Origin of the sequence: Rhodococcus sp. T2V (genome assembly GCF_029269925.1) — a bacterium.
GTDB classification, from domain to species: domain Bacteria; phylum Actinomycetota; class Actinomycetes; order Mycobacteriales; family Mycobacteriaceae; genus Rhodococcus_F; species Rhodococcus_F koreensis.
The window spans coordinates 1-57,671 of sequence record NZ_JARJBD010000033.1; the positions used below are offsets into that span (position 1 = coordinate 1).

The 57,671-nt window shown below is 69.0% G+C and carries 50 protein-coding genes and 1 pseudogene (1 of these 51 running past the window's edge); 30 read left to right on the plus strand and 21 right to left on the minus strand.

What is annotated here, in order from left to right:
- The first annotated feature begins 299 nt into the window (after window positions 1-299).
- Window positions 300-1,283: a heme o synthase gene (locus tag P3H15_RS25690; protein WP_276139824.1), complete on the plus strand. Its 984-nt coding sequence runs from the start codon at window positions 300-302 to the stop codon at window positions 1,281-1,283.
- 34 nt (window positions 1,284-1,317) lie between these two features.
- Here P3H15_RS25690 and P3H15_RS25695 read toward each other — a convergent pair whose 3' ends face one another.
- A complete protein-coding gene (locus P3H15_RS25695) occupies window positions 1,318-2,283 on the minus strand; it encodes a quinone oxidoreductase (protein WP_276139825.1) in 966 nt (321 codons plus the stop codon).
- 79 nt (window positions 2,284-2,362) lie between these two features.
- Here P3H15_RS25695 and P3H15_RS25700 point away from each other — a divergent pair, with 79 nt between their 5' ends.
- Window positions 2,363-2,728 (plus strand): hypothetical protein, encoded by a 366-nt coding sequence (locus P3H15_RS25700; protein WP_206005037.1) that lies wholly within the window; start codon window positions 2,363-2,365, stop codon window positions 2,726-2,728.
- Here the strand turns inward: P3H15_RS25700 and P3H15_RS25705 are convergent.
- From P3H15_RS25705 to mptB, 5 genes are all read right to left on the minus strand, one after another.
- Window positions 2,725-3,687, minus strand: coding sequence for a heme A synthase (locus P3H15_RS25705; RefSeq protein WP_276139826.1), 963 nt, complete (start codon window positions 3,685-3,687; stop codon window positions 2,725-2,727). The two genes, P3H15_RS25700 and P3H15_RS25705, sit on opposite strands and share 4 nt — an antisense overlap.
- Before the next feature lie 69 nt (window positions 3,688-3,756).
- Window positions 3,757-5,193 (minus strand): hypothetical protein, encoded by a 1,437-nt coding sequence (locus P3H15_RS25710; RefSeq protein ID WP_276139827.1) that lies wholly within the window; start codon window positions 5,191-5,193, stop codon window positions 3,757-3,759.
- Complete coding sequence (locus P3H15_RS25715) at window positions 5,190-5,990, minus strand: ABC transporter permease (protein WP_276139828.1); 801 nt, start codon at window positions 5,988-5,990, stop codon at window positions 5,190-5,192. Before P3H15_RS25715 ends, P3H15_RS25710 begins: the two co-directional genes overlap by 4 nt.
- On the minus strand, window positions 5,987-6,931 hold the full coding sequence (locus tag P3H15_RS25720) for an ABC transporter ATP-binding protein (protein ID WP_276139829.1): 945 nt from the start codon (window positions 6,929-6,931) through the stop codon (window positions 5,987-5,989). The genes P3H15_RS25715 and P3H15_RS25720 overlap by 4 nt, the downstream gene beginning before the upstream one ends.
- Window positions 6,932-6,937: 6 nt before the next feature.
- Complete coding sequence (mptB, locus tag P3H15_RS25725) at window positions 6,938-8,722, minus strand: polyprenol phosphomannose-dependent alpha 1,6 mannosyltransferase MptB (RefSeq protein ID WP_276139830.1); 1,785 nt, start codon at window positions 8,720-8,722, stop codon at window positions 6,938-6,940.
- A gap of 225 nt (window positions 8,723-8,947) precedes the next feature.
- Here mptB and P3H15_RS25730 point away from each other — a divergent pair, with 225 nt between their 5' ends.
- The 11 genes and pseudogenes from P3H15_RS25730 (at window position 8,948) to P3H15_RS25780 (ending at window position 20,350) form a co-directional block, all read left to right on the plus strand.
- Window positions 8,948-9,604, plus strand: a complete 657-nt coding sequence (locus tag P3H15_RS25730) for a metalloregulator ArsR/SmtB family transcription factor (protein WP_276139831.1) — start codon at window positions 8,948-8,950, stop codon at window positions 9,602-9,604.
- A 95-nt stretch (window positions 9,605-9,699) separates the two neighbouring features.
- Window positions 9,700-11,160 carry a Fe-S cluster assembly protein SufB gene (gene sufB, locus P3H15_RS25735; protein ID WP_072942082.1) on the plus strand — a complete coding sequence of 487 codons (1,461 nt, stop codon included), beginning with the start codon at window positions 9,700-9,702 and terminating at the stop codon, window positions 11,158-11,160.
- Entirely contained in the window at window positions 11,160-12,389 is a 1,230-nt protein-coding gene (gene sufD, locus P3H15_RS25740; protein WP_276139832.1) for a Fe-S cluster assembly protein SufD, read from the plus strand. The genes sufB and sufD overlap by 1 nt, the downstream gene beginning before the upstream one ends.
- A gap of 45 nt (window positions 12,390-12,434) precedes the next feature.
- Complete coding sequence (sufC, locus tag P3H15_RS25745; protein WP_276139833.1) at window positions 12,435-13,244, plus strand: Fe-S cluster assembly ATPase SufC; 810 nt, start codon at window positions 12,435-12,437, stop codon at window positions 13,242-13,244.
- Between the two features lie 6 nt (window positions 13,245-13,250).
- A complete protein-coding gene (locus P3H15_RS25750; RefSeq protein WP_276139834.1) occupies window positions 13,251-14,510 on the plus strand; it encodes a cysteine desulfurase in 1,260 nt (419 codons plus the stop codon).
- Complete coding sequence (gene sufU, locus P3H15_RS25755; protein WP_072942076.1) at window positions 14,507-15,022, plus strand: Fe-S cluster assembly sulfur transfer protein SufU; 516 nt, start codon at window positions 14,507-14,509, stop codon at window positions 15,020-15,022. Before P3H15_RS25750 ends, sufU begins: the two co-directional genes overlap by 4 nt.
- Window positions 15,019-15,438, plus strand: a complete 420-nt coding sequence (locus P3H15_RS25760; RefSeq protein ID WP_276139835.1) for a metal-sulfur cluster assembly factor — start codon at window positions 15,019-15,021, stop codon at window positions 15,436-15,438. The genes sufU and P3H15_RS25760 overlap by 4 nt, the downstream gene beginning before the upstream one ends.
- A gap of 575 nt (window positions 15,439-16,013) precedes the next feature.
- Window positions 16,014-16,901 (plus strand): diiron oxygenase, encoded by an 888-nt coding sequence (locus P3H15_RS25765; protein WP_276139836.1) that lies wholly within the window; start codon window positions 16,014-16,016, stop codon window positions 16,899-16,901.
- Window positions 16,902-16,917: 16 nt separating this feature from the next.
- Window positions 16,918-18,318, plus strand: coding sequence for an FAD-dependent oxidoreductase (locus P3H15_RS25770; RefSeq protein WP_276139837.1), 1,401 nt, complete (start codon window positions 16,918-16,920; stop codon window positions 18,316-18,318).
- 18 nt (window positions 18,319-18,336) lie between these two features.
- Window positions 18,337-18,632, plus strand: a pseudogene (locus tag P3H15_RS25775) (DUF4193 domain-containing protein); the annotation flags it as partial.
- Between the two features lie 311 nt (window positions 18,633-18,943).
- Window positions 18,944-20,350 (plus strand): selenium-binding protein SBP56-related protein, encoded by a 1,407-nt coding sequence (locus tag P3H15_RS25780; RefSeq protein WP_276139838.1) that lies wholly within the window; start codon window positions 18,944-18,946, stop codon window positions 20,348-20,350.
- A gap of 289 nt (window positions 20,351-20,639) precedes the next feature.
- Here P3H15_RS25780 and P3H15_RS25785 read toward each other — a convergent pair whose 3' ends face one another.
- Window positions 20,640-21,536: a Ku protein gene (locus P3H15_RS25785; protein ID WP_276139839.1), complete on the minus strand. Its 897-nt coding sequence runs from the start codon at window positions 21,534-21,536 to the stop codon at window positions 20,640-20,642.
- Window positions 21,537-21,567: 31 nt separating this feature from the next.
- Window positions 21,568-22,716 (minus strand): lycopene cyclase family protein, encoded by a 1,149-nt coding sequence (locus tag P3H15_RS25790; protein WP_276139840.1) that lies wholly within the window; start codon window positions 22,714-22,716, stop codon window positions 21,568-21,570.
- A 346-nt stretch (window positions 22,717-23,062) separates the two neighbouring features.
- On the opposite strand from P3H15_RS25790, the gene P3H15_RS25795 reads away from it, so the two are divergent.
- Both P3H15_RS25795 and P3H15_RS25800 read left to right on the plus strand, forming a co-directional pair.
- Window positions 23,063-24,694 (plus strand): ABC-F family ATP-binding cassette domain-containing protein, encoded by a 1,632-nt coding sequence (locus tag P3H15_RS25795; protein ID WP_276139841.1) that lies wholly within the window; start codon window positions 23,063-23,065, stop codon window positions 24,692-24,694.
- Between the two features lie 72 nt (window positions 24,695-24,766).
- Entirely contained in the window at window positions 24,767-24,982 is a 216-nt protein-coding gene (locus P3H15_RS25800; protein WP_043825986.1) for a helix-turn-helix domain-containing protein, read from the plus strand.
- A gap of 25 nt (window positions 24,983-25,007) precedes the next feature.
- Here P3H15_RS25800 and P3H15_RS25805 read toward each other — a convergent pair whose 3' ends face one another.
- The gene (locus tag P3H15_RS25805) at window positions 25,008-25,574 is read right to left on the minus strand and encodes a TetR/AcrR family transcriptional regulator (RefSeq protein WP_072942061.1); all 567 of its coding nucleotides are present in this window, start codon (window positions 25,572-25,574) and stop codon (window positions 25,008-25,010) included.
- Window positions 25,575-25,750: 176 nt separating this feature from the next.
- On the minus strand, window positions 25,751-28,552 hold the full coding sequence (gene acnA / locus P3H15_RS25810; protein WP_276139842.1) for an aconitate hydratase AcnA: 2,802 nt from the start codon (window positions 28,550-28,552) through the stop codon (window positions 25,751-25,753).
- Between the two features lie 307 nt (window positions 28,553-28,859).
- Here acnA and P3H15_RS25815 point away from each other — a divergent pair, with 307 nt between their 5' ends.
- From P3H15_RS25815 to P3H15_RS25850, 8 genes are all read left to right on the plus strand, one after another.
- Complete coding sequence (locus P3H15_RS25815; protein WP_276139843.1) at window positions 28,860-29,468, plus strand: DUF6676 family protein; 609 nt, start codon at window positions 28,860-28,862, stop codon at window positions 29,466-29,468.
- Between the two features lie 379 nt (window positions 29,469-29,847).
- On the plus strand, window positions 29,848-31,341 hold the full coding sequence (locus P3H15_RS25820) for an NlpC/P60 family protein (protein WP_276139893.1): 1,494 nt from the start codon (window positions 29,848-29,850) through the stop codon (window positions 31,339-31,341).
- 204 nt (window positions 31,342-31,545) lie between these two features.
- Window positions 31,546-32,721 carry a MoxR family ATPase gene (locus P3H15_RS25825; RefSeq protein ID WP_276139894.1) on the plus strand — a complete coding sequence of 392 codons (1,176 nt, stop codon included), beginning with the start codon at window positions 31,546-31,548 and terminating at the stop codon, window positions 32,719-32,721.
- The gene (locus P3H15_RS25830; protein ID WP_095860601.1) at window positions 32,718-33,692 is read left to right on the plus strand and encodes a DUF58 domain-containing protein; all 975 of its coding nucleotides are present in this window, start codon (window positions 32,718-32,720) and stop codon (window positions 33,690-33,692) included. The genes P3H15_RS25825 and P3H15_RS25830 overlap by 4 nt, the downstream gene beginning before the upstream one ends.
- The gene (locus P3H15_RS25835) at window positions 33,689-34,669 is read left to right on the plus strand and encodes a VWA domain-containing protein (RefSeq protein WP_095860600.1); all 981 of its coding nucleotides are present in this window, start codon (window positions 33,689-33,691) and stop codon (window positions 34,667-34,669) included. Before P3H15_RS25830 ends, P3H15_RS25835 begins: the two co-directional genes overlap by 4 nt.
- A 93-nt stretch (window positions 34,670-34,762) precedes the next feature.
- On the plus strand, window positions 34,763-35,512 hold the full coding sequence (fabG1, locus tag P3H15_RS25840) for a 3-oxoacyl-ACP reductase FabG1 (protein WP_072942052.1): 750 nt from the start codon (window positions 34,763-34,765) through the stop codon (window positions 35,510-35,512).
- A gap of 46 nt (window positions 35,513-35,558) precedes the next feature.
- The gene (gene inhA, locus P3H15_RS25845) at window positions 35,559-36,356 is read left to right on the plus strand and encodes an NADH-dependent enoyl-ACP reductase InhA (RefSeq protein WP_005241845.1); all 798 of its coding nucleotides are present in this window, start codon (window positions 35,559-35,561) and stop codon (window positions 36,354-36,356) included.
- 41 nt (window positions 36,357-36,397) lie between these two features.
- A complete protein-coding gene (locus P3H15_RS25850) occupies window positions 36,398-37,507 on the plus strand; it encodes a ferrochelatase (protein WP_276139844.1) in 1,110 nt (369 codons plus the stop codon).
- Here P3H15_RS25850 and P3H15_RS25855 read toward each other — a convergent pair.
- Window positions 37,473-38,282 carry a hypothetical protein gene (locus P3H15_RS25855; RefSeq protein ID WP_276139845.1) on the minus strand — a complete coding sequence of 270 codons (810 nt, stop codon included), beginning with the start codon at window positions 38,280-38,282 and terminating at the stop codon, window positions 37,473-37,475. The two genes, P3H15_RS25850 and P3H15_RS25855, sit on opposite strands and share 35 nt — an antisense overlap.
- Before the next feature lie 67 nt (window positions 38,283-38,349).
- Here P3H15_RS25855 and P3H15_RS25860 point away from each other — a divergent pair, with 67 nt between their 5' ends.
- The 3 genes from P3H15_RS25860 to P3H15_RS25870 are packed head-to-tail and all read left to right on the plus strand — an operon-like array spanning window position 38,350 to window position 40,823.
- Window positions 38,350-39,189 (plus strand): DUF3097 domain-containing protein, encoded by an 840-nt coding sequence (locus tag P3H15_RS25860; RefSeq protein ID WP_276139846.1) that lies wholly within the window; start codon window positions 38,350-38,352, stop codon window positions 39,187-39,189.
- 8 nt (window positions 39,190-39,197) lie between these two features.
- Entirely contained in the window at window positions 39,198-39,629 is a 432-nt protein-coding gene (locus P3H15_RS25865; RefSeq protein ID WP_005241863.1) for an NfeD family protein, read from the plus strand.
- The gene (locus P3H15_RS25870) at window positions 39,630-40,823 is read left to right on the plus strand and encodes an SPFH domain-containing protein (RefSeq protein ID WP_276139847.1); all 1,194 of its coding nucleotides are present in this window, start codon (window positions 39,630-39,632) and stop codon (window positions 40,821-40,823) included.
- A gap of 7 nt (window positions 40,824-40,830) precedes the next feature.
- Here P3H15_RS25870 and P3H15_RS25875 read toward each other — a convergent pair whose 3' ends face one another.
- The 8 genes from P3H15_RS25875 to P3H15_RS25910 form a co-directional block, all read right to left on the minus strand.
- The gene (locus tag P3H15_RS25875; RefSeq protein WP_276139848.1) at window positions 40,831-41,532 is read right to left on the minus strand and encodes a thioesterase II family protein; all 702 of its coding nucleotides are present in this window, start codon (window positions 41,530-41,532) and stop codon (window positions 40,831-40,833) included.
- A 4-nt stretch (window positions 41,533-41,536) separates the two neighbouring features.
- Window positions 41,537-45,823, minus strand: coding sequence for a type I polyketide synthase (locus tag P3H15_RS25880; RefSeq protein ID WP_276139849.1), 4,287 nt, complete (start codon window positions 45,821-45,823; stop codon window positions 41,537-41,539).
- Entirely contained in the window at window positions 45,820-46,107 is a 288-nt protein-coding gene (locus P3H15_RS25885; protein WP_072942039.1) for an acyl carrier protein, read from the minus strand. Before P3H15_RS25885 ends, P3H15_RS25880 begins: the two co-directional genes overlap by 4 nt.
- A gap of 26 nt (window positions 46,108-46,133) precedes the next feature.
- Window positions 46,134-47,879, minus strand: coding sequence for a fatty acyl-AMP ligase (locus P3H15_RS25890; RefSeq protein ID WP_276139850.1), 1,746 nt, complete (start codon window positions 47,877-47,879; stop codon window positions 46,134-46,136).
- Between the two features lie 121 nt (window positions 47,880-48,000).
- Window positions 48,001-48,528, minus strand: a complete 528-nt coding sequence (locus P3H15_RS25895) for a hypothetical protein (protein ID WP_276139851.1) — start codon at window positions 48,526-48,528, stop codon at window positions 48,001-48,003.
- The gene (locus P3H15_RS25900) at window positions 48,525-49,106 is read right to left on the minus strand and encodes a hypothetical protein (protein WP_276139852.1); all 582 of its coding nucleotides are present in this window, start codon (window positions 49,104-49,106) and stop codon (window positions 48,525-48,527) included. The genes P3H15_RS25895 and P3H15_RS25900 overlap by 4 nt, the downstream gene beginning before the upstream one ends.
- A gap of 59 nt (window positions 49,107-49,165) precedes the next feature.
- On the minus strand, window positions 49,166-49,876 hold the full coding sequence (locus tag P3H15_RS25905) for a TVP38/TMEM64 family protein (RefSeq protein WP_276139853.1): 711 nt from the start codon (window positions 49,874-49,876) through the stop codon (window positions 49,166-49,168).
- Between the two features lie 49 nt (window positions 49,877-49,925).
- Window positions 49,926-50,744 carry a PaaI family thioesterase gene (locus P3H15_RS25910; RefSeq protein ID WP_276139854.1) on the minus strand — a complete coding sequence of 273 codons (819 nt, stop codon included), beginning with the start codon at window positions 50,742-50,744 and terminating at the stop codon, window positions 49,926-49,928.
- 117 nt (window positions 50,745-50,861) lie between these two features.
- On the opposite strand from P3H15_RS25910, the gene P3H15_RS25915 reads away from it, so the two are divergent.
- Genes P3H15_RS25915 through meaB form a run of 3 tightly spaced genes read left to right on the plus strand, consistent with a single transcriptional unit; the run spans window position 50,862 to window position 56,045 of the window.
- A complete protein-coding gene (locus P3H15_RS25915) occupies window positions 50,862-52,778 on the plus strand; it encodes a methylmalonyl-CoA mutase family protein (RefSeq protein ID WP_276139855.1) in 1,917 nt (638 codons plus the stop codon).
- The gene (scpA, locus tag P3H15_RS25920; protein ID WP_095860589.1) at window positions 52,775-55,039 is read left to right on the plus strand and encodes a methylmalonyl-CoA mutase; all 2,265 of its coding nucleotides are present in this window, start codon (window positions 52,775-52,777) and stop codon (window positions 55,037-55,039) included. Before P3H15_RS25915 ends, scpA begins: the two co-directional genes overlap by 4 nt.
- Window position 55,040: 1 nt before the next feature.
- Window positions 55,041-56,045, plus strand: coding sequence for a methylmalonyl Co-A mutase-associated GTPase MeaB (gene meaB / locus P3H15_RS25925; RefSeq protein ID WP_095860588.1), 1,005 nt, complete (start codon window positions 55,041-55,043; stop codon window positions 56,043-56,045).
- Here meaB and P3H15_RS25930 read toward each other — a convergent pair.
- Window positions 56,034-57,065: a nucleoside hydrolase gene (locus P3H15_RS25930; RefSeq protein ID WP_276139856.1), complete on the minus strand. Its 1,032-nt coding sequence runs from the start codon at window positions 57,063-57,065 to the stop codon at window positions 56,034-56,036. The two genes, meaB and P3H15_RS25930, sit on opposite strands and share 12 nt — an antisense overlap.
- Complete coding sequence (locus P3H15_RS25935; protein ID WP_276139857.1) at window positions 57,062-57,529, minus strand: OsmC family protein; 468 nt, start codon at window positions 57,527-57,529, stop codon at window positions 57,062-57,064. Before P3H15_RS25935 ends, P3H15_RS25930 begins: the two co-directional genes overlap by 4 nt.
- Window positions 57,530-57,619: 90 nt before the next feature.
- On the opposite strand from P3H15_RS25935, the gene P3H15_RS25940 reads away from it, so the two are divergent.
- Window positions 57,620-57,671: the 5' portion of a maleylpyruvate isomerase family mycothiol-dependent enzyme gene (locus tag P3H15_RS25940; protein WP_276139858.1), read on the plus strand. 578 nt of this gene lie beyond the right edge of the window; the window shows 52 of its 630 coding nt (coding positions 1-52); it begins with the start codon at window positions 57,620-57,622; the stop codon falls past the right edge of the window.

Genomic DNA, 57,671 nt, shown 5'->3' on the forward strand with positions numbered 1-57,671 from the left:
CGACGGCCTTGGTGTCCAGTTCGGTCCAGTCGGCGGGATGAACCGGTTGCGTGAGGACGTGGATGTCGTCTGTGATCGACACGGGCAGAAGTCTCCTGACATGGGTGAACGTGGAGCCTGAGGATGCGTGGGCCTCTTGTGCGACTCCAGCCTAGTGCGCGGTCGTATCCGGGTCGATTCGGTTCGCGCATTACGGCGGTCTACCATCGTTTGTAGTAGAACGGCCGGCCGTCGCGAAGGACTTCGGGAGCAGTCGCCGGCATTCGGATGTGGAATTACGCGTGGTGCGAGGAGAGAACGTGCGGACAGGGCATCAGCCGAGCGGACACGGCTTCGGCAGCCCCAGCCCCGCCCCCCGCGCGACCGGCACCGACACGGTGCTGGGTCGCGTCACGGGCAAGGTCCTGGCCTATATCGCGTTGACCAAGCCGCGGGTGATCGAACTGCTGCTGGTCGCGACCATCCCGGCGATGCTGCTGGCCGACCGCGGCAACGTCGACATCCTGCTGATCCTCAGCACGCTGTTCGGCGGATGGATGGGTGCGGCGAGCGCGAACTCCCTCAACTGCGTCGTCGACGCCGACATCGACAAGGTCATGAAGCGCACCGCGCGGCGGCCGCTGGCCCGCGACGCGGTGCCGACGTCGCACGCGTTCGTGTTCGGCATGACCCTCGGGGTCGCGTCGTTCCTGTGGTTGTGGTGGCGGGCGAACCTGCTCGCCGGGTGCCTGGTCGTCCTGACCATCGCGTTCTACGTGCTCGTGTACACGATGGTGCTCAAGCGCCGGACCTGGCAGAACGTCGTGTGGGGCGGCGCCGCGGGCTGCATGCCCGTCATGGTCGGCTGGTCGGCGGTCACCGGATCGCTGAGCTGGCAGCCCATCGTGCTGTTCCTGGTCATCTTCTTCTGGACGCCGCCGCACACCTGGGCGCTCGCGATGCGCTACAAGGAGGACTACAAGGCGGCCGGTGTCCCGATGCTGCCGGTGATCGCCACCGAAGAGCACGTCACCAAGCAGATCCTGCTGTACAGCTGGGCGATGGTGGTCACGTCGCTCGTGCTCGTCCCCGCCGCGGGGGTCGTCTACGCCGCCGTCACCCTCGTCGCCGGCGCCTGGTTCCTGCTCATGGCTCACCAGCTGTACCGCAGCGTGCGAGGCGGAGCAGCCGTCAAACCGCTCCGCCTCTTCCTGCAGTCCAACAACTACCTGGCCATCGTCTTCGTCGGGCTCGCCGTCGACTCCGTGCTGGGACTGCAGACCGTCGGCAGCCTGCTGAGCTGACACTGCGCCCCAGGACCTGAGTCGACGCTCCGCGTCAGGGAAGCAGGACGATCGATCCCGTCGTCGCCCGCGCCTCGAGGTCGCGGTGCGCCTCCTCCGCCCGCTCGAGCGGGTACTCCGCTCCCACCCGGACCGTGAGTGCACCGTCGGCGAGGGCGGCGAACACGTCTCCCGCCCGCCACGTCAGTTCCTCCCGGTTGCGGACGTGGTGCGCGAGCGTCGGCCGGGTGAGGAACAGCGAACCTGCCGGGTTCAGTCGCTGCGGATCGAACGGCGGCACCGGCCCGCTCGCCGCACCGAACAGCGCGACCGTTCCCCGGATCCGCACCGACGCCAGACTGGCTTCGAACGTGGACGCGCCGACACCGTCGTACGCGGCTGCGACGCCCTCGCCGTCGGTCAGTTCCCGCACCCGGGCCGCGATGTCGTCGTCGTAGCGCAGCACCTCGTGGGCTCCGGCGTCACGGGACAGCTGCTCCTTCGCATCGGAGGACACCGTGGTGATCACCCGGGCGCCCAGCGTCGTCGCCATCTGGGTGAGGATCAGGCCGACTCCGCCCGCCCCGGCGTGGACGAGGACGGTGTCGCCGGATCGGATCGGGTACGTGGAGTGGGCCAGGTAATGGGCGGTCATGCCCTGCAGCAGCGCAGAGGCGGCCTGCGGGGCGGGCACGGAGTCGGGGACGGCGATCGCGGCCGCCGCGGGCACGGCCACCTTCTCCGCGTAGCTGCCGGGAGCGGCGCACCAGGCCACCCGGTCGCCGGGTGCGAAATCCGCCACATCGCCGCCGACGGCCTCCACGACGCCGGAGCCCTCGTCACCCGGAACGTAGGGCAGCGGCCGCGGGTACAGCCCCGTCCGGAAGTATGTGTCGATGAAGTTGATGCCGATCGCGTCGGTGCGAACGAGCAGATCCGTCGCTCCGATCTCGGGTTCGGGAACCTCTACCGGTTCGAGGACGTCGGGACCACCGAGACGGGAAACCTGTATAGCGCGCATGGTTTCAGTTCTACACGGCGCGGCCCGCCGCACGGAGCCTGGCGGACGCGGCGCGTCTACCGCCCAGTATTCTCGGACCATGAGTACCGACACCCATGCGGAACAGGCCCCCTCGAGCCCGGCGCCCTCGCTGCCGTCCCACACGGTCGACGCGATCAAGAAGTTCGTCGCCGAGCACGGCGGTTCGGCCAGCGCCGTCATCCAGCCCATCGGGCTCGCCGGCGTCCGGATCACCCTCGTCGGAGCCGACGGCATCCTCGGTGACCAGGTCGTCGAGGATCTCGCCACCGCGAACGCCGTCGTCGCCTCGCTCGACGACGTCACCGTCTCGGAGTGGGACCGCGCGATCACCAGCATCGTCACGCCCCGCAAGGGTCACATCCAGAAGATGGCCGGCTGGGTCGCGCGGCAGACCCGGTTCCCGAAGGCCCGCAACGAGCGCTAGACGCTCGCGGTATCGGGCTGCGTGACGTACTCGCGGGTGCGTCCCGCGGCCCACACCGCCGCGGTGGCCGCGGTGCACAGCCCGGCCCCCGCGACGTGGAACGCCACCAGGGCGGCGGGAACGTCCGTGAAGAACTGGACCAGGCCGATCAGCGCCTGCGCCACCACCAGCGCGAGCAGAACCTGCACCCGGACCTTCACCGCCCGGCCGGCGCCGACGGCGTACAGACCGAAGCACAGGCCGACCAGCAACGCCAGATAACCCACGAGCAGTTGTGCATGCAGGTGCACGAGCGTGACGATTTCCACCTCGAGGCGGGGAACAACGCGGTCGAGACTCTTGTCTCCCGCGTGCGGTCCCGCACCCGTGACCAGCGTTCCGGCGGCGAGGACCCCGGCCAGAGCGACAGCCGACAGCGCGGTGAGCCAGCGCAGCGGTGCCGGGATCACGTTTATCGCCGGGGCGTCGTCCGGTTCGCAGATCTTCGCGTACATCACGGTCGCGAGCCACACCATCGCCATCGATGCGAGCAGGTGCACCGCGACCGTCCACCACAGCAGTCCGGTGAGCACCGTGACACCGCCGATGACTGCCTGCACGACGGTGCCGAGAGGCATCATCCACGCGTAGACGAGGACCTCTTTGCGGCGGCGCGCGCGGGTGACCGCGAGGACGATCAGGGCCGCAGCCACGACGACGACGAACGTCAGCAGCCGGTTGCCGAATTCGACCGCCTGGTGGACGACGGCGACCTCGCCGTGCCCGACCGGCACGAAGCTGCCGGGGAAGCACTGCGGCCACGTGGGGCAGCCGAGGCCGGAGGCCGTCACCCGGACGACGGCCCCGGTCACGGCGATGCCGCCCTGCGTGAGGATCACCGCGAACGCGATGACACGCTGCACGGTCAGCGACGGAAGGGGGAGACGGTCTACCAGGCTCAGAAACCCGCGATACAGCACGGCATCGATGGTAGAGGGCGGTCAACTACAGCGTGTCGTTGGGCCGGTGGCGGCGCGGCCGACTTCGTGCTACTCGCCGCGAATGCGCAGGATGCCGGTCACCGTGCCCTGCCAGAAGTCGCCGGTATCGGTGACGAGTCCGGACATCTGCAGGGTGTCGTTGACGGCGGTGCCGGGGAGTGGGCTGGTGTGCTCGACGGAGCCGTCGGACGGGTCGATCACCGCGAACGCGAAACCGTCCAGGGGCGTCGTGACGTCGAATCCCTGGCGGATCACGGTATACAGCAGGCCGTCGCCGGTCGACAGGTGCGGGACCGCGGCGCTGCGCACGTCGTTGCTCCACACCTGGTGGCAGCCGATCGGGTCGATGTCCACCCGCGTCATGCCGCCGGTGAAGGGCGCGTTTGTCGGAACGGCCGGTCCCGCCCCGTCCGGGACGGTGGGATACGGGTAGCCGTACGTCCCGGCGACGTACACCGAGTTGCCGATGCCGATCGGTGAGTTCTCGCTGCCGCCCGGGTTGCCGAGCACCGGGAGGGTGCAGATCTCGTCGCCGGAATCGGCGCGGAAGACCCGGAGATTCACCTGTGGGTCGGCGTTGTCGACGATCGCGACGAAATCGCTGCCGGTGGACGGTCCGAAGTAGGTGGGGGTGGATCCGGTGCCGTGGCTCAGCTGCCCCGGCTTCCGGTCCGGTCCGCGGTCGTACTCGCGGCGCCAATCCAGACGGACCTCACCGTCGCGGAGCGCGAACTGGTACAGGGCGTGCGTGGTCGCGACCGCGGCGCCTGCAGGCGAGGTGGAGATGCTGTTCTGCACCTGTTCGCCCGCGGCCAGCGGCAGGGTGTGCGCGACACCGCCACGGTCCACGGCTCCAATGACACCGCCGCCCGTCGCGAACCAGACGTTGCCTTGCCAGTCCGGCGTCAGCCCGGTCACGTTGTCGCCCTGGGGAACACTGCCGGACAGGTCGACGTGCGAGTCGACGGCGATACGCCACTGGCCTGCGGGATCCTTCGAATGTCCGAGGCGCAGTAGCTGACGGTTGCCGTCGACGACGACCAGGCGGTTGTCGTTGTCGAGGAACGCGTACACGCCACCGAGCAGGCTGCCCTTCGCCAGCGCGAACGTGGCGAGCGAGCCGCCGAACGGCGCCGCCGGGGCCGCGGGGTCGATCAGGTGCACGGTGGGAACCTGGCCGGCCACGGACGTGCACAGGGCGACGACGAGCCGGTCGGAACCCTGCAGGAGGGTCGGGCACGCGGACACGAGCGGGTACGCGGACAGCGTGACGGGGTCGCTGCCGGGACCGGGCAGCGGCGTCACGTCGGTGGACCCCGCGTCGCCGTGCATCGTGGACGTGCCCGCGGGTCCGAGGAACGGATTCGGCGACGCAGGCGGACCCCACTGCGGCGCGGCGCCCGCGGGCAGCGCGCCACCCCAGAGGACGGCGAGCAGAACAGCGAGAACGGTGCCTGCGCGGCGGGCCGTGAGTCGACGGATCACGTGAATCGGAACGTCCTGGCGGCCAGGGCTCCCGCGGCCGCGCCCCAGACGGCGAGGACCACGACGCTGAGCACGTCCACCGAACCCGACAGTGCAGCGTCCAGCGCGTGCGCGAGCGCTCCGGACGGAATCAGCCGGGCCCCGGTGTGGAGGAGCCAGGGGAGGTCGCCGGCGGCGAACACCACACTGCCGACGCCGACCATCACGAACCACAGGATGTTGGCGAGGGCGAGGACGATGTCGGCGCGGAGGGTGCCGCCGAGCAGCAGGCCCATCGCCGCGAACGTCACGGTGCCCAGGGCGATGACGACGGCGCCGAGGACGAGTCCCCACGCACTCGGTCGCCAGCCGAGGGCCAGCCCGATCGCACCGAGCAGGACGGATTGCAGGGCGACGACGATGACCACCGCGGCGCTCTTCCCGGCGATGATTCCCCAGGTAGGCAGGGGAGTCGCGCCGAGCCGTTTGAGGGCGCCGTACCGGCGGTCGAAACCGACCGCGATCGCCTGCCCGGTGAACGCGGTGGACATCACGGCCACCATCATCACGGCGGGCACCACCTTGTCGACGCGCGACGTTCCGAGGTCGCCGATGGGCAGCAGACACAGCCCGATCAGCAGCGTGATCGGGATGAACATCGTCAGGAGCAACTGTTCGCCGTTGCGCAGGAGCAGTTTCAGCTCGAGCGCGGTCTGCGCCCGCAGCATGACCGCCGCGCCGCTCGGGCGGGGATCGGGTGTGAACGTGCCGGGGGCGAAACGATTCTCCGTCAGACGGTCACTGGTGCTCATCGTCATCCCCTCAGTTCCCGGCCGGTGAGTTCGAGGAAGACGTCCTCGAGGCTGCGCTGGTCGACGCGGATGTCGCTGATCAGGGCGTCCAGGTCGGCGCACCACGACGCGACGGAGGCCACCACCTTCGGGTCGATCGGCCCCTCGACGAGGTAGGTGCCCGGTCCGGACTCGGCCACCCGGAAGCCGTCGGGGAGGGTCCGTGCGAGCGGCCCGGTGTCCAGACCGGCAGGTGCGGTGAGCCGCAACTGGCCCTCGGCGCCGCGGCTGGTGACCTCGGCGGGCGTTCCGGCGGCGACGATCGACCCGTGGTCGATGATGACGAGCCGGTCCGCGAGTTCCTCCGCCTCGTCCATCAGATGTGTCGTCAGCAGCACGCTGACGCCGTCGCGGCGCAGCGCGTCGATCAATTCCCACACCAGCAGGCGGGCCTGGGCGTCGAGCCCGGCGGTGGGTTCGTCGAGGAAGACCAGTTCGGGGCGGCCGACCAGTGCGCAGGCCAGGGACAGGCGTTGCTGCTGCCCGCCGGACAGCCGGCGGTACGGGGTGCGACGCGCCTCCTCGAGGCCGAGGCTGCGCAGCAACCATTCGGGGTCGAGGGGATCGGCGGAGTAGGCGGCGACCAGGTCGAGCATCTCGCCGGCCCGGGAACCGGGGTACGCGCCGCCACCCTGCAGCATCACACCGATCCGGGCCCGGACGGCACCGGCATCGGCAATGGGGTCCAGTCCGAGGACGCGGACGGTTCCGCTGTCGGGGCGGACGAAACCCTCACACATTTCGACGGTGGTGGTCTTACCCGCGCCGTTGGGACCGAGCAACGCCACGACCTGTGCCGGTTCGACGGTGAGATCGAGCCCGTCGACGGCCCTCACACCGTCGAAGGTCTTCACCACGCCTTCCAGGCGTACAGCAGGTTGCGCCGATCCGGGCGTTCGCGAGGTCACGGGGAATCAGCGTAAGCCCTGGCCGGGTGTGACCCGGCCGGTGCCCCGGCTTTCCGCGCTGGCGTCGTCCCGGGGCGGATCCTGCGGTTCCGGCACGGCCGGCTGCTGCCCCGGACCGACCCGCCACGGCAGGCGGTTGCGGGTGATCACGATGAGCGTTCCCGCCGTGAAGATGGTCGCGATGGCGGCCTGGACGATGACGAAGGGCTGGTACTCGCCGCCGTTCGGCATCAGGATGACGCTGACGATGGACGAGAAGACGATCGCGGGGACCCGGAACGCGGGTGCGGTGGCCCAGGCGGCGAGCGGCAGGACCGCCCACAGCAGATACCAGGGCTGCACCACGGGGAACAGCAGGACGACCGCGCCGAGGGACAGTCCGAGCGCGCCGACCGCGTGGATGCGGCCGACGAGGGTGGCGACGAGCATCCGGAGTGTGATGAACGCCGCAGCGACGGCGGCGATCGGCCGGGTCAGGCTCAGCACCGCCGTCGTGTGATCGCCGAGGCCCAGCAGAACCCCGGCCAGTCCGGTGCCCAGTCCGAGGAGCGTGGGAATCGACATCCAGCTGCGGACCGCGTTCGCCGTGCCGAGCGTGTGCACCCAGCCGATTCCGAGCCCGCTGGACGTGCTGATGACGAGGGTGACCACCAGAGCCACCCCACCGAGCAGTGCGGCCGCGGTGAGCACCGCTTTCGGGGTTCCGCCCCATCGCCTGGCCAGCGCCATCCCGACGAATCCCAGCGCGAGCAGGGAGGGGATCTTGATCGTCGACGACAGGGCGATGAGCGCCGCCCCCGACAGCAGTAGGAGAAGGGACTGCCCGCGGATCGGATCCGCCTGTTCGACGGCCCGCAGCGCCAGTTCGATCCCTGCCAGCATGAGGCCGAGCATCAGTGCCTCGTTGTGGATCCCGGCGACCAGGTGGAACAGCAACAGGGGGTTGGCGGCGCCCAGCCAGAGGGCGCTGACCTCGGCGACGCCGCAACGGCGCGCCAGGCGGGGGAGCGCCCACACGATCATGGCCACACCGGCGAGCGCAAGCAGCCGGTGCAGGAAGATTCCCGCGACGATGTTCTCGCCGGTCAGCCAGCTGATCCCGCGCCCCATCCAGAGGAACAGCGGGCCGTACGGCGCCGGTGTGTCCCGCCAGATCGTCGGCACGGTGCGGGTCAGGACGTGATCGACGCCGAGAGCGCCCGCGGGACCGATGGCGTAGGGATCGAGCCCGCGGGCCGCGATCTCGCTCTGCGCGAGGTACGAGTACACGTCCTTGCTGAACATCGGCGGCGCGACGGACAGCGGGATGATCCATAGCAACAGGGTGCGGTCGAGCTGGGACCGGTTGAGGCGGCGCACCGCTCCGGACTGCAGACTGCCGATCGCGAACCGTCCGAGCAGCAGCCACGCGAGCACGATCATCACGGTGCCGGTCATGGCGAGGGTCAGCGCGACGCTGGGGATCCGGGCGGGAAGTCCGATGATGCGCAGCCCCTGGACGGGGTTCTGCAGTACCGGCTGGGCGCCGGCGCCCAGTGCGCCGACGGCCATCAGGACGGCGCCGGTCGCGCCGAACCGGCGGATGCCGCGGAGCTGCGCGGTCTCCTGGCCGTTCAGGCCTGCGGTCTCCGGCTCGTCGCCGTGCAGAGAGGCCGCCACCGACGAGCGGGGGGAGGGTCCGTCGATGCCCAGCGCCCGCCGGACGAGCTCGGCCGGATGTCGAAGAGCGGCGCGAGCCGTCAAGGTCGGCTCCGCGCGGGTCGGCTCCGGGTTCTCGGGGGTCTGCGGCACACAGGCAGCGTAGCGGTGCGCCGAACACGGCCGGTTCGGCCAGTATTCCCGCGCCCGGGCGGCACATAATCACAGGTGTAAGGCAGGGCACCCTTAGTAGACCTGCGATCGGAATTCCGTCACACTGGTGTTGTGAAAACGGATACGACACCACGTGCAACGAAGGAAAGCGCAGTTCACGCGCCTTCTTCGGCGGCGCCTGTCGCAACCGCGTCACCCGTCGCCGTGGGCCACGAAGGGCACACCCGCGCGGCCGTCGTGAAGCTCCTCCTCGAAGAGGGGCCGATCACCGCGTCGGAAATCGGAACCCGCCTGGGCCTGAGCGCCGCCGGTGTCCGTCGTCATCTCGACGCACTCCTCGAATCCGGCGAGGCGCGCGAGGCGTCCTCCGTCGCCGTGCGTCACCGCGGACGGGGACGGCCCGCCAAATACTTCCAGATCACCGCCAAGGGCCGCGGCAGGCTCGGTCACGCGTACGACGACCTCGCGGGCGCGGCCATGCGCCAACTGCGGGAGGTCGGGGGAGACGCCGCGATCACCGAATTCGCTCGCCGCCGAGTGCAGGCGATCGTCGGCGACGTCACCCCGGCCGCGGATCACAGCGCCGAGGGCCTCGAAACCACGGCCGACGCCATCGCCGACGCGTTCACCACCGCCGGCTTCGCGGCCTCGACCCGCCCGGTCGGCAACGGCGTGCAGATCTGCCAGCACCACTGCCCGGTCTCGCACGTCGCCGAGGAATTCCCGGAACTGTGCGAAGCCGAGCAGGCCGCGTTCGCCCAGCTGCTCGGCACCCACGTCCAGCGGCTCGCGACCATCGCGAACGGCGACTGCGCCTGCACCACCCACGTTCCACTCGTCCCACCGTCCGGTCCCAAATAGCAACGCTATCCCGATAGATCCCCTAGTCAGCAACCTGTTTTCCACCGGCGACCAGCCCTCGCCGGTCTCGTAACAAGACTCCGGAAGGAGCTCGCATGACCGTCACATCAGACCAGGTGACATCCACTGCGTCGGCCAACGCCGAGCCGCTCACGCAGGAAGAGACCATCGCGTCACTCGGGCATTACGGGTACGGCTGGTCCGATTCCGACGAGGCCGGTGCCAGTGCGCAGCGCGGTCTGTCCGAAGACGTCGTGCGCGACATCTCGGCGAAGAAGAGCGAACCGGACTGGATGCTCGACATCCGGCTGCGTGCGCTGAAGACCTTCGACAAGAAGCCGATGCCGAACTGGGGATCGGACCTCGAAGGAATTCACTTCGACAACATCAAGTATTTTGTGCGCTCGAGCGAGAAGCAGGCCGAGAGCTGGGAAGACCTGCCCGAGGACATCAAGAACACGTACGACAAGCTGGGCATCCCCGAGGCCGAGAAGCAGCGCCTCGTCGCCGGTGTCGCGGCTCAGTACGAGTCGGAGGTCGTCTACCACTCGATCCGTGAGGACCTCGAGTCGCAGGGCGTCATCTTTCTCGACACCGACACGGGTCTGAAGCAGCATCCCGAACTGTTCCGGGAGTACTTCGGAACGGTCATCCCGGCCGGCGACAACAAGTTCTCCGCGCTGAACACCGCGGTGTGGTCGGGTGGCTCGTTCATCTACGTCCCGCCGGGCGTGCACGTCGACATCCCGCTGCAGGCCTACTTCCGCATCAACACGGAGAACATGGGCCAGTTCGAGCGGACCCTGATCATCGTCGACGAGGGCGCCTCGGTGCACTACGTCGAGGGCTGTACCGCACCGATCTACAAGTCCGACTCCCTGCACTCCGCGGTGGTCGAGATCATCGTGAAGAAGGGCGGCCACTGCCGCTACACGACCATCCAGAACTGGTCGAACAACGTCTACAACCTGGTCACCAAGCGCACCAAGGTGGAGGCCGGCGGATCCATGGAGTGGATCGACGGCAACATCGGGTCCAAGGTCACCATGAAGTACCCGGCCGTCTGGATGATGGGCGAGCACGCCCGCGGCGAGGTTCTCTCCGTGGCATTCGCCGGTGAGGGCCAGCACCAGGACACCGGTGCGAAGATGCTGCACCTCGCGCCGCACACGTCGTCGACCATCATCAGCAAGTCGGTGGCCCGTGGCGGCGGACGCGCGTCCTACCGCGGACTCGTCCAGGTCAACAAGGGTGCCCACGGCTCCAAGTCGACGGTCAAGTGTGACGCGCTGCTGGTCGATCAGATCAGCCGTTCGGACACCTACCCGTACGTCGACATCCGGGAGGACGACGTGACCATGGGTCACGAGGCCACCGTGTCGAAGGTGAGCGACGACCAGCTGTTCTACCTGATGAGCCGCGGGCTCACCGAGGACGAGGCCATGGCCACGGTCGTGCGCGGCTTCGTCGAGCCGATTGCCAAGGAACTCCCGATGGAGTACGCCCTGGAACTGAACCGCCTGATCGAACTGCAGATGGAAGGGGCGGTGGGTTAGTGACCACGCCAGAAACTGGTGTCCAGAATCTCGGAGTCACGGGAGCCGTCGCGGGCGAGAATCCGCGGATAGCGCGGACGTCCACCGGCTCGCCGATCGCCAACAAGGGCGAGGTCTTCACGTCGTTCGACGTCAACGCGTTCGAGATCCCGGGTGGTCGTGACGAAGTCTGGCGGTTCACCCCGCTGCGCCGTCTGCGCGGACTGCACGACGGATCGGCCGTGGCGAACGGTACGGCCACCGTCGACGTCGCCGACTCGGACGCCGTGAAGGTCGAGACCGTCGGACGCGACGACGACCGGCTGGGCAAGGCCGGCGTTCCCGCCGACCGTGTGGCCGCACAGGCGTATTCGGGTTTCGAGACGGCGACCGTCGTGACCGTCGGCCGCGAGGTCGAGGTCGCGGAGACGATCAACATCACGATCACGGGCCCGGGCGAGGGCAAGGTCGCCTTCGGGCACCTGCAGATCCGGCTCGACGCGTTCGCGAAGGCGACCGTCGTCATCGACCAGCGCGGCAGCGGCACGTTCGCCGAGAACGTCGAATTCGTGCTCGGCGACAGCGCCCACCTCACCGTCGTCGCCGTCCAGGACTGGGCGGACGACACCGTGCACGTGGTGTCGCATCACGCGCGCCTCGGCCGGGACGCGGTCCTGCGGCACAACGCCGTGAGCCTCGGCGGCGACCTCGTCCGCCTGTCCGCGACCGTCAAGTACGACGGCCCCGGCGGCGACGCCGAACTGCTCGGTCTGTACTTCGCCGACGCGGGACAGCACTTCGAGCAGCGACTGCTGGTGGATCACTCGCAGCCGCACTGCAAGTCCAACGTGGTCTACAAGGGCGCCCTGCAGGGTGATCCGGAGTCGGGGAAGCCCGACGCCCACACCGTGTGGGTCGGCGACGTCCTGATCCGTGCGGCGGCAGAAGGCACCGACACGTTCGAGCTGAACCGCAACCTCGTCCTCACGGACGGTGCTCGCGCGGACTCGGTCCCGAACCTGGAGATCGAGACCGGCGAGATCGTGGGTGCCGGCCACGCCAGCGCCACGGGTCGATTCGACGACGAGCAGTTGTTCTACCTGCGCGCCCGCGGAATCCCCGAGGACGCGGCACGGCGACTCGTCGTGCGCGGGTTCTTCCACGAGATCATCAACAAGATCGCCGTCGCCGAAATCCGCGAGCGTCTCGAGGCTGCCGTCGAGGCCGAACTCGCCGCAGTCGGCGTCTGAGCCGCGCCGCCGGACCATTACTTCCCATTTCTTCGAAGGATCACAATGTCTACCCCTGACGCTTCCACCCCCGAAACCTCGGTCCTGGAAATCAAGGACCTGCATGTCGACGTCGCGAACACCGACGAGAACGCCGAGCCGATCAACATCCTCAAGGGTGTGAACCTGACGGTTCGGTCCGGCGAGACGCACGCGATCATGGGGCCCAATGGTTCCGGCAAGTCGACGCTGTCGTACGCCATCGCGGGCCACCCCAAGTACCAGATCACCTCGGGGTCCATCACCCTCAACGGTGAGGACGTCCTCGAGATGACCGTCGACGAGCGGGCCCGCGCGGGACTGTTCCTCGCGATGCAGTACCCCGTCGAGGTTCCCGGCGTCTCGATGTCGAACTTCCTGCGCACCGCGGCCACCGCCGTCCGTGGCGAGGCCCCGAAGCTCCGCCACTGGGTGAAGGAGGTCAAGGAGGCGCTGACCGAACTCGACATCGACCCCTCGTTCGGCGAGCGCAGTGTCAACGAAGGCTTCTCCGGCGGTGAGAAGAAGCGCCACGAGATCCTGCAGCTCGGCCTGCTGAAGCCGAAGATCGCGATCCTCGACGAGACCGACTCCGGACTCGACGTCGACGCCCTGCGCGTCGTCTCCGAGGGTGTGAACCGCTACAAGGAGCGCGAGCACGGCGGAATCCTGCTGATCACGCACTACACGCGCATCCTCCGGTACATCAAGCCGGAGTACGTCCACGTGTTCGTCGGCGGTCGCGTCGTCGAGTCGGGCGGGCCGGAACTGGCCGACGAGCTCGAGGCGAACGGCTACGAGCGCTTCACCCAGGCTGCAGCAACGCAAGGAGCATAAACGCAGATGACCACCTCGGTGCGCGTATTCGACGTCACCCGGATCCGGGAGGACTTCCCGATCCTGGCGCGTACGGTCCGCGACGGAAAACCGCTGGTGTACCTCGATTCGGGTGCCACATCGCAGCGCCCGAACCAGGTGCTCGACGCCGAGAGGGAGTTTCTCACCACCTGTAACGCCGCCGTGCACCGAGGCGCTCACCAGCTCGCCGAAGAAGCCACGGACGCGTACGAGAACGCGCGGGCGGCGATCGCCGAGTTCGTCGGCGTCGACAGCGACGAACTCGTGTTCACCAAGAACGCGACGGAGTCCCTCAACCTCGTCACCCACGTCCTCGGCGACGATCGCTTCGAACGGCACCTCGGTCCCGGCGACGAGATCGTCATCACCGAGCTCGAGCATCACGCCAACCTGGTGCCGTGGCAGGAGCTCGCGCGCAGCACCGGTGCCACGTTGCGCTGGTACGGCGTCACCGACGACGGCCGCATCGATCTCGACTCGCTCGAGTTGACCGATGCCGTCAAGGTCGTGTCGTTCACCCACCAGTCCAACGTGACCGGGGCGGTGGCACCGGTCGAGGAACTGGTCCGCCGCGCCCGCGCGGTCGGCGCACTGGTGGTGCTCGACGCCTGCCAGTCCGTCCCGCACATGGCGGTGGACTTCCACGCGCTCGGAGTCGACTACGCGGCGTTCTCCGGGCACAAGATGCTCGGCCCGTCCGGCGTGGGTGTGCTGTACGGGCGCCGCGAACTGCTGAACGCGATGCCGCCGTTCATCACCGGCGGCTCGATGATCGAGACCGTCACGATGGAACGCACCACCTACGCGCCGCCGCCGCAGCGGTTCGAGGCCGGCGTTCCGATGACTTCGCAGGTGGTCGGTCTCGGCGCCGCGGTCCGGTATCTCGACGAGATCGGGATGGATGCGGTCGCCGCGCACGAGCACACCCTGGTCGAGGCGGCACTGGCCGCGCTCGGCGCCATCGACGGCGTGCGCATCATCGGACCCACGACCGCCGAGAACCGTGGCGGGGCAGTGTCGTTCGTGGTCGACGGGATCCACGCCCACGATCTCGGCCAGATCCTCGACGACGAGGGCGTCGCCATCCGCGTCGGCCACCACTGCGCCTGGCCCCTGCACCGGCATTTCGGTGTCGCGGCCACGGCGAGGGCGTCGTTCGCGCTGTACAACACGGTCGACGAGGTCGCCGCGCTCGCGGCGGCGGTGCGGCGCGCCCAGGAGTTCTTCGGGGAGGTTCCTGCATGAGAATGGAACAGATGTACCAGGAAGTGATCCTGGACCACTACAAGCATCCCCACGGCCGCGGCCTTCGTGAACCGTTCGGCGCCGAAGTCCACCACGTCAACCCGACGTGCGGCGACGAGGTGACGTTGCGCGTGCAACTCGCCGACGACGGCACGGTGGTGGATGTGTCGTACGACGGCCAGGGCTGCTCCATCAGTCAGGCGTCGACTTCGGTGCTCACCGATCAGGTGGTGGGGATGCCCGTCGAGCAGGCGCTGCAGACCGTTGCCGCGTTCAACGAAATGGTCAGCAGCCGCGGTACCGTCGAGGGGGACGAGGACGTCCTCGGGGACGGCATCGCCTTCGTCGGTGTCTCGAAGTACCCGGCCCGCGTGAAGTGCGCGTTGCTGGGATGGATGGCATTCAAGGACGCGGTTGTTCAGATAGTGGACGACCGGGTCGTGGACGAACAGGATTCGGCCGTTCCGACAGCAGACGGCGAACCAGCTCGAATCGGAGGACAGGCATCATGAGCGAGACGCAGACGCCGCAGGCGGACGCCACAGCCGCACCGGAGCAGGCGCAGGCGGACCAGGGCGGCGAATCCGCGCCCGCCGCATTGGGTGCGATCACCGACCCGAAACGCCTGGAGGAGCTCGAGGAGGCGATGCGTGACGTCGTCGATCCCGAACTCGGCATCAACGTCGTCGATCTCGGCCTGGTGTACGGGATCACCGAGGACGAGGACGTCGTGACCCTCGACATGACCCTCACGTCGGCGGCGTGCCCGCTGACCGACGTCATCGAGGACCAGTCCCGCGGTGCACTCGTGCGCAGCGGTCTGTGCAACGAACTGAAGATCAACTGGGTGTGGCTCCCGCCGTGGGGGCCCGACAAGATCACCGAGGACGGCCGCGAGCAGTTGCGCGCCCTCGGTTTCACGGTCTGACGACCCACCACCGTTGACGGAGGGGCTCGGCGAGAATCATCTCGCCGAGCCCCTTTTTCTCGGTGCCCGAACGGTGTGACGATAGACTCCCTGGCCCACTCGGAGCGGGACATGACACCGCCCAGTGCGACCCGGTGCCGACCTCGGTCCCGGCGCACCGCCGGGGCGGTGAGCACGGGCGACTCCGGGTCTGATGCGCCGGTATCGGCCAGTTGGGGTGGCGAACGCGAGCAGCGCGGATCTCTTGCGGACCAGTGCTACACCGAGCGCGGTGGTCGGCGTCGACTCGTTCAAGAGCGGCAGTGTCATGGTTTCCCAGAACAACTGCGTGTTACTTAAATTCTCATGAAAACGCCGAAACATTCGAGATCAATTCAGTGGATGACGCAACCTGATCGTCGAGTCGGTGGCGGGGTACGCTGCTGCACGTTCTGCGTTTGCTGCCGTAACCGACTCGAATGCCGGGCGGAACGCAGTTGAGACGGAGCGCAGGGTGAGTTATGCACCCGAGCTAATCACATTAGCTCTAATCGATTCGAGATTCGATTGGAACGGAATATAGGAGTGAAGAAAGGGTGACGACATCCGGAAGCGATGCGATATTCGAGACTCTCTTGGAATCGGCCAAGCGCCTCTCATTCGATCCGCGGGACCCCCTGGTTTGCGAGCCCGATTCAGGTGGCGTCGAATTTCACGGGATGACACCTGAGTGGTCGCCTCTGTTCGGCACCGCTACGTGGGACTCCATGACCGAGCCGGAGCGCGTCCGCCTCACCAGAAGCGAGGTTGCGCAGTTCCTGGGCGTCGGAATCTGGCTGGAGGTGGGATTGCAGGTGGCATTGCTGCGTGCGAGCCACAGTGCGGACCCCGCCCGCCCGGACGTCAAGTTTCTGTTCAATGAATGCGCCGACGAGAATCTGCACTCGTTGATGTTCGTCAACGTCATCCTCAGCATCGGATCGCATTTCTACAAACGCGACCGCTCACTGGATTTTTTCGGATGGCTGTTTCGGACCATCGCGTGGGACGAGGTGGCGTACGGAATCGTACTGGCCGGAGAAGAGATCTTCGACGTCATGCAACGCGACTGGATGGCGAGCGAAGACGTTGCCGCGCCCATCCGCAGGGCTTGCTATATCCATGTTGTCGAGGAAGCCCGGCACATGGCGTATGCGCGTCAGAAAATCCGGACTCGGTTGATCACGATTTCGCGCGTCCGACGGTTTATCAGCACCCTGGTCATCGCGTTGGGAACGCATCTCATCGCGAAGAGCCTGATCAATCGTCGAATATACGAGGATCTCGGCCTGGATTGGAAGGTCGTGGGCGCGGAAATCGACGCAAACGAACACCACCGGATAATGTTCCGCAGGGCCGCAGAACCGTTTATCGAATTCCTGAGCAGAGAAGGGCTGCTGAATTTCGGCGCGCGATGGATCTACCGAAAATCGAATCTTCTCTGAGCAAGCAGGAGTCGTTGTGACCCACGTTGTCCTGGGGCATTGCTGTAAGGATGCCTCGTGCGTGCGGGTGTGCCCGCAGAACTGCATTCATCCCGCCCCGGGTGAAGCGGGTTTCGAGTCGGCCGAGACGTTGTTCATCGACCCGCGCTCGTGTATCGATTGCACTGCCTGCGTCGAGGCCTGCCCGGCGTCTGCCATCAAACCCGAGTGGACGTTGACCCTCACCGAGCGGCGCGACGCGGCCCGCAACGCAGAGTTCTTCGAGCAGGCTCCCGAGTCCCGGCCCCTGTCGCGACGGATCCGCTTCGAGCAACCGCTGGGCAGGCCGAGCGACAGGCTGAGGATCGCCGTCGTTGGATCCGGGCCGGCGGCGATGTACACCGTTCGCGAACTCCTCCGGCGATCGACCTCGGTACGCATCACCGTCTTCGAACAGCACGGCGAGATCGGGGGCCTACTGCGCCGGGGTGTCTCCCGGGACCACGTCGGCGTTCGCGACATGATCCGGCTCTTCGACGTGCCCTTCAGCGACGATCGCGTCACGATCATCCACAACACAGAAGTCGGTGTGGATGTCTCGGTCGACGACCTTCGGACCGGATTCGACGCCGTAGTGCTCGCGTGTGGCGCTTCACAACCGCGCAGACTCGGACCCACGACTGCGGATCGCGGCGAGGGTGTCCATGAGGCCATCGACATTCTGGTGGCCGAGAACTGTGGGGTGTCCGGTATCCGCCCGCACGGACCGCTGGGACCGAGATCCATCGTGATCGGGGCGGGAAACGTCGCCTTCGATGTCATCCGATGGATGGCCAAGACACTCGACCGAGGTGCCGCGGCCCGAGCGGTGACGGAGGTGGTCGTGTTGTCGCGATCGGCCCCGGATCGCGCCTCCTTCACGCCGTCGGCGTTCTACGAACTTCTGGACCTCGAGAATGCCGAGGTGCTGATCGACCGCTCCGGCCGCCCGCCGGTCGCCGGTGCGGACACCCCGTTGCTCCGTGACCTCTCCGCCCTGCCCGCTGTCGATCTTTGCGCGGCAGACGGCCCGACCGCCACCGCCGCAGGCCTGCTGCGCGTGGTGTTGTCCTTCGGGCAGGAGGTGACCGATCTCGGGAAGACAGCGGCCGGCGGCGTCGCGGTCACCACGACGACCGGTCGGACCTTCCTCGCGGACTCCGCGATATGCGCGACCGGATTCACGACGAAGCAGATCGACGGCATCCCCGTCGACGAGCGGGGGCGGGTGCCCAACCGCCGAGGGCGAGTGATCTCGATCGAGACAGGCGAACCGCTCGACGGACTGTATGTCGTCGGCTGGGCGAAACGAGGCGCCTCCGGCGGCGTCGGCGACAACCGCAGCTGCGCCTCGGGGACCGTGACACAGCTCGCCGCAGACCTGCACTCGCGGGTGTGACGCCCGGGTCGGCCGGCCGACTACGACGCACCCAGAGTTAGCTACACCGACGACGAGCCATCGAGGACTCGCTCGACCAGCTCGAGGCCAGTGGGAACGAATCACAGTCGGCCGTCATCGACGTCGACGAGACGGACACCGCGGAGTCGTTCGAGCTGCCCGGGACCGACCTGTCCGGCGAGGCAATCACGGTACGGGAGATTCCCGAGGAGGCAGGCGAATTCACCTGCACCAGTTGTTTTCTCGTCCATCACCGCAGCCGCCTCGCGGGCACGGCCGGTGGGCAGATGGTCTACCTGGACTGCGCCGGCTGAGCACATCCCAGTATGTTGGGATTTCACAACCGGGCCATGTGTGACTGCATATCTATGCGGGATTCCCGCACGAGCTGGAGTCGCCGGGGCGAGCCGGTTCCGCCCGCCGTCCGCTTCTCCTATCCTTAGTGGGTATCCATGTCCCGGTACGCGGTAGACGGGCGGGTGTTCGTTCGCGCAGACGGGTTTGGTGTACACCGAGAGCCCGTGCGTCCTCTCTCATCGCTGCGCCCCCGTGGGCGCGGGTTGCGGTACTTGTAGCAGGAGGTATGAGCGGGCCTCGTCGTATCGATACGACGGAGGAGGCTGAGATGAATCAGCCAACCATGGACCCGACCTTCTATCGCAGCGCAGCCGAGGCCGCCGCCGCCGCGCCGGAGCAACTGGCCTACGTGGTCGCGTTCGATCGCGCAGCGGAGAAGCCCGATGCGCTGAGCGTGATCGACGTGGATCCCGGCTCGGGCACATACGGCCGGGTGGTGGGCTGGACCGAGGTACCCCATCGGGGCAACGAGTTGCACCACTTCGGCTGGAACGCCTGTAGCAGCGCGCTGAAACACGAGGGTCACCACCTGGAGGGGTTGGCTCGCCGGTACCTGATCGTGCCGGGTCTGCGCTCGTCCCACCTGTATGTGTTCGATACTCGGCCCGATCCACGCCAGCCCACGCTGGCCAAGATCGTGGACAGCGCCGAGCTCGCAGCCAAGGCCGGTTACTCCCGACCACACACGTTGCACTGCGGGCCGGACGGCGTGTTCATGACCTGCCTCGGCGGTGCCGACGAATCGGACGGGCCGGGCGGGATCGCACTGCTCGATCACTCCACATTCGGTGTGCTCCGGCAATGGGAGACCGACCGGGGGCCTCAATATCTCGCGTACGACGCCTGGTGGCATCTCAACCAGAACACACTGATCAGCAGCGAGTGGGGCACGCCGTCGATGATCGAGGACGGGCTGGTACCGGAGCTGTTGCTGGAGAACAAGTACGGCCACGCGATCCATTTCTGGGACCTCGGCACCGGCAAGCATCAGCAACGAGTGGACCTCGGCGCGCAGCACCAGATGCCGCTCGAGCTACGCCCGTCGCACGACCCGGAGGCCACGTGGGGATTCCTCGGCGTGGTGATCTCGACCGAGGATCTGTCGGCCTCGGTGTGGCGTTGGCACCGCGACAGGGACAGCTGGGCGGTGGACAAGGTGATCACCATCCCGGCCGAGCCGGCCGATCCCGACCTGTTGCCGCCTGCGCTGAAACCGTTCGGTGCGGTGCCACCGCTGGTGACCGATATCGACCTGTCGGTCGACGACAAATTCCTCTACGTCTCGTGCTGGGGTATCGGGGAACTCAAACAGTTCGACGTGCACGACCCGGCCAGCCCCATAGAGACCGGGTCCGTCCGGCTCGGAGGGATCGTGGGCCACAGCGCTCATCCGGCGGCACCGAACCGGTCGCTGTCCGGTGGCCCACAGATGGTCGAGATCAGCCGTGATGGTCGGCGGGTCTACGTCACCAACTCCCTGTACGGCGCCTGGGACGATCAGTTCTACCCGGACGGCGTTGGTGCCTGGATGGCCGAGATGCACGCCGATCCTCGCGGCGGAATGACCGTCGACGAGGCCTTCTTCCCCCATGACGAGGACTTTCGGGGTCTGCGGGTACACCAGGTTCGCCTCCAGGGCGGCGATGCCTCGTCCGATTCCTACTGCTACCGGTAGCAGTCGGCATCGGCGTCGGCGCGCCGCGCCCTGCGCCGCGAGCACCGGGGTTCGGCTCAATTCCATGTCCTCGCGGCGGTGGTCGGATGCGGGCCGTACGTGATCACGCCCATCGCCGACACCTGATGAGGGGCAGCCGGATTCCCCGGCTGGGCAACGGTTCTCGGTGACACGTCGGGGTGCCGCCGTGAGCGAGGTGTGCACCTTTCGGAGGCGGTGGCCACGTCTTCTTCGAGCCGCGCCGGATCTGAGGAGTTCCGGGGCCGTCCGGCCGCGCCCTGTCGTCGGTTCAGGCGCGTTTGCGTTCCGAGGTGGACGACTTCGCTGTGGCCTTCTTCGCCGCGGTCTTGGCCGGGGCCTTCTTCGCCGGCGTCTTCTTGGCGGGTGCGGCCTTCTTCCCCGCGGCATCGACGCTGCGCTGCAGTGCGGCGACGAGATCCACCACTTCGGCGTCCTCGCCGCTCTTCTCGACCTCGGCGACGGGAATGACCTTCTTGCCGCCCGACTCGATCATCTCGTCGAGCAGTTCACGCAACTGCACCTGGTAGTCGTCGGTGAATTCGGTGGGGTCGAAGTCGTCGGCCATGCTGTCGACGAGGGTCTCGGCCATCGCGAGTTCCTTCGCCTTCGGCCTGTCCACGTCGTCGAGTGAGGAGAACTCGGCCGCGCGTACCTCGTCCGGCCACAGCAGAGTCTGGATCACCAGCACTCCGTCCCGCGAGCGCATCGCGGCCAGTCGAGTGCGCTGGCGGAGCGTGAAGTGGACGAGAGCGGTGCGGTCGCTGTTCTCGAGGGCAGTGGCGAGTAGGACATAGGCCTTCGGAGAGCTGGAATCCGGTTCGAGGAAGTAACTCTTCTCGAACAGAATGGGGTCGATCTGTTCGGTCGGCACGAACTGCAGAACGGGAATCTCGTGTTTCTCGGCGGCGGGTAACTTGCCGAAATCGTCGTCGGTCAACACCACGCGGACCCCGTCATCGGAGTCGTAGGCCTTGTCGATATCGGCGTATTGGACGACGTTGCCGCATTCGGAGCACACGCGGTTGTATTTGATCCGGCCGCCGTCCTTGGCATGGACCTGGTGAAATCTGATGTCGTGATCTTCGGTTGCCGAATAGACCTTGACCGGCACGTTCACGAGTCCGAACGCTATCGAGCCCTTCCATATCGACCGCATGCGTTCCATGATGGTCTCCTTTTCGCGTTCGCGCGACAGTTCATCGAACTTCCCGGCGAAGCGTGGAACGGAGAATCACACCGCGGATATCGCCGGAGGATGCGAGAAACATCCGGCCCATTGCCGACAGTGTTCCACGCGGATTCGACCGTTCGGACAGATATGCGGCCTGCAGTTGTGGCGGCAGATCGAAGAAATGCCCGAAGAATTCGGGGACGTGCTCGGGCCCCAGATCCAGAAGGACGCGCAAGCCGATCGATCGCAGTGACGCGACGGCGCGCGCCTTCCACGGCCACAGTCGCGCGTTCGAGCCGTCACGAAGGTCCCGGGCCAGGGCATCTGCGTACAGAAGTGACGCGGCGACGCTGTAGCCGGTGCCGGGGTGCATCAGCCCGGCGCGGGCTCCGAAGCGAACCTGGTCCGAGCTGTGGGAACGACCGGCCTCGGGTGGTGGCTCCACGGCGAACCTCACGCGCTCGACGTCCGAATGGGACGGCACGGTGATGCCGCGCGCCCGGAGCCGGTCGTGGAGTCTGGTGGCGAGTTCGGAGATCGGGAGTGGGGGCCGGCCGACGAGGCAGGTCTCCTCGAGCAGGAACCGGTCCCGGGTGAGCGGGACCCCGTAGAGGAAGGACGGCGCGTCCGTGGATGACGTGCCGTTGTCGCGGCGCCAATCCATGAACACCGCGGCCTCGCCGCCCAGTGCGTGTGCGGCCGTGCCGGGGTCCACTACGACGCCGTACGCCGTCTGCTGGGCGAGGTCGGGGCTGTCGCCCGTACCCCGGGCATCGACGACGGCGTGAGCGTTCAGCGTCGAACCGTCGTCCAGTCGGACGGAGGTGGGGGAGAGGTCCACGGCTCTACCTGCGATAACAGTTCCGCAATCGTCACCGAGTATTGATTGCAGCCTATATGTATTCAAAACGCAGTAGGTGCGGTCGATGGTGTGGCGGCGCATTGTCCACGCTGCCGGGCGGTCGGTTCTCGTCGCGACGGCATCCCGCGGGAGCCAGTCGGGGAGTTCGTCTTCCCAGGCGGCATACGTCGCGGTCCACGATCTGCGGGGGAGGGGATCGACCGATACGACTGCCGAACCGAGGGCGGTGGCCCGGTGGGCGAGGGCGCGGCCGGCGGGACCGAGGCCGACGATCGCAACGTCCCAGATCGGCGGACGGGAAGTGGCTGTCACGCCGCCAGCCTGTCACGACTGCCGAGTTTTCCGCCGCCATGTGACCCGATTCCATAGTCGGACCGAGACGGAAGTGCGTAGTTTCCCGAATTCTCGGTTGGACAGCTCACCATCGAACCAACAGAACTCACCACCGTGCGCTGGTCCGGACAGCACTTTGCACGTTCCATTCAGCAACGAAGACCGGGCCGGAGGTCGCCGGGGGGTCGGGCACGGCGGCGAACGTTAGCGGGATCACTGGCGCGCGTGGTCCGAGCGGGCAGTGGTCGGGTAAAATCGCTGGTTCGTGTGTTCTTTGCGCAGTTTCTCTCATTCAGCGCCTGTGTCATTTTCCTAGGAGTTCTTGTTGATCACCGCTACCGACCTGGAAGTTCGAGCTGGAGTGCGGACGTTGCTGTCTGCTCCCGGGCCGGCTTTGCGGGTACAGCCCGGCGACCGCATCGGGCTGGTCGGCCGTAACGGTGCCGGCAAGACGACCACCCTCCGCATCCTCGCGGGGGAGGGGGAGCCGTACGCGGGAGCCGTCGTACGCACCGGCGACCTCGGGTACCTCCCGCAGGACCCGAAGGAAGGTGACCTCGACGTCCTCGCGAAGGACCGGGTGTTGTCCGCGCGCGGTCTCGACTCGCTGCTGCGGGACATGGAGAAGCAGCAGATCCTGATGTCGGAGGTCGTGGACGACGCCGAACGCGACAAGGCGGTCCGCAAGTACGGCAACCTCGAAGACCGGTTCTCCGCCCTCGGCGGGTACGAGGCCGAGAGCGAGGCGGCGCGCATCTGCAACAGCCTCGGACTGGCCGACCGCATCCTCGGTCAGCAACTGCACACCCTGTCCGGTGGTCAGCGCCGCCGAGTCGAATTGGCGCGCATCCTGTTCGCCGCGTCGGACGGCAGCGGCGGGCGGTCGGACACGACCCTGCTGCTCGACGAGCCCACCAACCACCTCGACGCCGACTCGATCACGTGGCTGCGGGGATTCCTGCAGAACCACGAGGGTGGTCTGATCGTGATCAGCCACGACGTCGATCTGCTCAACGACGTCGTGAACCGGGTGTGGTTCCTCGACGCCGTACGCGGCGAGGCCGACGTGTACAACATGAGCTGGAAGAAGTACCTCGACGCCCGCGCGACGGACGAGCAGCGTCGACGGCGTGAGCGCGCGAACGCGGAGAAGAAGGCCGGAGCGCTCCGCGCGCAGGCCGCGAAGCTCGGCGCGAAGGCCACCAAGGCCGTGGCGGCGCAGAACATGGCGAAGCGCGCCGACAAGCTGATGTCGAACCTCGACGCGGAACGCGTGTCCGACAAGGTGGCCCGGATCCGGTTCCCCGAGCCGGCCGCGTGCGGCAAGACGCCGCTGATGGCGGAGAACCTGACCAAGGTCTACGGGTCGCTCGAGATCTTCACCGGCGTGGACCTCGCGATCGACCGTGGGTCACGCGTCGTCGTGCTCGGCCTCAACGGTGCGGGTAAGACGACGCTGCTGCGCATCCTCGGCGGCGTCGAGTCCCCCGACGCCGGGGGACTCGTCCCCGGCCACGGACTGAAGATCGGCTACTTCGCGCAGGAACACGACACCCTCGACGACAACGCGTCGGTGTGGGAGAACATTCGCCACGCGGCGCCGGACACGGGGGAGCAGGAGCTGCGTTCGCTGCTCGGTGCGTTCATGTTCACCGGCCCGCAGCTCGAGCAGCCGGCAGGCACACTGTCCGGTGGTGAGAAGACCCGCCTCGCGCTCGCGGGGCTCGTGTCGTCGGCGGCGAACGTCCTGCTGCTCGACGAGCCGACGAACAACCTCGACCCCGTTTCCCGCGAACAGGTGCTCGACGCGCTCCGCAGCTACACCGGTGCAGTCGTGCTGGTGACCCACGACCCGGGTGCCGCCGAGGCGCTCGACCCGGAGCGGGTCATCCTCCTGCCCGACGGCACCGAGGACCACTGGTCGCAGGACTACCTGGAACTGATTCAGCTCGCCTGAGCCGGCGCGTAGATATCGCGGTCGCTCCGCTCTACCGTGGAAACCACCGTCGCTCGCCGACTGGAGGAGTTCATGGCTGACATCGGGGTCTTCGCCAAGAGCGCTCGGATCACGGGACCGTCGCGTGCCGATCTGCAGGCGGAGCTGAAACAGCGCTATCAGGCCGGGGCGAGTATTCGTTCCCTCGCCCGGGAAATGGGGCGGTCGTACGGGTTCGTCCGCAACATTCTCGCGGAGTCCGAGGTGGAGCTCCGCGGACGAGGCGGAGCTCACCGTCGTAAGACCTGACCGGTGTCGGTGGGGGAGTGCCGTGTCAGTCGCGGCGTCGGACGGATTCCTCGACGAGGTCGAGCACGGCCGACAGGTTGTCACCGGCGTGCCCGGAGGCGATGCGCGCGACGAGGCCGTCGAGCACCAGGTCCAGGTAGCCGATGAGGACGTCGGTCGGCACGTCGTCGCGGAGGCGGCCGGCCGACTTCTGCCGCGCGAGGCGTGCCATGGTCGCCTCGGTCAGTTCCGCCGACCGTTGCGACCAGCTTCTGCGGAAGTCGGGATCGTTCCGCAGCCGCCGGGCGATTTCGAGTCGGGTTCCCAGCCAGTCGAACTGGTCGGGCTGGGCGAGCATGTCCCGCATCACCTGGACGAGACCCTCGTGGGCGACCACGTCGGCCATCCTGGTCGCGTCCTCGTGGGCGAGCGCGAGGAACAACCCGTCCTTGTCCTTGAAGTGATGGAAGATCGCCCCGCGTGACAGTCCGGTCACTTCCTCGAGCCGGCGGACGGTGGCGCCGTCGTAACCGTATTCGGCAAAGCATCGGCGGGCGCCGTCCAGGATCTGACTGCGCCGGGCCGCGAGATGGTCTTCACTGACCTTGGGCAAAGTGCCTCCTTCGTCGGCCTGTGCACTGTTTCCGGCCCTTCGCGAGAAAAGGTGACCTCAAGCACTGAGCGCGCACGACCAGTCATTCGGGACGGTGAGATCCGCTCGAAGTGGTCGTGCGCGCTCGGTGCCTGTTCAGGCCGGAAACACGCACAGGCGCGGAGCGCCTAGAGCGCCTAGCCCTTGATCATGTTGCGGAGCACGTACTGCAGGATGCCGCCGTTGCGGTAGTAATCCGCTTCACCAGGGGTATCGATGCGTACGACTGCGTCGAACACGACCTTCTCGCCGTTCTCGCGCGTTGCCGTGACCTTCATGGTCTTCGGGGTGACGCCCTCGTTGAGCTTCTCGACGCCTTCGATGTCGAAGGTCTCGGTGCCGTCGAGCTTCAGCGACGCAGCCGACTCGCCGGCCGGGAACTGCAGCGGGACGACGCCCATGCCGATGAGGTTGGAGCGGTGGATGCGCTCGAACGACTCGGTGATGACGGCCTTGACGCCGAGGAGGCTGGTGCCCTTGGCGGCCCAGTCACGCGACGATCCGGAGCCGTACTCCTTGCCGCCCAGGACGACCAGCGGGATGCCGGCCTTCTGGTAGTTCTGCGACGCGTCGTAGATGAAGGCCTGCGGGCCGCCGTCCTGGGTGAAGTCGCGGGTGTAACCACCGGAGACGTCGTCGAGGAGCTGGTTGCGCAGACGGATGTTCGCGAACGTTCCGCGGATCATCACCTCGTGGTTGCCGCGACGCGAGCCCAGCGAGTTGTAGTCCTTGCGCTCGACGCCATGGGAATCGAGGTACTGCGCGGCGGGGGTGCCGGACTTGATCGGACCTGCCGGGCTGATGTGGTCGGTGGTGACCGAGTCGCCCAGCAGGGCGAGGACGCGAGCGCCCTTGATGTCCTTGACCGGAGCCGGATCCTTCGGCATGCCGTCGAAGTACGGAGCCTTGCGGACGTAGGTCGAGTTCTCGTCCCACTCGAAGGTGTCACCCTCAGGGGTCGAGAGGTTCTGCCAGCGGCTGTCGCCCGCGAAGATCGTTGCGTAGGACTTGCGGAACATGTCCTGGCTGATCGCCGTCTTGATGGTCTCTTCGATCTCCTGCGTGGACGGCCAGATGTCCTTCAGGAACACGGGGTTGCCATCGCTGTCGTCGCCGAGCGAGTCGGTTTCGAAGTCGAAGTCCATGGTTCCCGCAAGGCCGTAGGCGATGACGAGCGGCGGGGAGGCCAGGTAGTTCATCTTCACGTCGGGGGAGATGCGTCCCTCGAAGTTGCGGTTGCCCGAGAGCACCGCGGTGACCGACAGGTCGTTGTCGTTGATGGCCTTGGAGACCGCCTCGGGCAGCGGGCCGGTGTTGCCGATGCACGTGGTGCATCCGTAGCCGCCGAGGTAGTAGCCGAGCTTCTCGAGGTACGGCCAGAGGCCGGCCTTCTCGTAGTAGTCGGTGACAACCTGTGAACCGGGTGCCATGTTGGTCTTGACCCACGGCTTGGTGGCGAGGCCCTTCTCGACGGCATTACGCGCAAGCAGCGCAGCGCCGAGCATGACCGACGGGTTGGACGTGTTGGTGCAGGACGTGATGCCGGCAACGACGACGGCGCCGTGATCGAGAACGAACTCGCCTGCGTCGGACTTGACGACAACCGGCTTGCTCGGGCGGCCTTCTGCGCCGTTGGCGGCGGAGAGAACGTCGACTGCTCCGTCATCGGCAAACGACAGAACTGCGGGGTCGGACGCCGGGAAGGATTCCTCGACGGCCTCGTCGAGCTGAGTGTGCTCGGTCGGGTAGTTCTCTTCCACGTAGTTGTGGATGTCCTTGCGGAATGCGGTCTTCGACTCCGACAACAGGATTCGGTCCTGCGGGCGCTTCGGGCCGGCGATCGAGGGAACAACGGTTCCCAGATCGAGCTCGATGTACTCGGAGAAGACGGGCTCGTTGTCGGGATCGTGCCACAGGCCCTGTTCCTTGGCGTAGGCCTCGACGAGGGCGAGCTGCTCGTCGCTGCGGCCGGTCAGGCGCAGGTAGTCGATCGTCTCGCTGTCGATCGGGAAGATGGCTGCGGTGGAACCGAATTCGGGGCTCATGTTGCCCAGGGTCGCGCGGTTCGCGAGCGGAACCTCGGCAACACCCTTGCCGTAGAACTCGACGAACTTGCCGACCACGCCGTGCTTGCGGAGCATCTCGGTGGCGGTGAGCACGACGTCGGTCGCGGTGACGCCGGGCTTGATCTCCCCGGAGAGCTTGAAGCCGACGACGCGGGGGATGAGCATGGAGACCGGCTGGCCGAGCATGGCTGCCTCGGCCTCGATGCCGCCGACGCCCCAGCCCAGCACGCCCAGGCCGTTGACCATGGTGGTGTGCGAGTCGGTGCCGACACAGGTGTCGGGGTATGCCTGGCCGTTACGTGCCATGACGGTCGGTGCCAGGTATTCGATGTTGACCTGGTGAACGATGCCCATTCCCGGGGGGACGACCTTGAAGTCGTCGAATGCGCCCTGACCCCAGCGGAGGAACTGGTAACGCTCGCCGTTGCGCTCGTATTCGAGGTCGACGTTGCGCTCGAGTGCATCGGCCTGGCCGAAGATGTCGAGGATGACCGAGTGGTCGATGACCATGTCGGCGGGGGAGAGCGGGTTGACCTTGTTGGGGTCGCCGCCGAGGGTGGTGACAGCCTCACGCATGGTGGCGAGGTCGACGACGCAGGGAACGCCGGTGAAGTCCTGCATGATCACGCGAGCCGGCGTGAACTGGATTTCGATGCTCGGCTGAGCCGAGGGATCCCAGCCTGCAATTGCGCGGATGTGATCCGCGGTGATGTTGGCTCCGTCTTCGGTGCGGAGAAGGTTCTCGGCGAGAACCTTCAAGGAGTAAGGCAACTTCTCGGTGCCGGGGACGGCCGCGAGTCGGAAGATCTCGTATGAGTTCTCACCGACCTCGAGGGTTCCCTTTGCTCCGAATGAATCAATACTGGTGCTCACGTCAGCTCCACTCGTCTATGTGAGGGTCGCCACCGACGGGGCTGTGTCGACGGCTGCAGGCACTGCGGGCACGGCTGATCCGTGTGCGCTGTCGTGCTAGCGATGTACGGAATCGGCCCCTACCGCGGTACCTCCGATAGTCTAACAGTACGCTTGTCCTGTGAGGATCCGGGGCGGAAACGGGCCCGTACTCCCGGCGATTCTCCACGACCGCGGCAGGGACGCACCCGCACGGAACGGAACTTCGGGGACTCCTCACGTAGTGTTCACGCGAGGCTTACGTTCCTACAGCACACCCGGATGAGAGATGCCTGCCCCTATCGCCACCGCACTTCCTGCCCGTGTCACGGTCCCCGTCCATTCGGCCCTCCCGTTCGCGACGGACCTTCCGGACGACATCGACGTCTCCGACGTGGTCGCGGACGTGTCCGACGACGGGGTGTCGGCACCGTCCGACGAGACCGGTGAGCTCGCCGCCGTCGTCGACCGCGCGGCCGAGCACGGCATCAAGCTGAGCATCGTGGTGCTGGACGAGGATCCCGGCCGCGACTCGCAGCTGCGCGACCTCGCCACCGAGGTCGGCGCGGAGGAGGGCGGCACCGTTCTGGTCCTGAGCCCCAGCTGGGTCGGCACGTACAGCGATTCGATCAGCCGGGTGCTGCTCGAGTCGGGTCAGGACCGCACGTACACCGGCGACGCGGTGGTCTCCGCGAATCACTTCGTCGACGAGGTGATCGAGCCGGGACCGCCGTGGGCCCTGTTCACCGCCGTCATCGTGGCGATCGTCGTCATCGCGTCGGCCGCGACGTTCTTCGCGAAGTCGCGCCGGGCATCCGGCTCGAAGGACGGCGACGCCGCGAAAAAGGGCGACGGTGCCGCGGGCGCCGGCACGACGTACGAGCGACAGAAGCCCTGACCGCTTCCGAATTCCCGGGATAACTCGGCGGCAATTTCACGATTCGCCCGTGTGCGGCCGCTGCCTGCGTCGATGCGCGTAAATGGCGCCGACGATTCACAGTTCGACATTTCCGCTGGTCAAATTACTCATGTGTTATTTGTGACTAAAGTTTCCATAGAGTCCGGAAGTGTCGTACGGTGCATTTGGCGCTCTTGGGGAAGAAGTGTCGCAGACTGGTGATTGACGTTCAGAGTGACGACGTTCCGGCGTACGTCGGTGTCGCCGAAACACGGAAGGTGTGACTGCCGCAATTTCTCCCCACGACGAGCACAGCGCGGCCTGCGCGATCGGTGCAGAACCGAGGGAGAGAGTTGTGAAGCGACAAGCACGAGCTGGAGTGGGGCACCGTAGCTTCTCCCGCAGGCGCGCTCGCGTCGTGCGCCTCCTGATCGGACTGGGCATCGTCGGCGCGCTGGTCTGCAGCACGCCCGGCCTGGCCGCCGCAGTGCCGCCCCCGCCGCCGAATCCGTCCGACTCCGACATCGCGCAGGCCCAGTCCCAGGTATCGGCCGGCCTCGGGCAGGTCAGCGAACTGATCAACCAGGTCGCCTCCGCAGATCAGCAACTCGCCCAGCTCGACAACGAGGTCGCCATCAAGCGCGAGGACGTGAACCGGGCGCTGGTCGATCTGCAGAACGCCCGCAGCGCCGCCGATCTGGCCGCCAGTGTGGTCGGCGCCTCCCAGCAGGCGCTGCGCGACGCCGGCGCACAGATCGAACTGGCGCAGAAGGACTTCGACAAGTACGCCCGGTCGAGCTACACGCAGGGTACCAACGTCTCGGCGATCTCGACGTACCTGGGCGCCCAGGGGCCCGGTGACGTCCTGGACCGCGCGCAGGTTCTGAAACTCCTCGCCACCAGCCAGAACGCGGTGCTCGAGGGCCTGCAGCGCGCCCGGACCGCGCAGGCCAACAAGGATTCCGCGGCGCGCGAGGCGAAGCAGCAGGCGGACGTGGCCGCCGACCAGGCCGCGTCGAAGAAGTCACTGGCCGAGCAGGCGATCGCGATCGCCCGGTCGGCGTTGCAGGACCAGGCAGCGAAGAAGGCGCAGATCGAGAGCAACCGGGCGGCCGCGCAGGCCCAGCTCGACGCCGCCCGAGGCAACGTCGCGGGGCTGCAGGGGCAGCGTGAGGCGTACGCGACGTGGGAGGAGCAGAAGCGCGCCGAGGACGCGCAGAAGGCTGCCATCGCCGCCGCGGCCCGGGAGGCCGCGACGCAGGCCGCCGCGCGGGTCGCCGCCAACGAGGCGGCACGTCAACGCGCCGCGGAACTCGCCGCGGGGCAGCGGGCGCACACCACGATCGAGGACGATTCCGAGGACGAGGACTCCGCCACCGGCGGGGGAACGACCACGCCGAAATCCACCCCCAAGTCGAAACCGTCGATCAGCGGTGAGAACCTGACGGGCAGTGAGGCCATCGAGACCGTCATCGACCGCGGCCTGTCCCAGATCGGTGTGGAGTACGCGTGGGGCGGCGGCGACGAGGAAGGCCCCACCCTGGGTATCCGCGACGGCGGTGTCGCCGACAGTTACGGCGACTTCAACAAGGTCGGCTTCGACTGCTCCGGTCTGATGATCTACGCGTTCGCCGGGATCGGCATCTCGCTGCCGCACTACACCGGTTATCAGTACACCGCGGGCGAGCAGGTTCCCTCGGAGGAGATGCAGCGCGGCGACATGCTCTTCTGGGGCCCGAACGCCAGCCAGCACGTCGCCCTGTATCTCGGGGACGACCAGATGCTGGAGGCGCCGCAGTCGGGGGACGTCGTCAAGATCTCCCCGGTGCGATGGGACGGCATGACCCCTTACGCTGTCCGTATGGTGTCGTGATCCATGATGTCGATGAAGTAGTCCGCGGTGCGGATCGTGCTTGGTTGCGGCGGGGGTTGCTTGCACCTGGAATAGTTGAGCAAGTACGTGAACGGGCGGAACGATCTAGGTGAAAGCGGTGGATTCTTGGTGACCTCACGTGATGATGCGGTATCGGAGGGTGCAGCCCGGAAGGAGTCGCCCGCGAAGGCCGCTCCCGAAGGTGTGAAGAACGGGGGTGCGTCCAACGGATCGGGTCCCCAGAACGCCACCGCGCCGAAGGCACCCTCACAGGATGCGGGCACGCAGACCGCGCTGACGAAGTCGGTCGCGCCCACTCTCGCCGCCGACGTTCAGACGCTGGAACGCGCGATCTACGAGGTCAAGCGCGTGATCGTCGGGCAGGACCGGCTGGTGGAGCGGATCCTGGTCGGTCTGCTCGCGAAGGGGCACGTACTGCTCGAGGGTGTGCCGGGTGTGGCGAAGACCCTGGCCGTCGAGACGTTCGCGAAGGTGGTCGGCGGGTCGTTCTCGCGCGTCCAGTTCACCCCGGACCTGGTGCCCACCGACCTGATCGGTACGCGCATCTACCGGCAGGGGCGGGAGGAGTTCGACACCGAACTCGGCCCTGTCGTCGCGAACTTCGTGCTCGCCGACGAGATCAACCGCGCACCGGCGAAGGTGCAGTCGGCGCTGCTCGAGGTGATGGCCGAGCGGCACGTCTCGATCGGCGGCAAGCGGTACCACATGCCCGACCCGTTCCTGGTGATGGCGACGCAGAACCCGATCGAGAACGAGGGTGTGTACCCGCTGCCGGAGGCGCAGCGCGACCGCTTCCTGTTCAAGATCCTCGTCGACTATCCGACGGTGGAGGAGGAGCGCGAGATCGTCTACCGGATGGGTGTCGATGCGCCGGAACCGCACCAGGTTCTCGATCCCGAGGAACTCGTCCGCCTGCAGAAGGTCGCGAGCGGTGTGTTCGTGCACCATGCACTCGTCGACTACGTGGTCCGGGTCATCGCGGCCACCCGCACGCCGGCGGAGTTCGGTCTCCCCGACGTCGACGGCTGGATCGCGTACGGCGCGTCACCGCGTGCGACGCTGGGCATCATCTCCTCGGCGCGGGCGCTGGCGTTGCTGCGCGGGCGTGACTACGTGGTGCCGCAGGACGTGCTCGAGGTGATCCCGGATGTTCTGCGTCACCGTCTCGTGCTGTCCTACGACGCCCTCGCCGACGAGGTGAGCCCGGACGACGTGATCTCCCGCGTGCTGCAGACGGTGGGTCTGCCGCAGATCGCCGCACAGCCGACGGCGGTCCCGGCCACTCCCGCCGGTCACAACGGACCGCCCGTCCCGTCCACGTCGGTGCCCGGACCGACGGCGATGAGCCAGCCACGGTGAGTGCGCGTACCGCCGGGGCGCAGAGTTCCGGCCCGCCGCCGTCGTTTCGCTCCGGCGAACTCCGTGATCCCAAACTGTCCGCTGCGCTGCGGACGCTGGAACTGACCGTCCGCCGCCGCCTCGACGGTGTGCTGCACGGCGACCATCTGGGCCTGATCCCCGGTCCGGGCTCGGAGCCGGGTGATGCACGCGAATACCAGCCGGGTGACGACGTCCGTCAGATGGACTGGTCGGTGACCGCCCGGACGACGCACCCGCACGTCCGGCAGTCGGTCGCGGACCGGGAGCTGGAGACGTGGCTCGTCGTCGACCTGTCGTCGAGCCTGGACTTCGGTACCGCCGGGTGCGAGAAGCGGGATCTGGTGGTGGCTGCGGCGGCCGCCGTCACGCATCTGACCAGCGGCGGCGGCAACCGGATCGGGGCGATCGTCTCCACCGGCGCCCAGACCACCCGGATCCCGGCCCGCGGCGGCCGGATCCACGCGCAGGCGATGTTGCGTCAGATCGCGACCACCCCGCACGCCCCGGACGGGGTGCGGGGCGACCTGCAGGGGGCGGTGGAGTCGCTGCGCCGGCCGCAGCGCCGCCGCGGTCTGGCGGTCGTCATCAGTGACTTCCTGGGACCGATCGACTGGGAGCGGTCGCTGCGGGCCATCTCGGGGCGCCACGACGTACTCGGTGTCGAGGTGCTCGACCCGCGAGATCTGGAATTACCCGACCTAGGGGATGTAGTGCTGCACGATCCGGAGTCCGGACGGACCCGCGAGTTCACGACCACACCGCAACTGCGCGCCGACTTCGCGCGCGCCGCGGACGAGCACCGCCTGCAGGTGGAGCAGTCGTTGCGGGGGTGCGGTGCCCCGCTGCTCAGCCTGCGGACCGACCGGGACTGGATCTCGGACGTGGTGCGGTTCGTGTCCGCCCGGAAACACAGTTACGGGACCGCGACGAACCAGAGGTCCCGCCGGTGAGTCTTTCGCAGTTCACCTCACCGTGGTGGTTGCTGTTCCTCCTGGTGGTCGTGGCGTTGGTCGCGGGATACGTGTGGGTGCAGCGGCAGCGGCAGAAACACACCCTGCGGTTCACCAATTACGCGTTGCTCGAGAAGGTCGCGCCGTCGCGGCCGGGCCGGGCCCGGCACATCCCGGCGCTGCTGATGGTGCTGGCGCTGGTGTTCTTCAGTGTGGCGCTGGCCGGCCCGACGGAGGACAAGCGGGTTCCGCGGAACCGGGCCACCGTGATTCTCGTCATCGACGTGTCGTTGTCGATGAAGGCGACCGACGTGGAACCGACCCGGCTGGCCGCCGCGCAGGACGCCGCGAAATCGTTCGCCGACGGACTCACCCCCGGCATCAACCTCGGTCTCGTCGCGTTCGCAGGCACCGCGTCGGTACTGGTCTCGCCGACCACCAACCGGGAGGCCACCAAGGTCGCGATCGACAATCTGCAGCTGAGCGAGCGGACCGCCACCGGCGAGGCGATCTTCACGTCGCTGCAGTCGATCGACACGCTGGCCGCGGTGCTCGGCGGCAGTGATCAGGCGCCGCCCGCCCGCATCGTGCTGCTCTCGGACGGCAAGCAGACGGTCCCCGAGAATCCGGACGATCCGCGCGGCGGGTTCACCGCGGCCCGGCAGGCGAAGGACAAGGACGTTCCCATCTCGACGATCTCGTTCGGCACCAGCTACGGCAAGGTCGAGATCGAGGACGAACGCATCCCGGTGCCCGTCGACGACCCGTCGCTGCGGGAGATCGCGAATCTCTCCGGCGGCAGCTTCTTCACGGCGTCGAGCCTGGAGGAACTGCGCGACGTCTACGACACCCTCGAGGAGCAGATCGGATTCGAGACCACCCGCGGCGACGCCAGCCGCCCCTGGCTCGTGCTGGGTGTCCTCTCCGCCACGGCGGGGCTGATCCTCGCGCTGGTCCTGCGTCAACGGCTGCCGTGATCTGCATTCCGGCGGCGTGCTCGGCACCAGCGCCCTGCTGACCGCGGCCCCGCGTTTCCACTCCTGCACATCTGAACAGATAGGTTTATCCGCATGTCTACCCCAGAAACTACTGACGCGTCGGTGAGGACGGTGTCCACTCCCCGGTCGGTGCTCGTCACCGGCGGCAACCGCGGGATCGGCCTCGCTGTCGCGCAGCGCCTCGCGGCGGACGGGCACAAGGTCGCGGTCACGCACCGCGGTTCGGGTGCGCCCGAGGGTCTGTTCGGCGTCCAGTGCGACGTCACGGACACCGAGTCGATCGACCGTGCCTTCAAGGAAGTGGAGGCGCACCAGGGTCCGGTCGAGGTCCTCGTCGCGAACGCCGGCATCACCGACGACACGCTGATCATGCGGATGACCGAGGAGCAGTTCACCTCCGTCGTCGACGCCAACCTGACCGGCGCGTTCCGCGTCGCGAAGCGCGCCACCCGGTCGATGCTACGGTCGCGGTTCGGCCGGTTCGTGTTCCTCGGGTCGGTCGTCGGGCTCGCCGGCGGTCCCGGCCAGGTCAACTACGCGGCCTCGAAGGCCGGTGTGGTCGGCATCGCGCGGTCGCTGACCCGCGAACTCGGGTCCCGGTCGATCACCGCGAACGTGGTGGCCCCGGGATTCATCGACACCGACATGACCGCGGTCCTCGACGACAAGTACAAGGACATGATCACCGGCGCCGTCCCGCTGCAGCGGCAGGGCAAGCCCGAGGAGGTCGCCGCGGTGGTGAGCTTCCTGGCCTCCGACGATTCCGCGTACGTCTCCGGCGCGGTGATCCCCGTCGACGGCGGCCTCGGCATGGGCCACTAGAACCCCCACACCACTTCCCGGACTTTTCTTCACAGGAGGACACCTCATGGGCGGATTGCTCGAAGGTAAGACCATTCTCGTCACCGGCATCATCACGGACGCGTCCATCGCGTTCCACGTCGCGAAGGTCGCCCAGGAACAGGGCGCCAAGGTGATCATCACCGGATTCGACCGTCTGCGGCTGATCGACCGCATCGCGCAGCGGCTGCCGCAGCCGGTGCCGCCGGCGCTCGAACTCGACGTGCAGAACCCCGAGCACCTCGCGAGCCTCGCCGACCGGATCCGCGAGATCGCGCCGGAGGGTGTCGACGGCGTCGTCCACTCCATCGCCTTCGCGCCGCGGTCCTGCCTGGGCAGCCCGTTCTTCGACGCACCGTGGTCCGACGTCGGGGTGGCGTTCGAGGTGTCGGCGTACTCGTACGCGTCCCTGTCGAAGGCGCTGCTGCCGGTGCTGAACGACAACGCGTCGATCGTCGGCATGGACTTCGACCCGGCGCGGGCGGTGCCGTTCTACAACTGGATGGGCGTCGCCAAGGCCACTCTCGAGTCGGTGAACCGGTATGTCGCCAAGGAGGTCGGCGAACGCGGTATCCGTTCCAACCTCGTCGCGGCGGGTCCGATCAAGACCCTCGCCGCCAAGGCCATCGCCGGCACCGCCACCGACGACGCCAAGCAGATGAACGAGCTGAACACGGCGTGGGACGAGCGCGCGCCCATCGGCTGGAACGTCGACGACCCGGAGCCGGTCGCGAAGACCGTGTGCACCGTGCTGTCCGACTGGCTGCCCGGCACCACCGCGTCGATCATCTACGTCGACGGCGGCGCCCACGCGATGGCCGGCTAGGACACTACCCGGGGAGTGCGCCCCGAACGGCAGCACGGAAGATGGGGATCATGATCGCTGTGAATTCGACGGACGGTTCCGATTCCCGGTTCGACGCCCTTCTTCTGCTGTCGTTCGGGGGTCCCGAGAAGCCCGAGGACGTGCGCCCGTTCCTGGAGAACGTCACCCGGGGCCGGGGGGTGCCGCCCGAACGTCTGGACGCGGTCGCCGAGCACTACCTGCATTTCGGGGGTGTGTCGCCGATCAACGCCCTCAACCGCGACATCATCTCCCGCGTCGAATCCGAATTGGCAAGCGCCGGAATCGATCTGCCCGTCTACTTCGGTAACCGGAACTGGCATCCGATGGTTGAGGACACGGTCGCCCGGATGGGTGCGGACGGTGTCCGCTCGGCCCTGGTGTTCCCGACGTCGGCGTGGGGCGGGTACTCGGGGTGCCGGCAGTACCACGAGGACGTCTCCCGGGCGCGGGCCGCGGCCGGCGACGGGGCTCCGCACCTGCTGAAGCTGCGGCAGTACTACGACCACCCGCTGCTGATCGGGGCGTTCGCCGACGCCGTCCGCGCGGCCGCCGCGCAGCTCCCCGACGAGCACCGGGCGGACGCGCGACTCGTGTTCACCGCCCACTCCGTTCCGGTCTCCGCGGACGTCAACGCCGGACCACCCGCGGAGGGCGGTCGCCTCTACAGCCGGCAGGTGGCCGAGGCCGCGAGGCTCACCGCCCGCGCCGCCGGCTTCGACGACTTCGACCTGGTGTGGCAGTCCCGGTCCGGGCCACCCCAGGTTCCGTGGCTCGAACCGGACATCTGCGACCACCTCGACGCCCTCGCCGGCGACGGTGTGCGCGCGGTGATCGTGTGCCCGGTCGGATTCGTCTCCGACCACCTCGAGGTGGTGTGGGACCTGGACACCGAGGCGCGGGACAAGGCCGCCGACCTCGGCATCGCCTTCGTGCGCGCGGCCACACCCGGGACGGACCGGCGGTTCGCGGAACTCGTGGTCGAACTCGTCACCGAGCAGCTGGCCGGCGCGTCCGCCGCGCGGCTCGGATCCGAGCCGCTGCTCGGGTCCACCCTGGACGGCGCGTCCTGCGCGGTCGACTGCTGCAAGGCCGCCGTCAGGCCGTCAGGCCGTCCCGCGCACACGCATTGACGGCGGCGGTGCGCGCCGAGCGCACCGCCGAACGCAGCGGCCGCAGCAGGTCCTCGAGGGTGGCCGCGCCCGACGCGGACACGGTGCGGGCGGGGGCCATCTGCTCGGCAACGGTGAGGATCGCGGCCACCTGATCGGCCGAGTCCAGGATCCGCAGCGCCCGCGGCGCGATCGTCGCCGGGTACCGGTGCAGCGCGGACTTGGCGAGCGCATCGGCGATCAGTGCGCGCGGATCGGCGCCGAAACCGGAGTCGAGCATGTGCAGGGCCTCGAGCGCGGCCGCGGCGTCACGCACCGCCTCCCGCATCGTGAACTCGGCCTCACCCAGACCGGTGTGGTGGGCGTCGAGGGGGAGCCGCTCGATCGTCGACACCGTCCACCGCAGCACGTCGGGACCCTCGACGTGCGGGACGAGCCCCGTCCCGGACCGGCCGGGCGGCCCGACGAGGACACCCTCGCCGGTGCCGATCGCGGCGGACGCGAACTCGGTGCCCGCGGGCAGCCCGCGCACGTCCCCCGGCCCGGGCAGGACCAGCCGGATCTCGGTCTCGGGTTGCGACACGGAACGGCGCATCGTCTGCAGCAGCGCCGTCACCCCGGCGTCCTGCGGGTCGGGCCACGGCAGTCCGGTGCGCCGGGCCGTGCCCTGATCCTCCGCGCAGGCGAGGTGCATCGGCGCCCACGCGTGGAGGGCGTCGATGACGTCGTCGGGTGCACTGTTCCCGGCGAGCCAGGAACTGGCCCACACGGTGAGAGTGGCGCTGGGTGAAGTCACGATAAACGAGCATATGTCGGCGTGGCGGCGTGTGCGTAACGGCGCCGCTGGCATAGCGTCAGCGCCCGTGAGCGGAGGCGACAGATACGGCGACATCTTTTCCGGACACCCACGCGCGAGGAAGCCCGTGACGCCGACGGTCCCGGCCGAGCGGGACCTCGTGGTCGAGGACGCGGGCACCGGGTTCTGCGGGGCGGTGGTGGGGTTCGAACGCACCTACGACGGCGATTTCGTCCGGCTCGAGGACGGGGCGCGGCGCACCCGGTTGTTCGCGATGCGGGAGGCGGCGTTCCTGATCGACGGGAAACCGGTCACCCTAGTGCGCCCCGCGGCCCAGCCCGCCGGTCCGCCGGCCACCCGGTCGGCGTCGGGATCGACGAAGGTCGAGGGGCTGCGGGCCCGGACCGCGCTCGCCAGCCGGATCTGGGTGGAGGGCGTCCACGACGCCGCCCTGGTGGAACGGGTGTGGGGGCACGACCTGCGCGTCGAAGGGGTCGTCGTCGAACACCTCGAGGGTCTCGACAACCTCGGGGAGCGGCTCGCCGAGTTCCGCCCCGGACCGGGACGGCGCGTCGGCGTGCTCGTCGACCACCTCGTCACCGGGTCCAAGGAAACCCAGCTGACCCAGGGGCTCGGGCCGAACGTGCTCGTCACCGGGCACCCGTTCATCGACGTGTGGGAGGCGGTCCGGCCGTCGGCGGTGGGCATCGCGGCCTGGCCGAAGATTCCGCGGGGTGAGGACTGGAAGACCGGGGTGTGCCGCGAGTTGGGCTGGGGGACACCGCGCGACGGGTGGCGCCGGGTGTACTCGGCCGTCGACACGTTCCGCGACCTGGAGGCGCCACTGATCGGGGCGGTCGAACAGCTGGTCGACTTCGTCACCGTCGGTTCCGGAGATTCTGGTTAGATGGTGTTGTGGCTGCATTGATTTGGCTGGTAGCGGGGGTGCTGCTCGCCGCCGCCGAAGCGTTGACGGGGGACTTCTTCCTCCTCATGCTGGCGGGCGGTGCGCTGGCCACGGCCGGGGTCACCGCGATCACCGACTTCCCGGTCTGGGTCGACGCGGTGATCTTCGGAGTACTGTCCCTCGCGCTGATCCTCGGGGTGCGCCCGGTGTTGTTGCGCAAGTTCGAGACACCGCCGCCGACCCCGACGGGGATCGAGGCGCTCACCGGCAAGCAGGCCCTGGTGCTCGAGGAGGTCGCCGAGCACGCCGGGCAGATCAAACTCGGCGGGGACGTGTGGACGGCCCGCCCGCTCGACAGCACGGAAGTGTATCCACCGGGAACGACCGTGACGGTAATGCAAATTGACGGCGCGACCGCCGTCGTATGGAGGGGACCGTAGATGGCAGCACTCATCGTGTTGATCGTGCTCGTGTTGTTCGTTGCGCTGGTGGTGGCCAAATCGGTGGCGCTGGTGCCGCAGGCCGAGGCCGCGGTGATCGAGCGACTCGGCCGGTACTCGCGGACCGTGTCGGGTCAGCTGACGTTCCTGATCCCGTTCGCGGACCGCATCCGGGCCAAGGTGGATCTGCGCGAACGGGTGGTGTCGTTCCCGCCGCAGCCGGTGATCACCCAGGACAACCTGACGCTGAACATCGACACCGTGGTGTACTTCCAGGTCACCAACCCGCAGGCCGCGGTGTACGAGATCAGTAACTACATCGTCGGTGTCGAGCAGTTGACCACCACCACGCTGCGCAACGTCGTCGGCGGCATGACGCTGGAGGAGACGCTCACCTCGCGTGACTCCATCAACGGGCAGCTGCGCGGGGTGCTGGACGAGGCCACCGGCCGCTGGGGTCTGCGCGTCGCCCGGGTCGAACTCAAGAGCATCGATCCGCCGCCGTCGATCCAGGAATCGATGGAGAAGCAGATGAAGGCGGACCGCGAGAAGCGGGCCACCATCCTCACCGCCGAGGGGCACCGGGAGTCGGCCATCAAGACGGCGGAGGGCGACAAGCAGTCCCGCATCCTCGCCGCGGAGGGCGCGAAGCAGGCGTCGATCCTCACCGCGGAGGGTGAGCGGCAGTCCCGGATCCTGCGGGCGCAGGGCGACCGGGCCGCCAAGTACCTGCAGGCGCAGGGTCAGGCGAAGGCGATCGAAAAGGTGTTCGCCGCAATCAAGTCCGGCAAACCGACCCCCGAACTTCTCGCGTACCAGTACCTGCAGACGTTGCCGCAGATGGCGCAGGGCGACGCGAACAAGGTGTGGCTGGTGCCCAGCGACTTCGGTGACGCCCTCAAGGGGTTCGCGAAGACGCTCGGCGCGCAGGGGCAGGACGGGGTGTTCCGGTACGAGCCGTCCACCACGGACGAGGATCTGCCCAAGCCCGAGGACGATTCGGAAGAGGTCGCCGACTGGTTCGAGACCAAGTCCGACCCGGCCATCGCGCAGGCCGTCCGCGCCGCGGAGGTCGAGGCGCGGCAGCCCGTCGACGGTCCGCTCACCAAGCCCGGCGGCGCCGACGAGCACGCGCCGCTGTACCCCGGGGGAGCGCCCGGGCAACTGCCTCCGCCCGTCCCCCCGCACGGCTGACCCCCGCCTACCCGGCCGCGGCGTAGCGGCGCAGCAGCGGCCGGAGCACCCGGAAGAGCTGTTCGGGTGCGTGGTCGAGGTAGAAGTGATCGCCCGCCAGCATGCGCACCCCGGACAGCCGGGTGGTGTGCCGATCCCAGGCGTGCAGTTCCCGCTCGCCGACCAGTGGGTCGGCGAGCCCGCCGAACACGTGCGCCGGGCAGCTGAGCGGCGGGTCGCCGGGGTCGCGGAAGCCGGTGCACAGCCGCAGATCGTCGCGCAGCGCGGGAAGGTAGCGGGCCGGGAACTCCGGCAGGTCCGGGAGGCCGGCGGGAACACCACCGGCGGCGCGCAGCACCGCGATCAGGGCCGGGTCGTCCAGCCCGTCGACCGGCGGTAGCGGTGCGGGCAGGTGCGGCGCCGCGTACCCGGACAGCAGCAGCGCCCGCGGGAGTGGGTGACCGGTCGCGCGCCGACGGCACGCGAGCCGGTACGCCACCAGCGCACCCATGCTGTGGCCGAAGAACAGGTGCGGCGCAGTGAGCTGTTCGCCGAGTTCGGAGTCGAGCGCGGCGACGAGGGAATCGAGGTCGGTGAACCCGGCCCCGCCCGCGCGCCCGGGCAGGTGCACGGGCCGTACCGACACGTGCGGGCCCAGGGCGCGGTGCCAGCGGCGGTACGTCGTGGGCCCGCCGCCGGCGTGCGGGAAGCAGAACAGCCGTAGGGGCACGGCGCTACGCGGCCGCGGCGAGCGCGGCGAGTTCCTCGGCGAGAGCCGCCACGGTGGACCGGATCTGGTCCTCGGTGTGGCAGGAGGTGACGAAGAAGCGCAACCGCGCGAGATTCTCCGGCACCGCCGGGTAGAGGATCGGGTTGACGTTGATGCCGCGCCGGAGCAGCGCCCCCGACAGCGCGAGGGTGCGGAGCGAATCCCCGACGATGCAGGGGATGACCGGGGTGTCCCGGCTGTCCCCGGTGTCGATTCCGGCGTCCGCGGCGAGCTGCAGGAACAGCCGGGAGTTGCGACGCAACCGGTCGAGGGCCTCGGGTTCGGCGTGCATCTGCCGGATCGCGGCCAGGGACGCCGCGGCATTCATCGGGGTCATCCCGACGCTGTAGACGAAGCCGGGCGTCGTGTATTTCAGGAATCGGATCAGTTCGGCGTTGCCCGCGACATAGCCGCCGCAGCCCGCCAGCGCCTTCGACGTGGTGCCGGACCACAACTCCACGTCGTCGCGGTCGACGCCGAAGTGCTCGCCGATGCCGCCGCCGGTGGAGCCGAGCACCCCGATGCTGTGGGCCTCGTCGATCATCATCAACGCCTGGTGCTTCTTCTTCACCGCGATCATGGCGGGCAGGTCGGGAATGTCGCCGTCCTGGCTGTAGACGCCCTCGATGAGAATGAGGACCCGCCGATACCGCGAGCGGATCGCGGTGAGCAGGGCGTCGAGCGCCGCGTGGTCGTTGTGCGGGAACGGGCGCCGGGTGGCGCCGGACAGTGCGCAGCCCTGCAGGATGCTGTCGTGTGCGAGGCTGTCGTGGACGACCAGGTCCCCCTCCCCGAGGAGGTGGCCGATGACCGTGACGTTGGTGGCGTGTCCGCTGACGAGGGCGATGGCGTCGTCGGTTCCGAGCAGCCCGGCCAGTGCGGCCTCGAGTTCGCGGTGTACCGGTTTCTCCCCGGACAGCACGCGGCTGGCCGAGCAGGAGCTGCCGTAGCGGGCGACGGCGTCCTGGACCGCGGAGACGACGGCCGGGTGCCCGGACATGCCGAGGTAGTTGTAGCTGGAGAAGTTGAGGACCTCCGCGCCGTCGATCGTCGACGTGTCCCGGGTGACGCCGTCGTTGACGAGGAAGTACGGGTTGGTGACGCCGAGCCCCTCGGCGGCGGTCAGCCGTGCGGCGAGCGCCTGCACCTCCGGGAAAGCGGCGATGCGGAACTCGGGTGCCACCGCCGGTTCCGGGTCCGGGACGGGCGTGACGGCGGGCCGCGACCCGGGGACGCGGTGCGCCGTCACATGGTCGATCACCTCGCCGAGCGTGCGGCCCGGTGTGAACCAGTCCGGTTCGACGACGAGACCGGGGAATGCGCGGCGCAACCCGCCGAACAGGTCGGTGATCATGATCGAGTCGAATCCGAGGTCGCCGGCGATCGTCTGCGTCGCGGCCAGCGCGGCCGCGGGGAATCCGCTGACCCGTGCGACTTCCGCGCGCACCCGGGTCGCGGTGTCGCCGGCCGCCGCCGCTGGACCGGGCCCGGTGTCCGGTGTCGCCGCCGGGACGGACAGTCCCGAACCGGGGACACCGGCGGCGGCAGCGAGCAAGGCGGCCTGCTCCCGGAAGAGAGCGATCAGGTGGTCCATGGTGGTGTCCTCGGGCTCGGCGGTGACGGTGGGTGGTGCGGGTTGCGCCGCGGTGGGTGCGTTCTCGGGTGTCCAGAAGCGGGCGGTGGTCGCGAACGGGTACCCGCGCAGTCGCCGGCGGACCCGGGCGCCCGGCTTGTACAGCGCGTCCCACGCCGGGTCGTGGCCGTCCCGGTACAGGGCGGCGACGGTTGCGGGGAGTTCGTCGCCGGTGGCGGCCGGGCCGGGGCACGGCGCCAGGTGCCGCGCCGTCGAGCCGGGATGGGCGCGGGCGGTCAGCGACAACAGGATTCGTGCGGGGCCCACCTCGATCAGGTGGGTGGGATCGCAGGTCAGGGCGGCCGCGGTGGCGTCCGAGAAGCGCACGGTGGCCGTGATGTGGTCGGTCCAGTAGGTCGCGTCCATCGGTTCGTCGACGTCGAGCAGCCGCCCCCAGATGGTCGAGAAGATCGGGATCTCGGGCGGCCGATACGTGCAGTCGGCGGCGACCTCCGCGAACGCGTCCCGGATCGGCGCCATGGCGGGGGAGTGGAAGGCGTGCGAGACGGTGAGCCTGCGGACGGGGACTTCGGCCGCGGTCAGCGCGGCGCCGATCCGGTCGACGGCGTCTGCCGCTCCCGACAGCACCACGTCCCGCGGCCCGTTCACCGCCGCCAGTGCGGCCGCGGGTTCGCCGGCGAGCAGGGCGGCGACGTCGTCCGGGGTGGCCCGCACCGCCAGCATCGTGCCGCCGGCGGGTAGTTGCTGCATGAGCCGTCCCCGCGCGACGATCAGCCGGCACGCGTCGTCCAGGCCGAACACGCCTGCGTGGGCGGCGGCCGCGTATTCGCCGACGCTGTGGCCGATCAGCCACGCCGGTTCGATGCCCAGTTCACCGAGCGTCCGGGCCAGTGCGTACTCGACCGCGAACAGGGCGGGTTGCGCGAACTCGGTGCGGTGGATGTCTTCGCCGGTGCCGAACAGCACGTCCCGGACCGAGCGGCCCAGGTGCGGGGTCATCCGCTCGTCCACGTCCGACAGCGCCTGCCGGTAGGTGCCGTGCTTCTCGTGCAGTGCGCGGGACATTCCCGGGTACTGCGCGCCCTGCCCGGTGAATAACCAGCCGACGCTGACGGGGCGGGCCGTCCCGGACAGCGACTCGAGCAGGTGTTCGTCGCCGGCCGCCGCCCGCAGTGCCGCGACGGCCTCCTCCCGGTCGTGGGCGGGGAGCGCCAGCCGGTGGCGCCCGGATGCCTTGACCGTGTTGGTGCTCCAGCACACCGGGCCCAATTCGGCGTGGGGGTGGGCGAGCAGATCGTCGGCCAGGGCGGCGGCGGTGCGGGCGAGGCCGTCCCGGTCGTTCGACGACAGGGTGAGCACGCCGCCGCCCGCACTCGCCGTGGGCGGGTCGCCGGCGGGCGCCGCGGCCAGCAGCAGGTGGGCGTTGGTGCCGCCGAGCCCGAAACTGCTCACGGCGCCGTGCACGTCGCCGCCGGGCAGCGGCATCGGCTCCGTCAGGATCTGAAGACCGTTGTCTACCAACCGGAGTCGCGGGTTGACGTCCGCCGCGCCGCGGCTGGGCGGCACCACCCGGTGGTGCAGCGCGAGGGCGACCTTGATCAGTCCGGCCACCCCGGCCGCGCCCTCGGTGTGGCCGAGATTGCCCTTGATCGACCCGATCGCGCACGGCTGCGGGCGGGGTACCGCGTGGACGTGACCGAGGGCCTTGATCTCGATCATGTCGCCGAGCACCGTCCCGGTGCCGTGCGCCTCCACGAACGCGACCTGTGCGGGCGTGACACCCGCACGCCGGTACGCCTTCTCGACGACCTGCTGCTGGGCCCAGCGGTTGGGTGCGGTGATCCCGTTGCTGCGGCCGTCGTTGTTGACGGCGCTGCCCTTGATGACGGCGTAGATCGGCAGACCCTCCGCCTGCGCGTCCGCCAGCCGGCGCAACACGAGTACCGCGACCCCCTCGCCGCGGCCGATTCCGTCGGCCGCGGCGCCGAACGGTTTGCACCGGCCGTCCGGCGCGGACAGCCCGGCCTGCGTGTAGAAGACGTTCACCGTGGGGGTCAGGGTCAGGTTGACACCCCCGGCGAGGGCCTGGTCGCAGTCCCCGGACCGCAGCGCCGCGCAGGCCAGGTGGACGGCGACGAGCGACGACGAGCAGGCGGTGTCGATCGCCATGCTCGGGCCCTGCAGATTCAGCTGGTAGGAGACCCGGTTGGCGGTCATGAAATAGCCGTTGCCGCTGCCGAGTTGCGGAGTGATGCGTGGGAGGTCGCGCATCTGGAGATTCCACTCGTTGGCCATGACGCCGACGTACACGCCGGTGTTCGAACCGGCCTGGGCCCGCGGATCGAGCGCGGCGTCCTCGAACGCCCGCCACGCCGCCTGCAGCAGCAGCCGCTGTTGCGGGTCCATCGCCGCGGCCTCGCGGGGTGAGATGCCGAAGAAGTCGTGGTCGAAGGCGTCCGCGTCGGTGGGGAATCCGCCGCTGCGGTTGTTGACCGAGCCGGGGCCACCGGCGGCGTCGAACACGGCGTCCGCGTTCCAGCGTCCGGCGGGGACGTCGGTGATGCCGTCGCTGCCCTCCATCAGCAGCGTCCACAACGCGGCGGGGTCGGGGGCCTGCGGGAAGCGGCAGTCGAGGCCGACGATCGCGACGTCGGTCATGAGGCCTTCCGGTGCCGCAGTGCGGTTTCGCCGACGACGAAGACGGCCATCTCGGCGATCGTCGGGTAGTCGAACACCACGGTCGGATCGAGTTCGAGGTCCCAGCGGTCCTCGATCTCGCCGCACAGGCTCACCGCGGACACCGATTCGATTCCCAGCTCGGCGAGGGGGAGGTGCGGATCGACGTCGTGCACCGGCCGTTCGGTGTGATCGGCGACCCGGCAGGCGAGCCAGTCGATGACGGGGGCGAGGTCGCGGCGGGTGATCTGCTCGGGGACGGGCATCGGGTTCTCCTGGTCGGTGATCGGGGTCAGGCGGTCGCGGCGGTGGTGGTCCGGAGGCGCTGCACCGCCGGGTCGATGTCCTCGTGCAGGACGGCGTCGACGCGGGACCGGAGGAACGAGGCGCGCATCGATCTGCGCTGGACCTTCCCGCTGGTGGTGCGGTGCACGCCGCGGCGGTCGACCAGCACCACGCTCGGCGCGTGGACGTCGAAGGCCCGGGCGACGCCGAGCCTGATCCGGCGGGCGAGTGCGGGCAGTGTCAGGTCGTCGATCAGCGCGGTCCTGACCTCGTGGATCACCAGCAGCCGCTCGTGCAGCCCGGTGTCGAGCGAGAACACCACCCCGGCGGAACCGGCGAGCGCCGGATGCAGGTCCCGCACAACCTCCTCGATGTCCTGCGGGTACAGGTTGCGGCCGTTGACGATCAGCAGGTCCTTCAGGCGGCCGGTGACGTAGAGGTGCCCGTCGTCGAACACCCCGAGGTCGCCGGTGCGCAGGTACGGTCCGTCGCCGTCGAGGACGGCGCGGAACTTCTCCGCGGTCTCGTCGGGCCGTCCCCAGTAGCCGGCGGCGACGCTGCCGCCGGAGATCCAGATCTCCCCGACCCGGCCGTGCGGTTGCTCCCGGCCGGTGTGCGGGTCGACGATGCGGATGTCGCACCCGAACGGCCTGCCGCTGCCGACCAGCCGGGCGCCGTCCGCCTTCGGGATCAGTTCGTGGCGCTCCAATGCGGCGGCGTCGACGTCGAGATACCTTGGGGCGCAGCCGACCTCGCTGGCAGTGGCGAGCAGGGTCACCTCGGCCATGCCGTACGCGGTCAGGAAGGCGCCCGCCCGGAAACCGACGGGCCCGAGCCGGTCGACCACGGCGTCGAGGGTGCGGGGCCGGATGGGTTCGGCCCCGTTCAGCGCCACCCGCACCGAGGACAAGTCCAGCCCCGCCAGTTGGTCGTCGGGGATCCGGCGGGCGACGAGGTCGTACGCGAAGTTCGGGCCGAGGGTCATGTCGGCGCGGTAGCTGTCGATCAGCTGCAACCAGCGCACCGGCCGTTTGAGGAAGGCCGTCGGCGACATGAACGCGAGGTTGCCGCCGAAGTAGAGCGGCAGCAGCAGCATGCCGATCAGCCCCATGTCGTGGAAGTGCGGGAGCCAGCCGACCCCGGTCGCCGTGTCGTCGGCGCCGTTGGCCTCGGTCATTGCGGCCGCGTTGTGCAGCAAGTTTCCGTGGGTCACCATCACGCCCTTCGGTTCGCTGGTGGAACCGGAGGTGTACTGGAGGAAGGCCAGGGTGCCGGCGTCGAGTCCGGGCAGGCGCCAGTGGTCGGGGTCGCCGAGTTCGGCGGTGTCGGTGGCGGCGACGGAAACCGTGGCGGCGAGCCCGGACTCGCGGATCCACCTGTCGAGCGGTTCGGCGACCGCGGACGTGGTGAGCAGGAGGCGCACGTCGGCGTCCGCGAACATCGTGGCGACCCGCTGCATGCTGCGCTCGTCGTGCGGGACCGGTGCGGGTACGGCGACCACGCCGGCGTAGAGGCATCCGAGAAACACGCGGAGGAAGTCGATTCCGTCGACGTACAGCAGCATCACGGGGTGTGCGGCCTCGGGCCGCGTCGCCAGCCACACCGCCAGCGCGCGGGCGTCCCGGTCCAGTTCGCGGTACGTCACCGTCTCGGCGACGAGGTCCCGGCCGACCTCGCGGTGGTAGACGTAGGACCGGTCGTCGCCGTACGTGGCGACTTGGGCGCGGACGTGTGACACGAAATCGGTAGGCACGGATGATCTCTCCTTCGGGCTTGGACGAGTACGACTCTCGTCCGCGCCGAGGCGGAAACCATCACCCCCAGGGCTGGTTTCGCGCACCCCCGGAGGGGTGAAGGTTTCCGGACCTGGAGGGCTACGTGATGAGGGCGCGTCCCGTTCCACACACCGCGATCGCCCAGAGCACGCTGGTGAACGTGCCGATGATGAATTGTTCCGAGGCGTGCGCCTCGCGCAGTTCGGGGTAGCGGGCCAGTCCCTTGACCGCCAGGACGACGGCGATGCCCTCCGGCCAGGCCGCGAGGATCGAGACGGCGACGGCGGCACGCTCGAGGAGGCCGATGATCCGTCCGCCGCGCAGCGGCCCGGCGTCGGGTGGCGGGTCGGATCCGGCGTCGGGCTGGCGGCGCGCGATGCGGAACGCGGCCAGCACGAGCGGCGCCCCGCCGGTGGTCGCGGCGGCGACGCACAGGACGAGGGTCGCGGCGAGGGCGAACCCGGTGACCGGTGTGGTGGCGGACGCGGCGACCGCCGCGACGGTCAGGGCGAGCACGATCACGATCGGCGCCGCCCACTGTGACATCCAGCGGGGCCCTCGGGGCGCCGCGAGCACCAGGGGTGCGAGCGCGGCGACGCCGAGGGCGATGAGGGCCAGGGTCGTCACGTGTCCGCCTTGCGTAGGAGTCGTTCGGCCAGTCGTCGTCCCGCGGTCTCGACGTGCCAGCCCGCGGTGGAGAGTCGTTGGGAGACGGCCTGCTTGCTGATGCCCAGCGCGCGGGCCGCCTCGGTCTGGGTGGAGCCGCGCCGCATCTGCTCGACGGCCTCGCGGCCCTCCTCGGTGCGGCGCGCGAGGAGGACCGCGACGAGGGCGAGCGCGGTGTCCGCGTCGGCGGCGCCGTCCGGGTCCGGACCCTCGACGGCCACCCGGCCGGGGGCGCTCTTGGCGCGGTCGACGGCGATCCGTGCGGATTCGAACGCGGGGCCGCGCCCGGCCCGGGTCTCGCTGGGGAGGGGTTCCTCGACGGGTCCGGTGCCGATGCCGATGCTCCAGTGTTCGCGTGCGACGAGGTCGAGGGCGAGGTCGACGACAGTGGCCGGGTCCGCGACGACGGCTTGGACCTCGTCGCCGGCGGTCCGCTGGAACGGGCGGACGAGGTCGCGGTGCGCGAACTCGGCGAGGAGTGGGGCGACACGGTCGATGTCGCGGCGGCTGCCGCGCTGGTCGACCGTCAACACGAACATGGGTCAAGGTTAGAAACTGGACACCGTGATGTCAATACTCAAAGCTTGACTTCAATGGTTCAAGGCTGCGGGATTGACTCGTCCTCGGCGGGGCGGTCGACGGCCGGGTCCGCCACCGCGTCACCGGAACCGTCCAGCGGCCGTCGGGAATCCACCACCAGCCCGGCGATTCCGACGGCGATGCACACCGCGGACAGCACCAGGAGTCCCGGCTTCGTCTCCCCGGTGAGCGCGTCGCCGAGCACGACGATGCCGACGGTTCCCGGCAGCACACCGATCACCGTGGCCAGCACGTAGGGGAGCAGCCGGATCGAGGACACGCCTGCGCAGTAGTTCACCACGGAGAACGGGACGAACGCGATCAGCCGCAGCGACCCGACGGCGAGCCAGCCGCGCCGGGCGATCCGCTCGTCCACCCGCCGGATCGTCGGGTTGGAGATGCGCTGCCACACCACCTCCCGGCCGACGGCACGCACCAGGTAGAGGGCGAGGACCGCACTCAGCGTCGACGCCAGCACCGCGATCGCGATGCCCAGCCACGCGCCGAACAGCAATCCGGCACTGAGCGTGAACACCGTGCGGGGGAACGGGAACACCGTCACCACCGCGTGCACGGCGAAGAAGACGAGGGGAAACGCCGGCCCGACGGAGTGCGCCCATTCCCGCACCTGCAGCACGGACGGATGCGGGGCCAGCAGCGCCACGACGACCAGCGCGACTGCCAGTACTGCGACGCCGATCACCCTGCGGTCCCCGAGGCGTCTCTTCACAGGGCACCAGGCTACCCGGGAGACCGGTCCGGGGCGCCGCGAGCGCCGGTCAGGGCAGCCGGCGGCGCCCGGTCACCGTCGCCTCGACGCAGACCCGCCCGCCCGACGTCCCGGCCACCCGCGTCGTCGCCACCGCGCGGCCCGCCCGCACCACGTCCGCGGTGAACGTCGTGTCGCAGTCCAGCGGAACCGGGCGGAAATAGTTGATCCGCACGGACGCGGTGTCCATGTCCGCGCCCTGCCCGCTCAGGGCCGCGCTCGCTGCGAGGTCAGTCGCGCAGGCCTGGACGCCGCCGTGGACGAACCCGAGTTTGTTCGCGATCAGCGGGTTCGCCGGCACCACCACCCGCGTACCGGCGTCCTCGATCCGCCCGCCGATCCAGTCGAGTGGCGCGACCCCCGGTTCCGGGAACTGGGGGAGGGCGCCACCGTCCGGCGGCGGCGCCGGCAGGTCCACGAAGTTGCCCCACAGGGTGCCGGTGGCGATCAGGGTCCCGGCCGCATCGTGGACGCGGGCGGTGGAGGTGCCGCCGTCGACCGTGACCGCGAGGAGCCGGCTCTCCGCCCACAGCGTCGGGCCCCGCCACCGCCGGGGCGTGACGACGTCCATCGACAACTCGGCCGTGACCAGGCCGTCGCGTGTTCCGCGCCGGTCCCACACCGTGAATCCGAGGAGGTCGTCGAGCAGCACGGCGAGGACGCCGCCGTAGGAGATGTCGGCGGTCTTCGCGGCGAGCGCCGAGATGTCCATGCTCATACGATTGAGTGGTTCGCCGCGGTCGTCGACGTCCCGCGTCGGCGCACCGAGCCCGAACAGCCGCTGGGTGTTCGTGCGACCGGTCACCGCCGGTTCGTGCGCAATGCTCATGACCTGAGGTTATTCATCGTGTGGTGATCCTCACGATAGGGGGCGCCGAACTGCGGCTAGCATCACAGTCACACAACGTATTGATCGATCGCTCATCAGGGAGAGGAAGCCGACACCGTGTCACTAGCTTCAGAAACCGAGGAAGCTGCGCGGGCGTACGCCGACTGGCAGCACTCCGTGGCCGGAGTCCTCGCGAAGTCGCGTCGGATCGACGCCGCGGAACTCGGTCCGGAACCCCAGAAGCTCCTCGAGACCGTCACCTACGACGGTGTCACCGTCGCACCGCTGTACAGCCCCCGCGACGAGCGCCCGGAGCAGCCCCTGCCCGGCACCTTCCCCTACGTGCGCGGCGCCGACGCCACCCGCGACGTCAACGCCGGCTGGCTGGTCAGCGCCCGCTTCGGTGAGGGCGCGGAGGCCGCGGACGTCAACCGCTCCGTCCTGGACTCCCTGGAGAACGGGGTCAGCGCCCTCTGGCTCGCCGTCGGCGGCGCCGACCTCCCCGTCCGGTCCCTGGAGACGGCCCTCGACGGTGTGCTCCTCGACCTCGCCCCGCTGACCCTCGACGCCGGCACCGACGCACCGCTCGCGGCGCGGGCGCTGTTCGCGCTGCTCGACGCCCGTGCCGCCGCCGGCGACGGGGTCACCGACCGCACCGCGGTCCGTGTCGACCTCGGCGCCGCACCGCTCACGAGCGCGTTCGCCGGTACCGCCGACGTGGAACTCGGCGACGCGGTGACCCTCGCCACCGAGTCCGCGGCCCGGTCCGAGAGCGTGCGGGCGATCGCCGTGGACGGCACCGCATTTCACGACGTCGGCGCCTCCGACGCCGAGGAACTCGGCGCATCGATCGCGGCGGGACTCGAGTACCTGCGGGCGCTCACCGCGAGCGGACTGACCATCGGGCAGGCCCTCGGGCAGCTCGGCTTCCGGTTCTCGGCCACCGACGACCAGTTCCAGACCATCGCCAAGTTCCGTGCCGCGCGGCTGGTGTGGGCGCGGATCGCCCAGGTGTGCGGCGCCTCCGACTTCGGCGGTGCCCCGCAGCACGCCGTCACGTCCGCCGCCATGATGGCGCAGCGCGACCCGTGGGTGAACATGCTCCGCACCACCCTCGCCGCGTTCGGTGCCGGCGTCGGCGGCGCGGACGCCGTCACGGTGCTGCCGTTCGACTCCGCTCTGCCCGCCGGGGCGCTGGGGGTGTCGAAGACCTTCGCCGCGCGCATCGCCCGCAACACCCAGCTGCTGCTGCTCGAGGAGTCGCACCTCGGCCGGGTGCTCGACCCCGCGGCCGGGTCCTGGTACGTCGAGGACCTCACCCAGCAGGTCGCGGCGAAGGCGTGGGAGTTCTTCCAGCAGATCGAGGCGGCAGGCGGCTACCTCGCCGCACTCGACGCCGGCCTGATCGGCGAACGGATCGCTTCCACCCGCGCGCAACGTGATTCGGACATCGCGCACCGCAAGACCACCGTCACCGGCGTCAACGAGTTCCCGAACCTCGGCGAGGCACCGCTGCCCGCGGGCGCCGCGGACACGGGCCGCGTCGCCCGGTACGCCGCCGCGTTCGAGGCGCTGCGGGACCGCTCCGACGCCTACCTGGCGGCCAACGGTGCGCGCCCCACCGTGTTCCTGGCCCCGCTCGGACCCGTCGCCGAGCACAACGTGCGGACCACGTTCAGCGCGAACCTGCTGGCGTCGGGCGGCATCGAGGCCCTCAACCCCGGCCCCCTCGCGGTCGGTGACGGCAGCATCGCCGCCGCCGCGAAGGACTCCGGCGCCGGCATCGCCGTGATCTGCGGCACCGACAAGCGGTACGCCGCCGAGGCCACGGCCGCGGTGGAGGAACTGCGCGCCGCCGGAATCGGCACCGTGCTGCTCGCCGGCCCGGAGAAGGTCGTCGCCGACGCGGACGGCGCCGCCCGGCCCGACGGATTCGTCACCGCCCGCATCGACGCAGTCTCGGTCCTGTCCGGCCTGCTCGACACCATCGAGAGCCCGAGCGACTCCTCGGGCGACACAGGGAGCAAGAAGTGACTACTCGCGAGGTCAAGCACGCGATCGGCAGCTTCGCCGAAGTGCCACTGGAGGATCCGCAGTCTCCGCAGCCGTCCGCTCCGACGCCGGAGCAGACGGACGAGCTGATCGCGTCCGCCGCGGCGGCGAACCACTACAGCCCGGAACAGGTGGTGTGGTCCACCCCCGAGGGCATCGACGTCAAACCGGTCTACACCAAGGCCGACCGGGACGCCGCCGAGGCCGAGGGCTACCCGGTGGGCAGCTTCCCGGGTGCCGCGCCGTTCGTGCGCGGGCCGTACCCCACCATGTACGTGAACCAGCCGTGGACGATCCGCCAGTACGCGGGCTTCTCCACCGCCGCCGAATCCAACGCCTTCTACCGCCGCAACCTCGCGGCCGGGCAGAAGGGTCTGTCGGTGGCGTTCGACCTGGCGACGCACCGCGGCTACGACTCCGACCACCCGCGGGTGCAGGGCGACGTCGGCATGGCCGGGGTGGCGATCGACTCGATCCTGGACATGCGTCAGCTGTTCGACCACATCCCGCTCGACAGTGTCAGCGTGTCGATGACAATGAACGGTGCGGTGCTGCCGATCCTCGCGCTGTACGTCGTGGCCGCCGAGGAGCAGGGTGTCGCCCCGGAGCAGCTGGCCGGAACCATTCAGAACGACATTCTGAAGGAGTTCATGGTCCGCAACACCTACATCTACCCGCCGAAGCCGTCGATGCGGATCATCTCCGACATCTTCGCGTACACCAGCGCGAAGATGCCGAAGTTCAACTCGATCTCCATCTCCGGCTACCACATCCAGGAGGCCGGTGCCACCGCCGACCTGGAGCTGGCGTACACCCTCGCCGACGGTGTCGAATACATCCGCGCCGGCCTCGACGCGGGCATGGAGATCGACAAGTTCGCGCCGCGGCTGTCGTTCTTCTGGGCGATCGGCATGAACTTCTTCATGGAGGTCGCGAAGCTCCGCGCCGGCCGCCTCCTGTGGAGTGAGCTGGTCGCGAAGTTCGAACCGAAGTCCGCGAAGTCGTTGTCGCTGCGCACCCACTCGCAGACGTCGGGCTGGTCGCTGACCGCGCAGGACGTGTACAACAACGTGGCCCGCACGTGTGTCGAGGCGATGGCGGCGACGCAGGGGCACACCCAGTCGCTGCACACCAACGCGCTCGACGAGGCCCTCGCCCTGCCGACGGACTTCTCCGCCCGCATCGCCCGCAACACCCAGCTGCTGCTGCAGCAGGAGTCGGGGACCGTCCGTCCCATCGACCCCTGGGGCGGTTCGCATTACGTGGAGTGGCTCACCCACCAGCTGGCGAACCGGGCGCGTGCGCACATCGCCGAGGTCGAAGAGGCCGGCGGCATGGCGCAGGCGATCAGCGAGGGCATCCCGAAGCTGCGCATCGAGGAGGCCGCGGCCCGCACCCAGGCCCGCATCGACTCCGGCCGGCAGCCGCTGATCGGCGTCAACAAGTACGTGCCGGACGAGGCCGACGAGATCGAGGTCCTCAAGGTCGAGAACTCGCGGGTCCGCAAGGAACAGCTCGAGAAGCTGGACCGGCTGCGCGCCGACCGGGACTCGGGAGCCGTCGAGGCGGCGCTCGCGGAACTGAGCCGCGCCGCGGCCGCCACCGAAGGCGGCATGGAGAACAACCTGCTGGCGCTGGCGATCGACGCGGCCCGGGCGAAGGCCACGGTCGGGGAGATCTCCGAGGCGCTGGAGAAGGTGTACGGGCGTCACCAGGCCGAGATCCGCACCATCAGCGGGGTGTACCGGGACGAGGCCGGGAAGGTCGACAACATCAACAAGGCAACCGAACTCGTCGAGAAGTTCGCCGAGGAGGAGGGCCGGCGTCCCCGTGTCCTCATCGCGAAGATGGGGCAGGACGGTCACGACCGCGGCCAGAAGGTGATCGCCACGGCCTTCGCGGACATCGGATTCGACGTGGACGTCGGACCGCTGTTCCAGACCCCGGAAGAGGTCGCCAACCAGGCGGCCGACAACGACGTCCACGTGGTCGGTGTGTCGTCGTTGGCCGCAGGTCACCTCACACTGGTGCCTGCTCTCCGGGAAGCACTCGCGGCGGTGGGACGTCCCGACATCATGATCGTGGTCGGTGGCGTCATCCCGCCCGGCGACTTCGCCGAACTGTACGAGGCCGGTGCGGCGGCGATCTTCCCGCCGGGAACGGTCATCGCGGACGCCGCCAGCGGTCTGCTCGAGAAGCTGGCCGCGCAGCTCGGCCACGATCTGACGGGCACCCCGGAATAGCATGGGGCGTCCTCCAGTCGACATCGACGCCCTCGCCCAGGCCGTGCGCGCCAATCAGCGCGCCGGCCTGGCGAAGGCCATCACCCTGGTCGAGTCCACCCGCACCGATCACCGGGAGGCGGCGCAGCGGCTGCTGCTCGAGCTGCTGCCGGAGTCGGGGAAGGCGCACCGGGTCGGGATCACCGGGGTGCCCGGCGTCGGGAAGTCCACGTTCATCGACGCGCTCGGGATGCACCTGATCGGGCAGGGGCACCGGGTGGCGGTCCTGGCCGTCGACCCGTCGTCGACGCGCACCGGCGGGTCGATCCTGGGTGACAAGACACGGATGGCGCGGCTGACCGTCGAGAAGGATGCCTACATCCGGCCGTCCCCGACGTCGGGGACCCTCGGCGGCGTCGCGAAGGCGACCCGCGAGACGATCGTGCTGCTCGAGGCGGCCGGTTTCGACGTGATCCTCGTCGAGACGGTCGGTGTCGGGCAGTCCGAGGTGACGGTCGCGAACATGGTGGACTGCTTCTGCTTCCTCACCCTGGCCCGCACCGGCGACCAGTTGCAGGGCATCAAGAAGGGGGTCCTCGAACTCGCCGACCTCGTCGCCGTGAACAAGGCGGACGGCAAGCACGAGCGGGAGGCAAAGGGCGCCGCCCGGGAACTCGCCGGGGCGCTGCGCCTGATCTACCCGCACGACGCCGTCTGGACGCCGCCGGTGATCACGATGAGCGGTCTCGAGGGTGTCGGTCTCGAGGACTTCTGGAACACCGTCTGCAAGCACCGGGACGTGCTGACCGCGGCCGGGCAGTTCGAGGAGAATCGGCGCCGCCAGCAGGTGGACTGGACGTGGACGATGGTCAACGACCAGCTGCTGCGCCGCCTCGCGTCGAACACGAGGGTCAAGGCGATCCGCGGCGACGTCGAACAGCGGGTGCGCGACGGATCCCTGACGGCGGCGCTGGCCGCCGCCGAGATCCTCGACGCGTTCGACGGTGCGGACGCGTCAGCCGACTGATTTCGCGAAGCGCCCGACCCGGTCGACGAGATCGTCGAAGAACGCGGCCGGGTCGGTGCTCACCGCGACGTCGACGTTGGGTTCCCGATTCCAGTGCCCCACCCAGTCGGCGACCGTGGTGCCCCGGGTGAGCCGGCCGTGCAGTTCGACGTCGACGGTCGCCGGCCGGGTCCGTGCGATCGCCGGGTTCAGTGCCACGGCCGCCGCGAACGGGTCGTGCATGTGCGCCAGGAAACCCTGGTCGTGGGTGCGGTGGAAGTCCATGTAGAACCGGATGGCGTCGGACAGGTGCCGGATCACCGCGTTGCTCGCGGTCGAACGCACGTGCGGGCCGTCGTCGGGGGAGATGATCTCGGCGGGGGTGCTGCCGGCGGCCTCCGCGAGCCGCCGCACGTGGTCCGGTGTCATCTCGATCGTCTCGGTGACGTCCAGCCCGCACAGGATGGGCCGCCTGCCCTCGGGCAGACCGGAGAAGGCGTCGAACACCTCCTTGGCCGCCTCCGGATCCACCGACACGTTCCATTCACTGGTGGGGGTGGTGTTGCCGGGGTGGTTGAACGCCCCGCCCATCACGACGAGGCGTCGCAGCAGCCGGGGCAGTTCCGGTTCCTCGCGGATCGCGAGGGCCAGGTTCGTCAGCGGCCCGGTCACCAGCCCGGTCAGCTCCCCGGGAGCGTCCCGGACCAGGTCCACCCACAGGGTGGTCGCGTCCCGCTCGGACAGCGACCGGCCGGACGGCGGGAGGACGGCGTACCCGATGCCCTGCGGGCCGTGCGTGTCCTCGGTGGTGCGCAGCGGGCAGTCCAGCGGCACCCGGGCGCCGAGCGCCACCTCGACGTCGGGTGCCCCGCACAGCGCGAGCCAGTTCAGATTGTTCGCCGCGACCTGCTCGACGGGCACGTTGCCCGCGGTGCTGGCGATGCCCGCGATCTGGGCCTCCGGGCTGGCCAGCAGATACAGCAGGGCGAGGGAGTCGTCGATGCCGGTGTCGACGTCGACGATCAGCCGCTGGCTGCTCACGCCGTCACCACCGTCGGCCGGTGGTGCACGGGGAACGCGACCGACCGGGCGATGAAGCACTTCGCGTGCGCCCGGGCGTGCAGCGACTCGGCGCGCGCGGCCATCGCCGCCTCCGCGACGGTCACCGTGGGATGCAGCACCACCTCGGTGAATTCGCCTGCCCCGTCCGCGTGTTCGACCATCGAGCCCGTCGGGTCGTCCCGGTAGTCGACGACGACCACACCGGCCGCGGCGGCCAGGCCCAGATACCAGAGCATGTGGCACTGCGACAGCGACGCGACGAGCAGTTCCTCCGGATTCCAGCGGGCGGCGTCGCCGCGGAACGACGGGTCGGCGCTGCCCGGCAGATCCGGTTTGCCTGCCGCCGCGATCACGTGGTCCCGGTCGTAGGTGTCCGGGCCCGACGTCCCCGCGCCGCGGTTGCCGGTCCAGGTGACCGTCAGCGTGTAGTCGTGTGTGCTCACGCGATCATTCTTCACGGCCGCGCGATGAGTTTCGCGGGCGGGCACGGTCTGTTTACGTACAGCACGACACGGCGACCGGAGGAGATGGACATGGCACGGGACACGGCCCCGGACTGGGTCGCGGGGGAGCGGCGCGACCTGG

Excerpts from the sequence above, each read along its gene's own strand:
- P3H15_RS25695 (WP_276139825.1), bottom strand. The coding sequence starts at position 2,283 with ATGCGCGCTATACAGGTTTCCCGTCTCGGTGGTCCCGACGTCCTCGAA.
- P3H15_RS25700 (WP_206005037.1), top strand. The coding sequence starts at position 2,363 with ATGAGTACCGACACCCATGCGGAACAGGCCCCCTCGAGCCCGGCGCCC.
- P3H15_RS25715 (WP_276139828.1), bottom strand. The coding sequence starts at position 5,990 with ATGACGATGAGCACCAGTGACCGTCTGACGGAGAATCGTTTCGCCCCC.
- sufB (WP_072942082.1), top strand. The coding sequence starts at position 9,700 with ATGACCGTCACATCAGACCAGGTGACATCCACTGCGTCGGCCAACGCC.
- sufC (WP_276139833.1), top strand. The coding sequence starts at position 12,435 with ATGTCTACCCCTGACGCTTCCACCCCCGAAACCTCGGTCCTGGAAATC.
- P3H15_RS25750 (WP_276139834.1), top strand. The coding sequence starts at position 13,251 with ATGACCACCTCGGTGCGCGTATTCGACGTCACCCGGATCCGGGAGGAC.
- sufU (WP_072942076.1), top strand. The coding sequence starts at position 14,507 with ATGAGAATGGAACAGATGTACCAGGAAGTGATCCTGGACCACTACAAG.
- P3H15_RS25760 (WP_276139835.1), top strand. The coding sequence starts at position 15,019 with ATGAGCGAGACGCAGACGCCGCAGGCGGACGCCACAGCCGCACCGGAG.
- P3H15_RS25780 (WP_276139838.1), top strand. The coding sequence starts at position 18,944 with ATGAATCAGCCAACCATGGACCCGACCTTCTATCGCAGCGCAGCCGAG.
- P3H15_RS25785 (WP_276139839.1), bottom strand. The coding sequence starts at position 21,536 with ATGGAACGCATGCGGTCGATATGGAAGGGCTCGATAGCGTTCGGACTC.
- P3H15_RS25800 (WP_043825986.1), top strand. The coding sequence starts at position 24,767 with ATGGCTGACATCGGGGTCTTCGCCAAGAGCGCTCGGATCACGGGACCG.
- P3H15_RS25815 (WP_276139843.1), top strand. The coding sequence starts at position 28,860 with ATGCCTGCCCCTATCGCCACCGCACTTCCTGCCCGTGTCACGGTCCCC.
- fabG1 (WP_072942052.1), top strand. The coding sequence starts at position 34,763 with ATGTCTACCCCAGAAACTACTGACGCGTCGGTGAGGACGGTGTCCACT.
- inhA (WP_005241845.1), top strand. The coding sequence starts at position 35,559 with ATGGGCGGATTGCTCGAAGGTAAGACCATTCTCGTCACCGGCATCATC.
- P3H15_RS25850 (WP_276139844.1), top strand. The coding sequence starts at position 36,398 with ATGGGGATCATGATCGCTGTGAATTCGACGGACGGTTCCGATTCCCGG.
- P3H15_RS25870 (WP_276139847.1), top strand. The coding sequence starts at position 39,630 with ATGGCAGCACTCATCGTGTTGATCGTGCTCGTGTTGTTCGTTGCGCTG.
- P3H15_RS25880 (WP_276139849.1), bottom strand. The coding sequence starts at position 45,823 with ATGACCGACGTCGCGATCGTCGGCCTCGACTGCCGCTTCCCGCAGGCC.
- P3H15_RS25885 (WP_072942039.1), bottom strand. The coding sequence starts at position 46,107 with ATGCCCGTCCCCGAGCAGATCACCCGCCGCGACCTCGCCCCCGTCATC.
- P3H15_RS25900 (WP_276139852.1), bottom strand. The coding sequence starts at position 49,106 with ATGTTCGTGTTGACGGTCGACCAGCGCGGCAGCCGCCGCGACATCGAC.
- P3H15_RS25910 (WP_276139854.1), bottom strand. The coding sequence starts at position 50,744 with ATGAGCATTGCGCACGAACCGGCGGTGACCGGTCGCACGAACACCCAG.
- meaB (WP_095860588.1), top strand. The coding sequence starts at position 55,041 with ATGGGGCGTCCTCCAGTCGACATCGACGCCCTCGCCCAGGCCGTGCGC.